The following is a 57,671-nucleotide window of genomic DNA, read 5'->3' on the forward strand; positions in this document are numbered from 1 at the left end:
TTTATCTCAGACCATCTTAAATGGGTGCATCAAGCAATCGCGGAAGGCTCAAATGTAAAAGGCTATCATTTATGGACATTCATGGATAACTGGTCTTGGACAAATGCGTACAAAAATAGGTATGGCTTCGTATCTGTTAACCTTAATAAAGACGGAGAACGCACAGTTAAAAAGAGCGGACAATGGTTTAAAGCAGTAGCAGAAAATAACGGGTTTTAAATGAGAGAAAAAAGTGATTTCAACTGAAATCACTTTTTTTTTTGCAATCTTGGAAGCTATCTTTCTATTATTGACGGTTAACTTCACAGGGGTTTATAATTAAGTTATCGTTTAGGTTAATAAAATGTTAACGCATACATAAATCGAATGGAGGATCGCTGATATGAAATTTGATATGCCTTTACCTGATTTACAGCAATATAAAGGAATTAATCCAAAGCCAGATGATTTTGATGCTTATTGGGCAGCAGGTCTAGAAGAATTACAAGCACAATCGTTGGATTATGAGCTAATCCCAGCTTCTTTTCACAGCAGGGCTGCTGATTGTTTTCATTTGTATTTTACAGGCGTCGGCGGAGCGAGAATACATTGCCAGTTAGTTCGTCCCAAAGAGCAAACGATGCCTGGACCAGGGCTGTTATGGTTTCACGGCTATCATGTGAACAGCGGCGATTGGATTGACAAAATAGGCTATGCAGCAGAAGGTTATACGATTTTGGCCATGGACTGCCGCGGCCAAGGTGGCCTGTCAGAGGATCATCTCAAAGTGAAGGGTACAACATTAAAAGGCCATATTATTAGGGGGATAGAAGAGGCTCCCGAAAAGCTCTATTACCGGAATGTCTATTTAGATACGGTTCAAGCAGCAAGAATTCTCTGCTCGATGGAAAAGGTCGATGAATCTAGAATAGGAGCATATGGGGCATCACAAGGAGGAGCACTGGCAATTGCCTGTTCCAGTTTAGAGCCGCGAATTAAGAAAACAGCTGCTGTCTATCCATTCCTAACAGACTTTAAAAGAGCATGGGAGCTGGATATTGCCAATTCAGCTTATGAAGAACTTCATTATTATTTTAAGTTTATTGATCCAAACCATGAACGAGAGGAAGATGTTTTCCAAAAGCTTGGCTATATAGATATACAGCATTTGGCAGACAGGATAAAAGGGGATGTATTGTGGGCAGTTGGTATGGAGGATGCTGTTTGTCCGCCGTCTACCCAATTTGCTGCCTACAACAAAATTCAATCAGACAAAAGGATGCTGATTTATTATGAGTATGGTCATGAATATATAAGGACATTAGGCGACAAAGTCTATGATTTTTTTGCAGACCCGCTTGAAGCGTAAATATGGATGCTTTGTTAAAAGGGGCCGTTATAGTATAGTAATCCCATGAGCTAAGAAACAGAATTATTTCATATCGGAGGAATTTTTGTGAGAAGCAATGTTACGATGCGTGACATCGCCACTAAACTTGGTGTCAGCAGTGTGACTGTCTCCAAAGCACTTAATGATAAAGATGGGGTCAGTGAAGAATTAAAAGAGAAAATTAAATTATTGGCTGAAGAGATGGGCTATCGCTTCAATACACATGCAAAGTCGATTAAAGATGGCCTTTCGTATAATCTTGGGATCGTTATCCCAGAGAGGTTCACAGGTACAACACAATCCTTTTATCTGCAGTTTTATCAAATGCTGACAAAAATCCTTGATGGCTACCATTACTCGGGAATTTTGTACATTTTAGGTCAGGAGGATGAAGACCAGCTTATTTTGCCGCGGATTTATAATGAGAAAAAGGTGGATGGCTTCATTATTTTAGGGCAAATTGGCAATGAATATGTGAAAGAAATCCAGAAAATTGACAGTCCTGTTATTTTCTTAGACTTTTATACAGACCAAAACGAAATTGATTCTGTTTTAACAGATAACTTTTTTGGCGGCTATGAAATTACTAATTATCTGGTAGAAAACGGCCATGAAAAAATTGCCTATGTCGGCAACATCTATGCGACGAGCAGTATCCAGGACAGGTTTCTTGGCTATTACAAGTCACTTTTGGAGCATCGAATCGAGCTAAGGCAGGACTATATTATTTATGACCGTGATGAACGGGGCAAATATATAGACATCGTTTTTCCTGATGATATGCCAACAGCATTTGTTTGTAATAATGACGAGATTGCTTACAACCTCATTAACAATCTTCAGAAGAATGGTTATCAAGTACCGGAGGATTGCTCAGTAGTTGGGTTCGATAATTCTATCTATGCAGCTTTAACAGAGCCGCTGCTGACGACTGTTGAAGTGAATATGAAGGAAATGTCTAAGGCTGCTGTGAAGATCATCATGGAAAAGCTTCATAACCCAAATGAAAAATACGGCAGAACACTTATTAACGGGAAAATCATTCATCGGAATTCTGTGAAGAAGCTCAGCTGAAAGAGAAAAGCACCAGTAATCACTGGTGCTTTTCCTATGCTTCCACAGATTCGGTTTTCTGACATTGCAGGTAATGGTAAAGTGCGCCGATGAGATTTGCATCATTTTTGAATTGGCATTGTTCGATTACTGGTCTTACCTTTGCGGCCATCACAGATTCCAGCAGGGTGTCGAGTTTTTTGTAGATTTGGTCGATTAAATCGTCTCGATTGCTGATGGCTCCGCCAATTATGATTTTTTCCGGGTCGTACACATATTGGATATTATATATGCCCTGTGCAAGACGGAGATAAAATGCATCAATTTCCTCCAAGCAAATAGTATCTCCTTCTTCAGCAGCCTCAAAGATTTTTTTTCCATTCAGCTTATTAGGGTCAATGCCTTTTCTTTTGGCGACTTTTTTAACTAAAGCACCTGTTGCAGCAAGCTGGCTCCATGTTTGAAAAGTAGGCTTACCGTCTTCCTCTACTACTTGCAGCACCATATAGCCAATTTCACCGCCATGAAGATTTGCTCCTTTATGAATGCGGCGATCCTTAATGACAGCTCCGCCGATTCCAGTGCCGATAATAGTGAACAGCACATTTTCATTTGTTTTGGCAGCACCTTTCCATACTTCACCTAGAGCGGCGCAATTAGCGTCATTTTCCAGCTCAACAGGGAGATTTGTCGCAGCACCAAAAATCTCCTTGAAGTTAGGGCCATGAATGAAGGGCAGTGCACTTGATCCGCCGATAATACCTGTTTCACTTTCCACGCCGCCTGGGCAGCTGAAGGCAATTCCTGCAACTTGGTGCTTTACTTTGTTTTCCAGAACGGTTTGTACAATGCTTTCTTGGAAACTAGTAAACTCCGTTTCAGAAACGGGCAGCTCACCCTTCTCGATAAAATCGCCATTTTCTGTCATGACAGCGAACTTTATCATGCTGCCTCCTACATCAAAAACCATATACTTCTTCATAGTTGCTCCTCCTTGTATGGTAAGAATTCATTGTTTAAGCTTCTGTCAGGATAAACAGCCGAGACGAATAATCTCCTGCTCTTTCCCGTTGCCAGTATTCTGCGGCACGGTCTGTATAATCCTCTGCCAGCAGTATGCCAATATTCATAAGTTCATCTCCGTAATGCTTTGTGTCTCTGCCTTCAATTGCATATAGTTTATCGGGATTTAAGCCTGTCAGCTTGATACGGTTATAACGCTCATTCGGCTTTGCGAGAACTTTATAATAGCCAACTATCGCTTTTTTTCTATCACTAGCTACAACCATCCAGGATACTTCGTTTGAGTCAAATGGTGACAACAAGCGATAGAATATCCCTGTCTGAATGAAATCCCTATGCTTTTTCATGAAGGCAGTCTGAAGCATTACTTTCTCCTGTTCTTCCTTTGTCAGTTTCGTAATATCGAGCTCATATCCGAACGTTCCAAAGTAAGCGACATTTGCGCGTGTTTCCATCGGTGTTATCCTTTCCACCTGATGGTTAGGCACTGTGGAAACATGGCTGCCGATTGAGGAAAGGGGGTAAACGAGACTTGTTCCATACTGAATTTTCAGGCGTTCAACTGCATCAGTATTATCGCTTGCCCATGCTTGCGGCGCATAATATAGCATGCCAGGGTCAAAGCGGGCACCTCCGCCAGCGCACGATTCAAACAGCATTTCCGGATATTTTGCCAACAGCTTCTCATACAAGCTGTAAACACCAAGGATATAACGGTGGCTCAACTCTCCTTGCTGATCGATCGGAAGGCTTGCTGAATAGGGTTCTGTCATGTATCTGTTCATATCCCATTTTATATAGCTGATGTTAGAATCTGCGATGATATTATCCATGAGCTGAAAAATATGCTCGACGACTTCCTTTCTGCTGAAATCGAGAATGAACTGATTCCGTCCGTGTGAAGGCGTGCGATTTGGTGTAGCGATAATCCAGTCAGGATGCTCTTTAAAAAGGGTTGTATCCTTACATACCATTTCAGGCTCAAACCATAAACCAAATTTCATGCCAAGGTCGTTAACTTTTTGTGACAATCCTTTAATCCCATTTGGAAGCTTTGCTTCATTCGCAAACCAGTCGCCGAGCGAGGAGGTGTCATCATTCCTGTTCCCGAACCAGCCGTCATCGAGGACAAACAGTTCAATCCCAAGGTTTTGAGCCGTTTCTGCAATGGAAAGAATTTTTTCCTCATCGAAATTAAAATAGGTCGCTTCCCAATTGTTAATAAGAATAGGTCTCGCTCTGTCGCGCCAATATCCCCTTGCCAGCCGCTCCCGATATAATGTATGAAAAGTTTGACTCATTCCATTCAAGCCCTCATGAGTATATACCATAATACATTCTGGTGTTTGAAACACCTCGCCAGGGTTGAGCTTCCATCTGAATTGAAACGGGTTAATGCCCATCATTACACGAGAGACTCCATATGTATCTACCTCTGCTTGTGCAAGAAAATTGCCGCTGTATACAAGGCTGAAGCCATACACTTCTCCAGTATGTTCTGTGCTGTTAAACCGCCTTAATGCTAAAAAGGGATTATGGGCATGACTGCTTGCACCCCTTGAGCTGTATACAGATTGGATGCCTTTTGTTAAAGGATGTATCTCCATATGTGCTTCCCGTGCCCAAGCACCTGTAAGATGGATCATCTCAAATTGATCATCAGGTAAATCGACAGATGCGCTCATAACATTATCTAAAAAGAACGGAGAGTCAGATTCATTGATAAATCTGGCATTTCGGCAAATGACATTACGGTCACGAAAAATGGTGTAACTGAGTACAAGCGTTGCGCGCAGAACGTCATCTATTAACGTTATTTCCAATGTGTCTGCTTCTGCCGCTTGCTCTGTATAGACGGCAGGAAGGTTATCAAGTACAGGTTTTCCCACTAACAGCTTGTAGCCTTTGTACTGGAAATTTGTGATGGTGCTGCCAAATTTGTCGGTAATCATATGAGCTGGCTGTCTGTAATCTGTAGTTGCAAAGCTTGGGTATTCCTGCTTAATATGCTCGAGGGAAGACGTATGGTCATGCTCAAACAGATTGCAGGATGGTCTTACTTCTCTTTCAATTAAGTGCTTAAATGATTGTCGATGTGTTAGTTTTTTGCCGTAATAAAGTTGCTCGAGCTGGTTTGATTTCTCTAGCACTCTAAAAATATAGCTGACATTATTGTTGCATAAATGGAACTCCTTTGTTTCTTGATTTACAAAGATTGTCATTAGTCAGTACACCTCATTCCATTATATGAAAACCCTTACAAGAATATATATTTGATTTTAACAATTATAAATAAAGATGACAATATGTATTTGAATTAAATTAAGTAATCGATAATCTTAAAATATTCAAATATAACTTAATTAATATGCGTATATATTTAGTAACTTAATCCTGTTTTCAAGCATAGGTAATATTGAGTGATTTTATTTGAAACGAGGGTTATCTAGACTATTTTAGGTAATTTATTAGTTTTGTTACTTAAAATTAAATAAATAAATTAAGTTAAATACCTTAAAAATATATTGATAAATTCAAGTACAGCAGTTAATATAAAATTGCGGTTGAAAAGGCTTACATAACTTTATTTGTAAGTTAAAGTTATGTAATATACATGATGGAATTAAATAAGCAGCAATCAAATGTGTAGAAAGGGGAATGAAGGAAGCAGGTTACATAGCAGTAAATGATTTTATCAAATGGAAGGTGACGCAAATGAATAAATCGAGGACTTTATTGTTTTACTTATTTATTTTGCCTTGGCTGATTGGCTTTTTTGTCTTTACTGCAGGCCCGATGGTGTATTCGTTATATATGTCCTTCACAGACTATTCAGGGCTGGGGGCAGCAAATTGGGTTGGATTGGAAAACTATAAGAAGCTGTTCACAGAAGACCCACTGTTTTGGCAGTCATTATGGAACACCTTCTTTTATACGATTGTCGGAGTTCCTCTTGGTCTTGTTGTCGGGTACATGCTTGCTGTGTTGTTAAACACAAAGGTACGATTTATGGGCTTGTTCCGAACGATCTTTTACTTACCTTCGCTTGTGCCGACAGTTGCCAGCTCACTTCTTTGGATTTTAATTTTTCAACCAGACTTTGGAATTGCCAATAGCATTCTTTCCTTTTTTCATTTGCCTACATCAAACTGGCTTTTAAGTGAAGGCATGGTTAAGCCTACCTTGATTATAATGAGCCTTTGGGGAGCAGGCGGAGGTATGGTTATTTATCTGGCAGGACTTCAAAGTGTGCCAGCGTCCCTTTACGAAGCAGCTGAATTGGATGGTGCGGGGAAATTCCATAAGTTCTGGAATATTACGATTCCGATGACTTCAAATGTTATTTTCTTCAATCTCATTATGGGACTAATCGGTTCCTTTCAGATTTTCACACAGGCATATGTTGTCAGCAGCGGGAATGGCGGACCGAATTATAAGTCGCTGTTTTACGTCTTTTACTTATATCAGGATGCCTTTAAATTCTTTAAGATGGGCTATGCATCAGCGCTTGCCTGGATCTTGTTCATCATTATTCTTGTTTTCACGTTGATACAGTTTAAGGTGTTTGGGAAAAAAGTGTATTACGAATACGATGAGTAAGGAGAGGAGGAGTCAACTATGGAAGTATCACCTGTTAAGACGACAGCTTCTGTTAAGGCAAAAAAACCTCGCAGTATAAAGAAAGGCAGAAGATTAGAAAAGGGATTCACTTACTTTTTGCTGATTGCCCTTTCCATTCTGTTTTTGTTTCCTTTTCTATGGCTAATCGGAACGTCTGTTAAGCCTGAAAATGAAGCGATGGCATTTCCGCCAACTTTACTTCCGGAAAATTGGGATTTGGCCAACTATAAAGAAGTCTTTACACTTGTTGACTTTGGGCAGTATTATTTGAATTCTGTGATTGTTACTGTTTGTGTAGTTATCGGCACTGTTGTTTCTTCGACGCTTGTTGCATATGGGTTTGCACGAATTAAAGGAAGAGGAAGGAATTTCTGGTTTGTGCTTTTGCTTGGCACCATGATGCTGCCGCCGCAAGTCACGATGATTCCTGTCTATATGATCTTTTCCAAACTAGGATGGGTTAACACCTTTCTGCCGTTAATTGTTCCTTCTTTCTTTGGTAGCGCTTACTTCATCTTTCTATTAAGACAATTCTTTAAGACAATACCGAAGGAACTGGAGGAAAGTGCCTATTTGGATGGCTGTGGAGCATTTGGTATCTTCTGGAGAATTATTATTCCGTTATCAGTTCCTTCTATTATTACAGTGGCTTTATTGAGTTTTATGTGGACATGGAATGACTTTCTTAATCCATTAATCTACTTAAATGATGATTCCAAATATACGCTTGCATTAGGAATTCTGCAGTTTAAGGGTGCCTTGTTAATCCAGTGGGGTCCGATGATGGCAGCAAGTGTTTTTATCATCTTGCCGCTTATCATTATCTTTTTTGTTGGCCAAAAGTACTTTGTCCAAGGGATTGCCACAACAGGCGGAAAGGGTTAATTGCGTTGGTTTCACTTAGATAAATGGCATACCCGTTTATCTGTTTATCCATATACATTCATTACCTGGGGGGTAAAAGCATGAGGAAGAAAAAAGGATTAGGTGGTTTGCTGTTCACTGTTGTATTGGCACTTTCTTTAATTTTGACAGGCTGCTCTGGCTCGAATTCTGAGTCAGCAAGCGGCGAGTCAGGCGATGTGACGCTGCGCATTCTTGTTTGGAACAATAATCCGGAAGGCACGAAGCTGGAAGGAGATATTTTCAAGGAGTTTGAAAAGGAGAATCCTGGAATTAAAGTGAAGCAAGTATATGCACCATATGATAAGTTCAATGATAAATTTTTGACGATGTCTGCTGGTGGGGATCAGCCAGATTTAGTATGGTTGCAGCCTTCTGCATTTGGTCAATTTGTCAGCAAGGGCGTATTGATGGACCTGTCTGATAAAGAAATCAAGGAAGATGAGTATATGCCAAATGTGCTTTCACTTGGGCAAGTGGACGGGAAGCAATATGCGCTTATTCGTGATGCTTCTGCCTTTATGCTTGGATATAACAAGGATATGTTTGATGCTGCAGGTGTTGAATATCCAAAGGATGACTGGACATGGGAGGACTTCCTCGCAGCAGCACAAAAGCTGACAGTGGAGAAAGACGGCAAAACAGTTCAATTCGGAATGGAAAACTTCTATACAAATGAACTGCTTGTAGAAAATGGCGGAGGATTTGTCAGTCAGGATGGCAAGGAAGTAATTATTGATTCACCTGAATCAGTGGAAGCCATTAAATTCGGTGCAGACTTGATAAATAAATATCATGTACAGCCAACTACTGCCCAAAGCCAAGGGCTATCGAATATGTTCCTTGCAGGGCAAGCAGCAATGAAAATGATGGGCCCATGGGATTGGTCTGATACAGCGAAGAATGCAACTTTCAAATGGGATGTTGTGCCATTGCCTGCAGGCAAAGCAGGCAACGTAGCTGCAGCATCATATCTTCCAATCGGAATCGGAAGCGGAACAAAGCATCCTGATGAAGCCTATAAACTTCTGCAATTCCTGTCTACTGGAAAGGGTCAAGACCTGCAAGTGGATACTATTTCAGCCGTTCCTGTTGTAAAAAGGAATGAAGATAAAATTGAAACAATGGCAAATGCTCCTGAAAATGCAAAAGCATTGTCTACCATTCTTGCAGAAGGAAGAACAGTCATGAATGCCCCTTATATCCCTGAATATGCAGAGATAGTAAGTAAAATCCAGCCTGTTATTGATAACATTAATCTTAATGGAAGCAAGGATGCAGAAAAACAATTGAAAAAAGTAGCAGATCAAATTCGCAAGGAATATGGCTTGAAATAGCAATTAACAGGTTGTCTGAAAAATGCATGGACTTATTATGGTGTTAACCATATTAGTCGGACTTGTTTCAGGCAGCCTTTTTTTATTAGGGGGTTACATACTATGAATAAAAGCCGTTTTATAGATAGCAAGTTTTTTTCCTTTATGGATATTTCATATCGTCTTGTCAGGGCAAGCCTATTATTCTGGCTGTATTTAGGAAAGGGGTTCTTTATTGGTGGGCTTGTTCAGTCAGCATGCACGCTGATTGAGGTAATTGATGAAATTTTTGTGGGTAACGGCATGTCTGTGCGCAAGCTGTTTAAAGAAATCAGCCCTAAATATACGAATAAAAAAAGGCTGTCTGCCATCATTGTTTTTATTTTCATTTATATCGGCACTTTCATCGTTCTGCCTTTTCCGACAACAATGGACCCCTATATGATATCTGTCATTAAATTTGTGTGTATATATGCCTTTATGCTTGCTATTATCTTTGTTACTTATTTCGTTTGGAATTTAGTGTATCTGGATTTACCACCAAAAAGGACAGCGATGATCAGTCTGTTTCACATTGCAAAGCAGATTTTTCGGTCGTTCCTCTTGCTGGCAGCCATACTCGTTGTTTTTTTGTTAATCCAGCTTAACTTCCTTTTTTTTGTGTTTTTTGCACCTGCCATTTACGGCACATGTGCCAGATTTATTTTTACGTACAAAAGCAAAAAACAGAAAGAAGAGGCAGCACTATAAAGCTATATTGTTTCTAGGGCAATCGGTCTATTAAAAAAATGATAGATTTTATGAACAGGACATACATAGAAAAGAACTAATGCTAATAAGATTATTCGGTAGCATTATCTTTGATCGAAAAAATGGGAGGAGAGTAAAGTAAGGAGTCCTGCAAAAAGAATACAGCAATGGAAGGGAGTCGGCTAGATGCATAGTCTGCGATGGATATGGGGGTTCTTACATACTTATCGTGTCAGAATAGCAATTGGCCTGTTTTGTGCAGTTATCGTATCTGCTTTAAATGTGCTTAATCCGTATTTGGCTGGGAGGATGGTTGATGATGTCATGTACGGCAAGCAGATGAATCTGCTGTGGCCAATACTTGGAATCATGATTGCAGGGACATTTATGCGAACAATTATCCGCTATATGTATCAAATGATTTTTGAGAATGTCTCCCAAAATGTCATATACAACATTAGAGAGCAGCTATACGACCGTCTGCACAGGCTGGATTTCAGCTTTTATGACCGCACAAAAACGGGTGACATTATGGCAAGGATGACAGGCAATATGGAGGCGGTCAGACATTTTACGGCATGGACGATTTACATGATTTTTGAAAACGCAACCATCATGCTGTTTGCGATTGGTTTTATGTTTTATATTCATCCTCCATTGGCGTTGACATTATTAATTGTAACACCGATTATTGGTTTTTTCGCTTTCCGCCTTACAAAGGATGTGCGGCCGACCTTTACAGAAATCCGGAACCAATTTGCGAAATTGAATTCTGTCGTTCAGGAAAACATTAGCGGAAACCGTGTTGTTAAGGCTTTTGCAAAAGAGGATTATGAAATCGCTAAGTTTTCAATTGCTAATGAAGGCTTTAAAGAAAAAAACTTGAAGTCTTCAAAGATTTGGGAAAAATATTTGCCGATTCTAGACTCTCTTGCAGGTGTGCTGACAGTGCTGATGATTTTTGCAGGTGGTGTTATGGTTATAAATGGTTCCCTTACATTTGGTGAACTAGTTATGTTTAATTCCTTCATATGGGCGCTGAGCAACCCGATGAAAATGGCCGGATGGCTTTTGAATGATGTGCAACGCTTTATTGCATCAGCAGAAAAAGTCGAGGATCTTCTTGAGACAGTCCCGAAGATTGCCAGCCACGATAATGTCGTACCGATTGGTGAGTATAAAGGGATTGTAGAGTTTGACAAGGTTTCCTTCAGCTATGGAGAAGAGCCTGTGTTAAAGGATATTAGCTTTAAAGTGAAGCCTGGACAGACGCTGGCAATTATTGGGCCAACAGGTGCGGGGAAATCCACTTTAGTCAATTTGCTTAGCCGGTTTTATGACACCACAAGCGGAGAGGTAAGGATTGACGGAAGAAATGTGAAGGAGTGGGAGCTGCAGGAGCTCCGTAAAGGGATGGCAATGGTCATGCAGGATATCTTCCTGTTTTCGGATACAATCGAGGGAAACATCGCTTATGGTAATCCCCATACCTCCATTGATTCGATTAAGTTTGCGGCAAAAATGGCCGATGCTCATGATTTCATTAGTGATTTACCAGAAGGCTATGAAACGATTGTTGGGGAAAGAGGCGTCGGGCTTTCTGGCGGGCAAAGGCAGCGGATAGCTCTTGCAAGAGCTATATTGAAAGACCCGTCGATTTTAATTTTAGATGATACGACCTCAAGTCTTGATATGGAAACAGAGCATCGTATTCAAAAGACGCTGAAATCTATTCAAAAGAACAAGACATCCTTTATTATTGCCCACAGAATTTCCTCTGTTAAGGATGCAGACCAAATTCTAGTAATGAATAATGGAGCAATTATCGAGCGGGGCACACATGAGGACCTGCTGCGGAAGAAAGGCTACTACTTTAATGTTTATAAGAATCAATACGGAAACTTTGAAGAAAAGCACAGGGATGAGGATGTGATTTAATGGCACGAAATAAGTTCGATGTTGATGAGGATTTAGAGACGCCATTTAGTTTTATTCATCTTAAGCGCTTGTTTGGTTATGTTAAGCCGTACAAGAAAAAAATCATGCTGACGATACTCATCATGCTTGTCGCAAGTGGAGCAAATCTGATTGGGCCCTATCTTATCAAACAAGCGATTGACAAGGAAATACCTGCTGGCGATGTTGGCGGGCTCTCACTGCTCGCAGGCATCTATTTGGGCGCTCTGATTATAACGGGTATTTGTATGAAATACCGGATTAGAATGATGGCTGAAATTGGTCAAAATGTCATAAAGACAATTCGAAAGGACTTGTTTACACATATTCAATCATTGTCCTTTTCCTTTTATGACAACCGCCCACATGGAAAAATATTAGTGCGAGTCGTTAATTACGTGAACTCACTTAGTGATTTGCTGTCAAATGGGCTTATCAACTTGATTACAGATATATTCAGCTTAACTGTCATCATTGGCTTCATGTTTGCGATCGATGTACGCTTGGCGATTTATGCTATGTTTGGATTCCCGCTTCTCGCGGTTGTTATCTTTTTTATTAAAAATGCGCAGCGTAAGGCATGGCAGGACTTGAGCAATAAACAGTCTAATATGAATGCCTATATACATGAAAGCATCAATGGTATGAAAGTAACTCAAGCATTTGCGAGAGAAGAAGAAAATAAGAAAATCTTTGAGGATGTGTCAAAGGGCTATAAAAAATCATGGATAAAAGCAGTCTATATCCAGTTTCTTCTGTGGCCATCTATCGAAAATATTTCTGTGCTGACCGTTTCCTTTATATATGTGGCCGGAATTTCAATGATTGGGCAAGGCGTGACGGTTGGTGCTTTAGTAGCCTTTGTCGGTTATATATGGATGTTTTGGACACCGATATCCAATATCGGCAACTTCTATAATGCGATTATAAATGCGATGGCCTATTTGGAGCGGATTTTTGAAATGATGGATGAAAAGCCGACAGTGCTTGATAACCCGCGCGGAAAAGCACTGCACGATATTAAAGGAAAGGTAGAGTTTGATCATGTTGAGTTTGGTTATGAAGCTGGCGAAAAAGTATTAAAGAATATCCATTTCACTGCAGAACCTGGAGAAACAATAGCTCTTGTTGGTGCCACAGGGTCTGGCAAAACTTCGATTGTTAACTTGATCAGCCGCTTTTATGACTTGAATGGCGGCAAAATAAAGATGGATGGGGTTGATATAAAGACAGTCACGATTCCCTCACTTAGAAGACAGATGGGCATTATGCTACAAGATCCGTTTATCTTTTCAGGCACAATTATGGATAATATCCGTTATGGCCGCCTTGATGCGAGTGATGAGGAAGTGGTTGAAGCAGCAAAGGCAGTTCAAGCACATTCCTTTATTATGACATTGCAGGATGGCTATGAAACAGAAGTGAATGAAAGAGGAACAAGGCTTTCAGCAGGACAAAGACAGCTGATTTCCTTCGCAAGAGCACTCTTAGCAGATCCAAGAATTCTGGTTTTAGATGAAGCGACATCATCGATTGATACAGAAACAGAGCTCGCCCTGCAAAAAGGCTTAAGTACGCTGCTTGCGGGAAGAACGTCCTTTATCATTGCCCACCGTCTGTCCACCATTCAAAGCGCCTCAAGGATTTTGTTTATTGAAAAAGGCGAAATTGCTGAGGAAGGGTCCCATGATGAGCTGATGACAAGAAAAGGCCAATATTGGAGTCTATATACATCTCAGCATTCATCATTGGAAGTTAGCTGACGATATTTGTCTTTAAAAGTATAATCTAATTTTTATAAAGTATAGACATTTAATTACTAGCCTTTATAATATAATTGTAAGCGTTTCTAATTAGATAATGAAAACTTGGGAGAAGCTGCCGAGATTGGAATCAGCAGTTTCTCTACTAGCTGTGCGCATGGTGTAAAAAAAATCTAATAGGTTGGGTGATTAGAAATGAAGTACAGAAGACTTGGAAACTCTGGTTTAAAAGTAAGCGAAATCGGACTGGGCAGCTGGCTTACATATGGAAGTGCAGTCGAAAAGGAGAAATCTATTTCCTGTATCCATAGGGCGTATGAACTTGGCATCAATTTCTTTGATACAGCAAATGCCTATAATAAAGGCGCTGCTGAAGCCGTCCTGAAAGAAGCACTGCAAGATTATTCCCGTTCTAGCTATGTGCTTGCCACAAAGGTCTTCTTTCCGATGGGAGATGGACCAAATGACAGAGGGTTGTCCAGAAAGCATATTATTGAACAATGCGAAGCAAGTCTAAAGAGATTAGGTGTAGACTATATCGATTTGTACCAATTCCATCGCTATGATCCTGAAACGCCTGTGGAAGAAAGCTTAAGAGCATTAGATGATTTAATTGCACAAGGAAAAATTCTTTATGGCGGTGTCAGTGAATGGTCGGCTGCTCAGCTGACGGATGCTGTACATATTGCTAAAGAGAAAAATTTAAGACCACTTATTTCTAATCAGCCAATCTATAATATGATGGTTCGCTATATTGAAAAGGAAGTAATCCCTGTCAGTGAAAAAGAAGGAATTGGTCAGGTTGTGTTTTCACCGCTTGCTCAAGGAATATTAACAGGGAAATACAAACCACATGCGCAGATTCCTGAAAAAAGTCGTGCTGCAAATGATGACACAAATAAATGGATTACTAGCTATTTAAATGATGAGGTGCTTACACGGGTACAAAGGCTGTCTGATATTGCCAGTGGATTAGAAGTGGAGCTGTCACAGCTTGCCTTAGCCTGGGTGCTCCGTCAGCCGAATGTCAGCTCTGCGATTATTGGGGCAAGCAGGCCAGAACAAGTCGAAGAAAATGTGAAAGCATCTGGATTGGAAATTCCGGCTTCTGCATTGGATGAAATAGAAGCAGTGCTGAAGGAAATAAATGATTTTGTGCCAATTTGGTAGATTAACAGTGTTTATCCAAAAATAAAAATAGAGGAGAGATTAATATGACGAAAACAGCTGTTATTCCAGAAGGTTTTTTATGGGGCGGTGCAGTGACAAGCTTTCAGACAGAAGGTGCATGGGACGAGGGCGGCAAAGGCCCTTCGATTGTTGATGCAAGACCTGTTAAGGAAGGACAGTCTGATTGGAAAACTGCAGTCGACTTTTACCATCGCTATAAGGAAGATATTGCTCTCTTTAAGGAAATGGGCTTTAACGCTTATCGTACAAGCATTTCATGGTCAAGAATTTTTCCTGATGGCGAAGGGGAGCCAAACGAAGAGGGCTTGCAATTTTATGATGATTTATTCGATGAAATGATTGCTAACGGCATTCAGCCTGTCATCACTCTGTATCATTTTGATCTGCCGCTTCAGCTAGCAAAAAAATACAACGGATTTGCATCACGGAAGGTTGTTGACTTATTTGACAAATATGCACGTACAGTCTTTGCCCGGTATGGGGAAAAGGTTAAGTATTGGCTTACATTTAATGAACAAAATCTTGTCTTAACAAATCTTCAATATTGGGGCGTCTCAACCGACGAAGCAGCCAATGAAGAGGCATTAAGATATCAAGTAACACATAATTCCTTTATCGCACATGCAAAAGCTGTCAAAGCACTGCATGAACTAGTGCCAGGTGGTCAAATGGCAGGGATGGTCACTTATATGACAACATATCCGAACAGCTGTCTTCCAGAAGATGTAATTGCCAACATGAAAGCAAAGGAACTGCTTGTTGATTTCTATCTTGATGTGTTTGCAAACGGGGAATATCCAACCTATGTGACAAGCAATTTGCAGCGCAAAGGAATTATGCCGCATTTCGAAGAAGGAGATGCAGAGCTTCTTAAAGAAAATACCGTCGATTATATTAGCATCAGCTATTATCAAAGCCAGACGGTCAGCAGTGAACAGGTCAATGAAGAGGCAATTATTTCCGGCATCACACCTAACCCAAATCTAAAGGCAAATGAATGGGGCTGGGCAATCGATCCAATCGGCCTAAGAGTGAGTTTGAAGGATATGTATGCTAGGTACCGCCTGCCTATCTTTATCACAGAAAACGGAATCGGTGTAAGAGAAGAGCTGAACGAAAACAATACAGTAGAAGATGATTACCGCATCGACTACTTACGAAATCATATTAACCAGGTTAAGCTTGCAATGGAAGAAGGCGTAGAAGTATTCGGTTATTTAACATGGGGGTCAACAGATTTAATCAGCTCAGGCGGACAATTCGAAAAACGCTATGGCTTTATCTATGTTAATAGAGGCGAGTCAGACTTAAGAGACTTAAAACGCTATAAAAAGAAAAGCTTCAACTGGTATAAACAAGTTATCGCAACAAACGGTGAAAATCTCGCAGAATCCGAAACCGTCACATTACCATAACAAAGTGGACGAATGGATGGAGAATAATTGGACAGTAATAAGGTAGGCTAAATTTTACTAAAAATTAGCCAGCACTATCTAAAAAGGATAATGATCAGCTCCGAAGCGGAGTGCAGCATCCTCTGTTCTATATACTCACTGCAATCTATAAAAGTTTGTCTTCAGTCTAAGATGGCCATTTAGTGGCCATCTTTTTAAAAAAACACTGGGATAGCTAACATTTTCATACCAATGAATTTATAATATAACTATCTATTTTTTAAGGTGGTTCCATCATGAACAAGTACGAAGCAATCTCAGCAGAAATGAAAAAGAGAATTAAAGAGTCCCACTATGCATTCGATCAGCCGATTCCAGATGAAATAACACTTTCAAAAGAATTCTCCTGCAGCAGGATGACAATGAAAAGAGCACTTGACACATTAGTCATGGAAGGCCTCCTTTACCGAAAAAGAGGACACGGAACATTCATTGTTAAATCAGCCATCCAGGATAGCAGAGTCAATGTATTGAGCAACGAAGTAACAGGCCTGTCCAGATTGATGGAAGGGCAGCAAGTATCAAGCAAGGTAATTAAGTTTGAAGTAGGCTTTCCATCAGAAGATGTTGCCGAACATCTCGCTATCGATCCGAAGACACCTGTTTACTACTTAATCCGTTTAAGACTTGTTAACGATGAACCATACGTAATGGAAATAACCTATATGCCGACAACCATTATTACTGGGATTACGGATGAAGTACTCGATGGATCTATTTATGAACATATCACGAAAAGATTAGGTCTTACAATTGCTGGCTCACACCGGAAAATACGAGCATGCAAATCAAATGAATTGGACCAAGCCCATTTAGTGTGTTTGGCAGACGACCCGATTCTGGAAGTGGAGCATGTTGGATTTTTAAATAATGGAGTTCCATTTGAATATTCCTTTTCGAGACATCGCTATGATAAGTTTGAGGTAACAACAGTAAACATAAAACGCTAATTGAACAAATTTTTTGCTACAAAGGCTCTGGATGCTTCCGAGCTTTTTTTATTTTTTTTTTGAAAATACCTATTTACATTAACGCTGCGTCAACGTTTAAGATGAACATGTCAGGAGGGAAAGTGAGTGGAATACACGATTCGAAAACTAAGCCAAACGGCGGGAGTTAGTACACGAACATTACGGTATTACGATGAAATCGGCCTGCTTAAGCCGGCAAGGGTCAATTCATCTGGCTATCGATTGTATGGAAGTAAAGAGGTGGAATTGCTTCAGCAAATATTGTTTTATCGTGAGCTGGACGTTAGTCTGGAGGAAATTAAAAACATTATGTCCGCACCATCCTTTGATGTGAAAGGGGCTTTGGAGGAGCATCGGGCAAAACTCCTGGCACAACGAAACCGTTTAGACAGGCTGATTGAGAATGTCGATAAAACGATAGAAAATACGGAAGGGAGAACAACGATGAGCGATAAAGAAAGATTTGAAGGCTTTAAGAAAAACATGGTCGAGGAAAACGAAAGACAATACGGAGAAGAGCTCCGCCAAAAGTATGGCACGGAGACAATTGACCAGTCTAATCAGAAACTGCTGCAGATGACAGAAGCAGACTATAAGGAAGCAGAAAGGCTTGGGCAGGATGTGCTAGAAAATTTGAAAGAAGCAATGAAAACAGGCGATCCAGGAAGCGCAGCTGCTCAAAAAACAGCAGAACTTCATAAGCGCTGGCTTGGGTACTATTGGAATTCTTACAGCAAGGAGGCACACGCAGGACTCGCTAAAATGTACGTTGTCGATGAACGGTTTGCTGCCTATTACGATAAAGTGGAACAAGGTGCCGCTGTTTTCTTACGAGAGGCTGTTCTTCGATATACAGGCATGGAGCAATAGTGTTAAGGGAATAAATCCAAGCAAAAAAAAGACCAGAGTGATGTAATCTGCTCAGCTCTGGTCTTTTTATGTTTCCTCATTTGTTAAATAAGAAGCCAAGCTTAACCAATTATCCTCAACAAGCTTTGTAAGCTCCTGCTGATTTCCATTACGAATGCTAGCGATGATTTCGTTATGCTGGTTGATCGAGGAAAGTCCATCAAGCTTATTGAATTTAAGCAGCTCCAGTCTCCGTATTTTCGGCAGGAGACGCTCAAGGGACATCTCAATTTCCGGATTATTGGAGGCATGCAGTAGCACGGCGTGAAATTGATCGTCTTTTTTAATTGCTTCATACTTATTCTCTTCTAATATTGCTTTTCCAAATTCTTGATTAATTTTGACAAGCTCGTAACAGTGCACTTCTGTTAAAAAGGGCATGGCCAGCCTTGCTGCCAGTGCATTTAATGAAGCCACAACGGTAAAAGCATGCTTCGCCTGCTCAATGTCAATCAGGCTCACCTTCGTTTCTGAACCAGGAGAAGATATAATTAATCCCTCATCCTCCAATCTTTTTAAAGCTTCTCTTACTGGCGTCCTGCTTACCCCGAATTGGTCAGCAAGGAGCTTGTCACTGATCTTTTCACCAGGAGCAAGTTCAAGGTGGATAACGGCTTGCTTTAGTTGTTGATATACTTGATCTCTTAATGAAATTCGACTGATTTGAGAAATGTTTTTCATAGCAATAATATATCATATTCTTTAAGTTAGAACATAATAGGACTGGGTACTTAGTGGAAATCAGTGCAAATCAGTTTACAAATATACCTCATGGGGGTATTATATAAATATAAAGGGGATAAGGAGGGCTTTTTATTGGAGTCAGAGACTAATAAGTCAATGCAAGGGGAAGCTTGCCATACACATGTACGTAAAAGTCACCATTCAGATACAGTCAAAAAGAATTTGACGACAAGGTTAAACAGGATTGAAGGGCAGATCCGCGGAATAAAAGGGCTAATCGATAAGGACACGTACTGTGATGATGTCATCACACAAATTGCTGCCACTCAATCAGCATTAAACAGTGTCGCAAAGATACTGCTTGAGGGACATCTTAAAACCTGTATCGTTGATCGTATTCAAGAAGGAGATACAGAAGCTGTTGACGAGGTATTAGTCACCATTCAAAAGCTAATGAAAAAATAGGAGGAAGCAATCATGGAAAAAACTACATTAAAAGTTGCTGGAATGTCATGCGGCCATTGTGTTAAAGCTGTTGAAGGAAGCGTTGGAAAATTAAAAGGCGTTTCTGCTGTCAAAGTGAATTTGGAGCAAGGACAAGTGGATGTTGAATTTAACGACAAAGAAGTTAGCTTGGCAACGATTAAGGAAACAATCGATGATCAAGGCTATGACGTACAATAAGGAATTATTAACTAATCGATTTCTTTCATATATTCGATGTGCTTTTTAAAGAAGCACATTTTATTTTCCTTTCAAATATACCCCATATAGGTATAAGGAGTGAGTAAGATGAGCAATGAAGCATCAACAGCAGAAAAATCGAAAACATTAAAAGAACAGCAATATCAAATCACTGGGATGACATGTGCAGCTTGTGCTAATCGAATTGAGAAGGGCTTGGCAAGGCTTGCTGGTGTTGAAGAGGCAAATGTGAATTTAGCGCTAGAAAAAGCAATTGTCACATTTGATGCAGAAAAAATTACTGCAAACGATATTCAACAGAAGGTGGAAAACCTCGGCTATGGCGTTGTGGAAGAAAAAGCTGTGCTTGCTATTAGCGGTATGACATGTGCAGCTTGTGCTGCAAGAATTGAAAAAGGCCTGAATAAGCTGGAAGGAGTTCAAGAAGCAACGGTAAACCTTGCCTTAGAAAAGGGGACTATTTCCTACAATCCTGCCGTAACTGGCACGGCCGACATGATTGCGAAAATCAAGAAGCTTGGATACAGTGCAAATCTGCAAACAGACGAAAATGAAAAGGAAGTGCTTGATTACCGAGAACAAGAAAAGAAAAAGCAGCAGCTTAAATTCATGATTTCTCTACTGCTGTCATTACCATTACTATGGGCAATGGCTGGACATTTTCAATTTACTTCGTTTATGTATGTACCAGAGGCATTTATGAATCCATGGGTACAATTATTGCTCGCGACGCCTGTGCAATTTATTATTGGTTTTCAATTTTATGCAGGAGCTTATAAAGCATTAAAGAATTTCAGTGCGAATATGGATGTCCTTGTAGCATTAGGAACATCCGCAGCGTATTTTTACAGCTTGTATCTAACTTTAAATAGTTTAGGCGGGCATGCTCATATCGATGGCCTATATTTTGAAACAAGCTCTGTATTAATAACGCTAATTCTTTTGGGAAAACTATTCGAAGCAAGAGCAAAAGGGAAATCGTCAGAGGCAATTAAAAAGCTGATGGGACTTCAGCCAAAAACAGCTATCGTTGAAAGAGAAAATATCGAAGCAGAAATTCCCCTTGAAGAAGTGGTAATCGGCGATATCCTTCATGTTAAGCCAGGTGAACGGATTCCAGTAGACGGGGAAATAATATCTGGTCAAACAGCAGTAGATGAATCCATGCTGACAGGGGAGAGCATTCCGATAGACAAAACCCTTGGAGATGCAGTGTTTGGCGCTACGATAAATAAGCAAGGGTTCATTAAAGTACGAGCAGCAAAAGTCGGCAAGGATACAGCATTGGCGCAAATTATTAAGGCTGTCGAAGCAGCTCAAGGCTCAAAGGCACCAATACAGCGACTTGCAGACCGAATTTCAGGGGTTTTTGTGCCGATAGTTGTTGGGATTGCTGTCTTAACATTTGTTGTCTGGTATGTTTTCATCAATCCTGGAGATTTTGCTGCAAGCCTTGAAAAGCTGATAGCGGTACTGGTCATTGCGTGTCCGTGTGCATTAGGGCTTGCAACACCTACCTCTATCATGGCTGGATCTGGAAGAGCAGCAGAGTTCGGTATTTTATTTAAAGGTGGAGAGCATCTGGAAAACACCCATCGGATTGATACAATCCTTTTAGACAAAACAGGAACAATCACGAATGGGAAGCCTGTATTGACAGATGTATTACCTGTAATCGACCGAAATTCATTCCTAACTTACGTTGCTTCTGCTGAGAAGCAGTCCGAACATCCACTTGCAGCAGCAATAGTGGAAGGCGCAACTGCTGAAAATATACAACTTGAATCTGCAGAGCAATTTGAAGCAATTCCCGGCTATGGAATTAAAGCACTTGTCAAAGACCAAACAGTGCTTGTTGGAACAAGAAGGTTGATGGAGCTTCATCAAATTGACACAGGCTATCATCTGCAGGATATGGAGGAGCTCGAGAAACAGGGAAAAACGGCGATGCTTGTCAGCGTTGCTAACAAATATGCAGGGATTATTGCTGTCGCAGATACAATTAAAGATACATCTAAGCAAGCAATGAAACGGCTGCATGAGCTTGGCCTTGAAACAGTAATGATTACAGGAGACAATTTGGCAACAGCCAAGGCTATTGCAGACCAAGCAGGTATAGACCGAGTAATTGCTGAAGTTCTTCCAGACGAAAAAGCAGAGGAAGTCAAAAAGCTTCAGCAGCAAGGCAAAAAAGTCGCAATGGTGGGGGATGGCATTAATGATGCTCCTGCACTTGCACTAGCTGACATTGGAATGGCAATCGGTACAGGCACAGATGTTGCCATGGAAGCGGCTGATGTTACATTAATCAGAGGCGATTTAAATAGCATTGCAGACAGCATTCTTATGAGCAGGAAAACTATCCGCAATATAAAGCAAAATTTATTTTGGGCATTTGCCTACAATGTTCTTGGCATCCCGATTGCAGCAGCTGGACTGCTGGCACCTTGGCTTGCAGGTGCTGCAATGGCCTTCAGCTCTGTATCCGTTGTTCTTAATGCATTGCGTTTACAGAAGATGAAACTGTAGTGAATTTGCTTGTATTTGTTCATAATATAGCCTGCTTTATCTCATACTAACACTGCACGACAAATTATTAGTATGGGAGGAAAAAACATGGCAAAGGACAAAAAGACAGAAACAAACAACCAATGGGCTTCTGCTAATGCAGAGGTTACAGGCAAAAAACAAGAAAAAACAGCAACAGATAACCAGTGGACGTCAGCTAACAAAAAACAATAGAATAGCAAAAAAAGAATGCAAAGGCTTTAGTGAGCCATTGCATTCTTTTTTAATTATTGCTGTTGTAATGCAGTTAATCTTTCGATATCATCTGGGTCACCGAAAATACGAGAGCCTGTATCAAGCTGATCAATTGCTTGCATATCTTCATCTGTTAAAGCAAAGTCGAACAGATTTGCATTTTCTATGATACGATGTTCGTGAACAGACTTTGGAATAATAATTGTATCTCTTTGAAGATGCCATCTCAGCATGACTTGAGCAGTTGTTTTACCGTATTTTTCACCGATAGTCTGTAATGTTGGATTTTCAAAAAGACGGTCTCGCCCTTGAGCCATTGGTGCCCAAGCTTCATGAGCAATTCCATGCTGCTCCATATATTCACGCAATTCTTTTTGGTGGAATAAAGGATGTGTTTCAATCTGATTCAGCATTGGTGTGATTCTTGCCGTTTCCTTCAGCTTTTCTAAATGGTGGATTTGGAAGTTGCATACACCGATTGCCTTCACAAGACCTTCTTCATATAAGTCCTCCATTGCCCGCCATGTTTCTGCATAGTTTGGTGCAGCCCAGTGGATAAGGTATAAATCAAGATAATCAAGCTGCATTTCCTTCAAGGAACGATGTAGTGCCTGTTTTGTCTCTTCATAGCCAAAGTCGCTCACCCAAACTTTTGTTGTGATGAACAGCTCCTCACGGGGTACATCAACGGCCTTCAGAGCATTGCCGACAAAGCTTTCGTTTTCATAGCGCGTTGCTGTGTCAATGGAACGATAACCGTTTTTGATGGCAGCCTTAACCGCATTTTCACACTCAGCTGGATCCTTAACAAGAAAGACTCCTAAGCCTAAATAAGGAATTTCAACACCATTACGAAGTTTCTTTGTACTACCTAATGTTAATGACAATCTTCTCAGCTCCTCTAAGGTTTTATATTTCTTTCAGAAAAGGATTAAAGCCCTTTCATATGTAGACATACTTAAAGAGTAAAGCTTGTACCATTTTTTTTCAATGAATATGTATTAAGTTGACCCTGAAATAATGTATTTGGCATAGAAAGGAGACCATTACACTAACGAATGCTTAGACAGCTAAAAGCCCTTAACAATAAATGTTAAGGGCTTAGTTAATGGTACTTTATTATTTAACTTCTTCCGGAACAGCTAAACCAAGTCCTTCTGCAATGCGAGTTCCGTATTCTGGATCTGCTTTGTAGAAATGGCCGATTTGGCGAAGCTTGATTTCTTCTAATGCAACTGGCTTCATTGCACCAACGATGTTTTCTACTAATCTAGCACGCTCTTCTTCAGACAATAAACGATACAGGTCACCAGCTTGTGTGTAGTGATCATTGTGATCGTATGCAACACTGTCAGCTACACCTGAAACTGCGAATGCAGATGTTTTGTCTTCTGGAGATTCTTTTGGACCACTGAAGCTGTTTGGCTCGTAATAAACAGAGCCTCCGCCATTGCCGTCAAAGCGCATTTGTCCATCACGCTGATAGTTATTCACAGGGCTTTGCGGACGGTTGATTGGCAGTGCATTGTGATTGACACCAACACGGTAGCGATGTGCATCAGCATATGCAAACAGTCGGCCTTGAAGCATTTTGTCTGGAGATGCTTCCACACCAGGTACGAATGTTCCAGGTGAGAATGTTGCTTGCTCCACTTCAGCAAAGTAGTTCTCAGGGTTGCGGTTAAGCACCATACGGCCAACCTCGATTAATGGATAGTCTTTTTGAGACCATACTTTTGTTACATCAAATGGATCGAAGCGGTATGTGTTAGCATCTTCGACAGGCATAATCTGAACATACAATGTCCATGCAGGGAAGTCACCAGCTTCAATTGCATTGAATAAGTCTTCTGTATGATAATCTGGATTTTCACCAGCTAATTTTGCTGCAGTATCAACAGCGAGGTTTTTCACGCCTTGCTCTGTCTTAAAGTGATATTTCACCCAAACTGCTTCTCCTTCTTTGTTTACCCATTTAAATGTATGGCTTCCGAAGCCATGCATATGACGAAGTGTTGCAGGAATACCTCGGTCAGACATTAAAATAGATACTTGGTGCAGGGATTCAGGAGAATGAGACCAGAAATCCCAAACCGCTGTTGGATTTTTCAAATGTGTTTTTGGATCCCTTTTTTGGGTATGGATAAAGTCAGGGAACTTAATTGCATCGCGAATAAAGAATACAGGAGTATTATTACCAACGATATCGTAGTTTCCTTCCTCTGTATAGAACTTAACAGCGAAACCGCGCGGGTCACGAACTGTATCAGAAGAACCTAGTTCACCTGCAACAGTTGAGAAACGGATGAACATTGGAGTTCGTTTGCCTACTTCATCAAGGAAGTTTGCTTTTGTGTATTTAGACAAGTCATTTGTTACTTCGAAGTAGCCGTGTGCTCCAGCACCTTTTGCATGAACAACGCGCTCAGGGACACGTTCTCTGTTAAAATGAGCTAATTTTTCAAGTAAATGTACATCTTGAATAAGAGTAGGACCACGATCTCCAGCAGTCATAGAGTTTTGGTTGTCTCCTACTGGGGAGCCCCAACTAGTTGTTAATTTGTTGTTTGACATACAATCACCTCGTAATTTATTTGTTCTTTATCTTATGTACTTTATAATATCATCTATAATTAAAAAATCAATACTATTTTATAATTATTATAAATAAGTTTTTTAAATGGTTAATAGGATAAAAGACTAAACCCTTTATAAAAGAGTAGAGGAAAGGCTTACATTAAAGTGACATGAAATAACTTCTTTATAGTAAAGGAGAAAATTACATATTGAATGAGAAATAGGCTGTTTATTTCATACTCTTCCAACAACCATCCTATGCGTGATAGTGGTAGAATATTCGCAAGATTAACTAGGATTAGCCATATAATTATTTTATAATGAGTAGTAGAATTGGACGAAACATTTTATACTGTCACGATTAATATAGGGGGCTTCACCTTGGAAAACAAACGAGTACCATTAAGGGAAAAGAGCATCGTGTTTATCGGCTTTATGGGCGTTGGAAAAACGAGTATTGGAAAGCTTGTTGCTAAAAGGCTGTATCGCGATTTTCTAGATGTAGATCATGTAATTGAAGAAGAATATGGCATGCCTGTTTCAAAGATTTTTGAGCAGGTCGGAGAAAAGGCCTTTCGTGAGAAGGAAAAGGAAGTAGTAACAGAGTTGAGTGCAAGAAAGCTTCTTGTACTGTCACTTGGCGGCGGCTCCTTTTTACAGGAGGAAATAAAGAATGCTTGCCTTGAAAACTGTATTGTCATTCATTTAGATCTTTCTTGGGAATCATGGAAGGATAGAATCAGCTTAATTATTGATAGCAGACCTGTTTTGAAGGGGAAATCGCTTGAGGATATGGAAGAGCTGTATCATAAAAGAAAAGAAATTTATGCAGACCATCATTCAAAGGTTGATACAGACAGCAAAGATATGGAAGAGGTTGCGGATTATATTGTAGATTCCTTAAAATATGCATGGGATTTATACGAGCCAAGATAAGTAATAGAAGTTACAACTGAAAAAATAGGGGTGCTTAAATGGTTCAGCCATTAATAATAAGAGATATCGCAATAGGAGAGGGAATTCCGAAAATATGTGCTTCTTTAATTGGAGAGACAGCAAGCCAGTTGAAGGAAGAAGCGCATGTTTTGACTACGGAAAGCGTCGATGTAATCGAATGGCGTGTCGATTTTTTTGAAAAAGCAGATGATAGAAGTGAAGTGCTTCAAACATTAGCAAATATCAGAAGCTGGATAGGCAATATTCCGCTTGTCTTCACATTTAGAAGCAAGAAGGAAGGCGGAGAGAAAGAGCTTGAAAGCGATGCGTATATCGCCCTTAATAAAGCAGCAGCATTATCTGGCGACGCTGATATTATTGATGTAGAGCTTTTTAACAGAGAAGCAGATGTTAAAGAGCTTATTGAGTTTGCACATGCCCATAAGGTTGCTGTTATTGTGTCTAATCATGATTTTGACAAAACACCGGCAAAGGAAGAAATTATTTCCCGGCTTCGCAAAGCGCAGGAACTTGGCGGGGACCTTCCGAAAATCGCGCTCATGCCACAAAGCATGGCTGATGTGATTACATTGCTGGATGCAGTTCAAACGATGAAAGAGCAATATGCAGACAGACCTATTATAGCTATGTCGATGGGAGGACAAGGTTCAATCAGCCGCATTGCCGGCGAAGCCTTTGGCTCTGCACTGACATTTGGTGCGGCAAAAAAAGCCTCTGCACCTGGACAAATTCCCATTCAACAATTAAAAACAGTGTTAGCAATATTGCATGAAAGCTTATGAAAAAAAAGGAGATCCAAGCAGGATTCTCCTTTTTACTATTCAAAAAAAGGAGCAAAGATAGATGGAAAAAGACATGCAGCTGAACGAAGTGGAGCAGATGCTGACAGATTGCAGGCTGTTCTTTGAAACAAATCAAACTTTAGACTATCAATTTCGAGTGGAGCAGTTGAAAAAATTACGTAAATCAATTCAAGAGAATGAGGAAAATCTCATGGATGCATTGCAAACTGATTTAGGGAAGCATCCTTTTGAGTCATACGCAACAGAAATTGGCTTTATCCTGCAAAGCATTACATATACGCTTAAAAACCTCTCTAAATGGATGAAGGTAAAAAAGGTAGGGTCCCCTTTGGCTTTATACCCTGCTAAAAGCTTTATCCGCCATGAGCCATACGGAACAGTTTTAATAATTGGACCTTTTAACTATCCGCTCCAGCTGCTGATTGAACCGTTAATTGGTGCGATTGCCGCAGGGAATTGTGCTGTTTTAAAGCCTTCTGAGCTTGTGCCGGCAACATCAAAAGCAGTAGCTTCGATGATTTCAGCTACATTTGATCCAGCGTTTGTGTGCGCGGTAGAGGGAGGAGTCGAAACGAATAAGGCACTGCTTCAAGGAATGTTCGACAAAATCTTCTTTACAGGAAGTCCTGCTGTAGGAAAGCTTGTCATGAAGGCAGCCGCAGAAAATCTAATCCCTGTTACCCTAGAATTAGGAGGGAAAAGTCCGGCATTTGTTGATGAGTCAGCAGATATTCAAACAGCAGCAAGCAGAATTATCTGGGGCAAAACAATCAATGCTGGCCAAACATGTGTGGCACCAGATTATGTTGTCGTACATGAAAGCATAAAAGAGAAGCTGATGGAAGAAATGAAAGCAACAATAGGCCGTTTTTATGGAGAAACAGTCGAAAAAAGCGAGTATTATGGAAGAATCGTTAATGATAGGCATTTTGCAAGACTTGTACAGATTATTGAAGCAGAGGAAGGAAACATTCTGTATGGCGGGAAAAGTGATGCAAAACAGCGCTTTTTAGAGCCTGCTTTAATACAGGCAGATTGGGAATCACCTTCCATGGAGGATGAGCTTTTTGGTCCAATCCTTCCAATTATTAGCTATACCGACAAACAGGATGTAGTTAGAAGGGTGTCTAAAATGACTAAGCCTTTAGCAATGTATATTTTTACGGGTTCTAAGGAAACGGAGGAATACTGGCTTAATCATATTTCATCAGGCGGTGTTAGTATTAATGATACCCTAACCCATTTGGCCAATCCAGAGCTTCCTTTTGGCGGCATCGGCACTTCTGGGATGGGCTCTTATCATGGAATTTACAGCTTTACTGCTTTTTCTCATAAACGGAGTGTATTGAAAAGGGGGAAAGGGTTAAAAATTACCGAGCTTTTTCCTCCCTATACAGATAAGAAGCTTGCACTTGTTCGCAGATTCCTGAAATGAATACTTATCTCCATACTATGTTAAGATAAAGAAAAATGACTAGTAATGGGGGATTTCATTTTGGAAGGCAAATTATTTGAAGAAGCCTCCACATTCATTCAGATATGTTATACAGAATGGGATAAAGCAGACCAAATAGAATCAAGATTGACAGAAATTAAGGAACAAATTGCAAGGTCTGGGACGTATGAGCATACATATGAGGAGCTGGCTTATGGAGCAATGCTAGCATGGAGAAACAGCAATCGCTGTATCGGCAGATTGTTTTGGAAAAATCTCCATGTCGTGGACAAAAGGACTGTTACAACAGAAGAAGAAATAGGAAAGGCCTTATTAGAGCATATCGCATATGCGACAAATGGCGGTAAGATAAGACCGACAATTACCGTTTTTCCGCAAGAGAGTGACGAAAAATCTGTGCAAATTAAGAACCATCAATTGCTTCGCTATGCGGGCTATAATACAGATTTCGGTATCCTTGGCGATCCTGATTCCCTGTCATTTACTGAATATTGTCAGACATTAGGCTGGGAGGGGAAAGGTACGAACTTTGATGTCCTGCCACTCGTTGTGCAAATCAATGAAAATGATCCAGTGCTGTTTGATATACCGGCGGAATTGATTTTAGAGGTGCCGATCCGTCATCCTGAATATGACTGGTTTAAGGATTTAAACTTGAAATGGTATGCTGTTCCAATCATCTCTAGTATGAGGCTAGAAATTGGCGGGATCTCCTATACAGCCGCTCCGTTTAACGGCTGGTATATGGGAACTGAAATCGGGGCAAGAAATCTTGCGGACGAGAATCGTTATAACATGCTTCCTGCAATTGGCGAAGCAATGGGTTTGCAAACAAGTAAGACTTCCTCATTATGGAAGGACAAAGCGCTTGTTGAGCTTAATATCGCTGTATTGGAATCCTTCCGAAATGCTGGTGTAACAATTGTTGATCACCATACGGCAGCACAGCAGTTCAAAATTTTCGAAGGAAAGGAGCAGGAAGCAGGCAGGGAAGTAACTGGGAATTGGGCATGGCTGATTCCGCCGTTGTCTCCTGCAGCAACCCATATCTTTCATCAGCGATATAATAATGATATAAAGAAGCCGAATTATTTCAACCGTAAAAGTAATTAATGTATATTGTTAGTCTTCACCTTTAAATTCAGTCACACCAAATGTCTGGTTATAATCATAGCCATTAAAGTAAATGTCTAAATCGTGGAAATACCTGTGCAGGCTGCGCATAGCATCCCGATTATCAGCTGCTGCCACAAGCTTGGCAGCTTCTTTTATATGTTCCAAGTCAGCAGCAATGCTGGTGTCATCAATTACAATATTCTCTGCTTGGGACAAAATGCTTTCAGCAGCTTTCTGCTGTTCTGCATAATCAGTTGTTTCAAGTCTGCCCCATCCTAATGTATCATTATAGAAGTCATGCCACTTTGAAATGAAATCATGCCCGCTTGAACCATCTGCTAAAGTGACAATGCTTTTGTCAATCGGTTCATTCACAGCTTCTGTACTCATTTCCTCAGAATCAGAATCAGAATCAGAATTTGTAGCTGCAGTACTAACTGCCGGCTTGTCATTGTCTGTTTTCAAAGTTTTATCCTTTTCCAAGAATATTAGGGTAGCGAAAACAACAGAGGCAGTAAGCCCTCCAACCCCAACAATTATCCCAACAAGCCAAAATATCATTTTCTTCCATTGCAATATTCTCAACCCCTCTAAAGTGGTATCATTTGTGTATAAGTTTAGCATTCGCTAACAGGTTGGAAATTCCTTCATAAAAAGGAAAATATCCTTCTAATTGCATTGTTTGCCATTGCCATAACCAAGCAGGTAATCTCTGTATAGAAAAGGTTTTGCTTGGAAATAGTAAAGAAAAAGGAGAGCTAAGAAAAGGAGTGTTAGCTTGTCTGTTGAAGAAGGGAATATGCCAATCTTTATCAAAAACCAGCTGAGAGCAGATTTGCAATCACTTTTAGCAAATCTCCATGGCTTGTATGAGTCTATCGGGGAAAAGGATTGCTGTGTTTTAAATGATTTTGAGAAAATGAATAAGCAGTTTAAAGGCATTCATAGCTTTGCAGCATCTTATTACTTACAATCCTATCTGGAGCCATTTACAGACTATATGGAAATGCTCACGGTTTCTGCCCAACAATTTTCGGAAAAGCGACACGGTGCTCTGATTGCCATTAAAAGACAGGATAGCCTTGAGACGTTAGTTCACTCAGGTGTCCCGCTTCATGCCCAATTATCATCTAACCTGCTTGAAGCAATCTTTTATCCAGGAAATCCGCTCCATGATGGGGGAGTTCTTATTGATAAAGATATGGTTGTTTCCGCTGCTAATATTTTTCCAACCTCTAAGTTTTATAATGGCAAGGAAAAGCTTGGCACAAGACACAGAGCTGCTATCGGCATAACGGAGCAGTCAGATGCTTTAGTCATCGTTGTTTCAGAAGAAACAGGGAGAATATCCTTTTCCATTGATGGACAGCTTTTTCCAGTTCAAACAAGTGCCCTTATGTAACATATAAATACATTGTATATGGAAAGCTTGAATGACAGAATTCAAGCTTTTTTGTTTTGTTAGCTAAGCCGTTTTCATTAGAAAAAGCAGAACGATAAAGAACAAAACTAGTGTAATGGTAAATAGAATGAGCTTGCTCCTTTTCGGTAACATAATAGGGGTTCGTCCTTCAAGCGGAACAGTACGCTTGCCAATGTAGGTGAATATTCGTGCATATATCCAATAAAGACTGTAAGAATCCCAATAATCCCAGCCGTTTCGAAAGCGAATAAATCCAAGATGCTCTAATATGATTTCCAAACTAAAGGTCCATGAAATAAACACAAAATAGAAACGAAAAGTATCCTTATTTGGTTCAAAACGAATTAAAAAAGCAATAAAAAGGCCAAAATTAATAACCACTGCCGGCAGAATAAACACAACTGGAAGTGCATAACGATAAAACCCATTATAATAAAAGAACAGACAGAGCAGGATGGAAAGGGCAAAATGAATCAGCAAGGTTGTTTGGTAAAAACGGAACCTTCTTCGCAGTACGGCAATGTTTCCTGCCAATCCTAATAAAATAGCTGCAAATAGTATATACCAATTAATATCCACTATTTCACTCTCCTTCATAAACATGAAGATTCCTTATAGTTTCTGCAAAAGCAGGAGAAATATGTCTGTAAAGTGTTTCTTCCAAGCAGATTGATATTCATTCAGAAATAAACCGGATATAATTTAATCGTATGAAAGCGTTTTAAATATGAAGGAGGAGCAAGTCGAAATGGCATTAATTAAATGTGACTTTTTTTCTGAAAGCTTACAATTGAGCACTTCAATGACAGTAATTCTGCCACAGCAAACAAACTCGCAAATTGGGATGAGGAACAATGCTAGTGGAGAAAAGCATCAAACACTTTATCTGCTGCATGGACTTAGTGATGATCATACAGTCTGGACAAGAAGAACATCTATTGAAAGATATGCTGCTCCGTTAGGCCTAGCGGTTGTTATGCCCCAGGTTGACAGAAGCTTCTATACCAACATGGCATATGGCAATAAATATTGGACTTTTTTGACAGAGGAACTGCCAAATGTCGCAAGAGCCTTTTTTCCATTATCGTCAAAAAGGGAGGATAACTTCGTTGCTGGGCTTTCAATGGGCGGATATGGAGCATTTAAATGGGCTTTGAACAAGCCCGATGATTTTATGGCGGCAGCAAGTCTATCTGGTGCAATGGATGTGGAAACCCTTAAGGATAGAGCAGAAGGAGATCTTTTCAGACTCATATTTGGCGATGACAGTATTTTAGGAACAGAGCATGACTTGTTTTCTCTCATAGAGAAAGTGAAAAATCGTCAGGTAAAACCTTCTCTTTACCAATGCTGTGGAACAGAGGATTTCCTGTTTGAGGATAATAAGCGATTTAAACAGGCCTGTGAACAGACTGTGATTGATTATACTTATGAGTTTAGCCAAGGTGTACATGAATGGGGGTACTGGGACAGAAAAATTCAAGATGTCCTCGAATGGCTGCCAATAAGAAGGCAATAGTAAGTGCCGGTGGGAGTACCACCAGCATATACTACGATAATTCTTTTTGAATGGCTGCAACTATGCTGCTGAGCTCAAAGGGAACAGGCTGTTTAAAGCGTTCGGAAACAGCAGCGGTTTTTGCGAGTACAGTAATGCTTTCAAGAGGGTGTCTTCCAACGGCACTCTCCGCTGACAGCATAACAGCATTTGTGCCGTCTTGAACTGCTTGAAAAACATCGGTCACTTCTGCCCTTGTCGGAACGGCGTTTTCTGTCATTGATTGGAGCATTTGGGTTGCAGTCACTACATATGTTTCTCTGTTTGCACATTCCGCTAGTATTGCTTTTTGCAGCAAAGGAATCCAGTAGTAAGGCAGTTCTACCCCTAAATCTCCTCTTGCAAGCATAATTGCATCCGCTTCTTCACAAATTTTCGTAAATGCGGTTACTGCCTCCAACGTCTCAATTTTTGCCATCAGCTTTGGCGGTGTATTGGTGAAAGTGCTGACATATTTTTTAATATGCTGTAAATGGACAGCCTGCCGAATAAAGGAGCATGCAATAATATCAACATGATGCTTCACAAGAAATTCAATATCTCCTTTATCCTTTTCTGTTATGGCAGGTAAAGATAATGAGGTGCCAGGGACATTTACGCCTTTTCGTGAAGCAATCATTCCCCCTGCTTTTACAATGGTTTTGGCAGTGTTTTCGTCTATCTCGATAACATTCAGCTCTACCTCACCATCATTAATAAGCACTCTGCTGCCGACCTTTATATCCTTGATAAGTCCCTTATAGTCAACACTTGCACGAGATTCGTCTCCAATAATCTCTTCGATAGTTAACGAGAAACTGTCTCCCTCATTCAATACAGCTTTGTCTTCTTTTATTTTTCCTAAGCGAATCTTTGGTCCTTGCAAATCTCCCAATATGCGAACATTGCTTCCTGTAGTCTTGTTTATATCTCGAACCATTTCCATAACCGCGAGATGATCTGCTTGTGTGCCATGGGACATATTCAAGCGGACAATCGTCATGCCTTTTTCAATAAGACCTTGAAGAATTTTTTGGTTATTGCTTGCAGGTCCGATAGTACAAACTTTATCGATCATAAAGCTGTCTCCTTTAAAGTTATTTTCGATAGTATAACCTGCTGAAAGATTCTAATCCCCATGTACAAAAAGTTCATTTCTTACGTATTTGCTTGCTAAGTTGATAGGTGAGGGGTGTTTTTTTTTTTACAACAGTGAAAGAAAATCAAAAAAATGGGCGAAACTGCATGATATAATGATACTTACTATGCTACTACAAAAGGAGGAGAAGGCTTGGCTAATAAAACACATGGATTATTGAATGGCTGGACGCTTCTAGCAGATAAATCCTACAAGCTGTTCGCAAATCAAAATTCCTATGTCCTGCTGGATGAAGAAAATGATGTAGCGATGCAATTTACTGTGACAGACCAGGAGTTTGAAGTGCTCTCATCTAATTGGAACTTACATTTCAAGATGATTCCAGCATTTAAGACAGTCAAAATTTTGAACATACCCACTGAAGAGTAATTTGCAGCTGTATAGAAGTGTTAAGCTAGCCGTAAACAAGATTAGGCTAGTTTTTTTATGTTTTTTGAATAAATGGAAGGTAACATTATAGTAATAAAAAAACTCCTTTTTTTCTTATGTATTTATTAATAGCTTGACAAACAAATATTTACATAAAATGCAAAAACTATTTTCGCGATATATGGGTGTTTTATAGGGTGTGTCATGATAGATAACTAGGATAAATTAATCATTTTAATCAAAATTATACAAATTATCTAATTTTTTTACAAAATTCTAGTGAGAATTTTACAATACTACGATATCTTTAATTGGTAAGACAATTTTCGACCAAGGAGGATATAAATGAAGGGGAAACGTAGTTTTAGAATTTTGTCAATATTGCTAATTTTCACTTTGGTTTTACCCAGCTTCTTAGGAAATTTTACCCCAAGTGTTTTTGCTGCAAGCCAAACGGCTGATGACTTATTTATTTCTGAATACATAGAAGGCAGCTCAAACAATAAAGCACTCGAAATCTTCAATGGAACAGGCAGTGAAGTAGATCTTGCCAACTACAGCCTGGTACTTTATGCAAATGGCAAGACAGACCCTAATACAACATTAAAGCTTGAAGGAAAGCTTGCAGATGGAGATGTGTATGTTATTGCACATAGCTCTGCTAGCGCAGCTGTAAAGGAAAAGGCTGATATATTGCATGGTGTTGTCAACTTTAATGGCGACGATGTAGTGGAGCTGAAGAAAAATGATACAGTCATCGACGTGTTCGGCACTGTCGGCATGCAGGAAAAATGGGGAGATGGTGCTGCTGAAAACCATACTCTGATTCGCAAAAGCTCTGTAACAAAAGGAAGCGTTGGCACTGAATTTGATCCGGCGGTAGAATGGGATATCTTTGATATTGACTATTTTGCTGACCTTGGCAAGCATGCTTTTGGAGATGCTGATAATGGAAGTGAAGCTCCAGGAGAAGACGGAGAGGAAACTCCTTCTGTGCCTGCGGATGTTATGTCCATTTCAGATGCACGCACAAAAACAGGACAAGTTGTAACTGTTGAAGGTGTTGTAACTGCTGATAATGACAGCATCGGCGGCGGCAAGCTGTCAACTTACATCCAAGACGAGTCTGCAGGCATTAACTTGTTTGCGAGCAATGCTGGCACTTTCCCTGCTTTAAAAGAGGGACAAAAAGTAAAAGTAACAGGGAAAGTTACAGAATATAATAAATTGCTAGAAATAGCACCGAATGCTGATGGCATTGAAATTGTTTCGGAAGGAAACGATGTACCAGCACCAATTGAATTCTCATTGGAAAAGTTGAATGATGCTAGCCTTGCTGAGCAAAAGGAAGGCCAATTAGTTAAATTTAAAGGATACGTTCAATCCGTTCCTGCGACTCCTGCTGGAGGTGGCTATAATGTTTCCGTTATTGATGAGAACTTTAATGGAACAACATTAAGAGTGATGGAAGGAACACAAGCTATTTCTGCTATGGAAGCAGGTAAATGGTATGAGTTTACAGGTGTATTAAGCCAGTATAATACCTATCAGGTATTGCCAAGAAAGGCATCTGATGTGCGATTGCTTGCTAGTCAGCCTGAAGCTCCAACCTCTGCAGGAGAATATGAATCTACTGTTAGCAGTGTAGTAGATGGAGATACTATTCACCTTTCAACACCAGTACTTGGTGCAACAAAAGTGCGTTACGTTAATATTGATACACCAGAAACGTACCACACTCCAAAAAATGAAGCGGATGAAAGCCAACTGGAGCATGGTCAAGCAGCGAAAACTTATTTGAATACGCTGCTGCAGCCAGGAGATAAAGTAATCGTTAAAGTCGGAGACGAGGCAACAGATGATTATGGAAGACTGCTAGCTCAAATAATCCGCAAAAGCGACAACTTAAATACAAATCTAGAAATGGTCAAACAAGGATATGCGACTACTTATTTCATTTGGCCGGTAGGTGATGGAGAGGAATATAATCAATATCAATCTGCTGTTAAAGAAGCAATTGATAATAAAAAGGGCATTTGGAATCCAGAAAATACGCTAGCAGAATTGCCTTTTGAATTTAGAGCAAGAGAGCAAGGTAAAGGATTGTTAAGATATGTCGGAAATTCTGACAGTAAGGAATTTGTAGAGCCTGCTAAATTTGCAGAAGTTCCTGTCGAAAAACGAATCTTCTTTGCAAGTGCAGAAGAAGCAGAAAAAAATGGCTATAAAGCTAAAAACCCAAGTAACAATGAAAATATTAAACTACAGCTTTTAAGTGTTAATGATCTGCACGGCAAAATCAGCGAGGAATATGCAGATGGATCAAACACAATTGGCAGAATTGATTATTTAGCCACGTATTTACGTGAGAGAGAAGCTGAAAACCCAAATACATTGCTTGTACATGCTGGTGATATGGTAGGCGGAAGTCCGCCTGTGTCTGCATTGCTGCAAGATGAGCCTACAGTTGAAATTATGGAATCAATAGGGTTTGACGTTGGGACTGTCGGTAACCATGAGTTTGACGAAGGTGTGGACGAAATGCTTCGCCTCATTAATGGTGGAGACCATCCTAATGGAACAGAAAACTATGATGGCATTAATTTCCCAATGGTAGCAGCAAATGTAGAATACAAGGATACTGGCAAGCTAGTGCTGGACCCTTATACTATTAAAGAAGTAGAAGGTGTTAAAGTCGGCTTTATCGGTGTTGCAACTACTGCTACACCAAATATGATTATCAGTAAGGGCAATGAAAATCTAAGTTTCACAGATGAAACAGCAGCAATCAACAAATTTGTACCTGAGCTGCAAAGCCAAGGTGTGGAAGCAATTGTTGTCCTTGCGCACGTACCTGGTAATCAATCAGGCGAAGGTGCAACAGGTGATATTGCTAATATCGCTAATAACGTAAACGATGCAGTCGATGTTATTTTTGCTGCCCATAATCATGTGAAAATCGATGCCGTTGTCGACAATAAGCTGATCGTTCAAGCAGGTGAGTATGGCAAAGCATTCGCAGATGTTGAACTGGAAATTGATCCAGTGTCAGGCGATATTGTGAAAAAATCTGCTGATATCGTTGATGTAGTGCAGGAGGGTGTTACACCAGATGCAGAGGTTGCAGCAATCCTGAACAAGTATTCGGAGAAAGTTGGGCCGAAGCTTAATGAAGTGATTGGTAACGCTGCAACATCAATGGAAGGCGGCTATGCAACAAAAGGAGCTGTTGGCGATAATGCGCTCGGAAACTTGATTGCAGATGGCATGCTAACAGCAATGGACAGTGACTTTGCATTGATGAATGGCGGCGGAATTCGTGATGATTTAAATGCAGGTGATATTACTTGGAACGAGCTGTTCAATATTCAACCATTTGGCAATACATTAGTTAAGCTAGATATTAGCGGTGCTGACTTAAGAGAAATTCTGAACAGTCAATTCAGCAGTTATGGCCCTGATGTCAGTATTGGCGGCTTCTCTTATACATGGGACAGCAAACAAGGCTCATTCGGTAAAGTGGTTGATATCTTCTTACCTAATGGAGATAAAATCGATCCAAATGGCAGCTACACAATTACAGTAAATAACTATATGTACCCACATAGCAGTGATAAATACTTGCTTGCAAAGCTTGGTGAAAACCCTGTTCAAGGTGGAGAAGACCTGCAAGCGACTGTTGACTATGTGAAAAGCTTCAATGGACCGATTTCCTATAATACAGGAAGAATTTCCGAAGTGAATGCTACTGATGGTCCAAAAGGCAATATTGCAGCACAGCTTTTAGGCGTAAATGATTTACACGGTAAAATAGATGTGACAGGCACAGTAGATGGTGTGAATTATGGTTATGCATCTTACTTGGCAACATATTTGAAGCAGCATGAAGCAGAAAACGAAAACACATTACTTGTACATGCAGGTGATATGATTGGTGGAAGCTCACCAGTTTCTGCACTGCTGCAAGACGAGCCGACAGTTGAGATAATGGAAGCATTAGGCTTTGATGTCGGTACTGTTGGAAACCATGAGTTTGACGAAGGTGTGGACGAGATGCTTCGCATGATTAATGGCGGCGAGCACCCGAACGGCACTGCAGGCTATGACGGCATGAACTTCCCAACAGTTGCCGCGAATGTGGAATATAAGGATACAGGCAAGCTAGTGCTTGATCCATATACAATTAAAGATGTCGGTGGCGTGAAAGTCGGCTTTATCGGTGTGGCAAATATTGATACACCAAGCCAAATTATTGCAAAAGGAAATGAAAATGTTCGTTTCACAGATGAATCAGAAGCGATCAATAAATATGTACCTGAGCTTCAAAAGCAAGGAATTGAAGCAATTGTAGTTGTTTCTCATGTTCCTGGTAACCAGGATGCAAACAGTGGAGAAATCACAGGAACTATCGCTGATATCGCGAACAAAGTGGATGATGCAGTCGATGTTATCTTTGCTGCCCATAATCATGTGAAGATAAACGGTTTAGTCGATAATAAACTGATTGTTCAAGCATGGGAATACGGCAAGGCGTTTTCTGATATTGATTTAGAAATCGATCCAGTTTCAAAGGATATCGTAAAAAAATCTGCGGAAATAGTAGATGTGAAGCAAGAAGGAGTTACACCAGACGCTGAGGTGCAAGCAATTCTTGATAAATATCAAGACATAGTTGGTCCTAAGCTGAAGGAGGTTGTTGGAGTAGCGGCAACAGATATTCTAGGTGGTTATGCTTCTAAAGGTGAAGTCGGTGACAATGCGCTTGGAAACTTAATTGCTGACGGCATGGTTGCAGCAATGGACAGTGATTTTGCATTGATGAATGGCGGCGGAATTCGCGATGACTTGCTACAAGGTGAGATCACTTGGGAGGAATTGTTTAATATCCAGCCATTCGGTAATACGCTAGTGAAATTAGAGCTGACAGGTGCTGAATTAAAGGATGTACTCAATACCCAATTCAGTTCATACGGACCAGATGTCAGTATTTCAGGCTTTAAGTACACATGGGATTCATCAATTAGTGAATTTGGAGAAGTAGTTGATTTAATGCTGCCTGACGGTTCAAAATTAGACTTGTCTAAAACTTATACAGTTGTTGTTAATAACTATATGTATCCGCACACTACGGACAAGTACCGTTTAAATGAATTCGGTGAAAATCCTGTACAAGGACCAGATGACCTGCAGGCGACTGTTGATTTTGTTAAATCATTTACAGACCCGATTTCTTATACGGCAGAAAAGCGGATTTCTGAAATAACAGATGAAGATACAGAAACACCAGGTGAAAATCCAGAAACACCAGGTGAGAACCCAGAAACGCCAGGTGGAGACACAGAAACACCAGGTGAGAACCCAGAAACGCCAGGTGGAGACACAGAAACACCAGGTGAGAACCCAGAAACACCAGGTGAAGACACAGAAATACCAGGCGAAGACACAGAAACGCCAGGTGAGAACCCAGAAACGCCAGGTGAAGACACAGAAACGCCAGGCGAAGACACAGAAACACCAGGTGAAGACACAGAAACGCCAGGCGAAGACACAGAAACGCCAGGCGAAGACACAGAAACGCCAGGTGAAGACATTAAACCAACGCCTGTGCTGCCAAATACAGCAACAATGGACTACAATTATCTTCTAATTGGGTGTATGATGCTAGTAGTAGGAAGTATTGTACTATTCGTAAAAAGAAGAAAGGCGTAAGCTAATAATGAAAAAATTGAAATGGTTTGCCCTCCTGCTCATAGCAGGAGGAGCGGTTTTTCTTGGATTAGGAGCTTGGAATATAGCTGAAACAAAGGTGAAAACAGAGCAATCATTATCAAAGGCAGAAGCTGTGGTTAAGGAGAAAAAAGACGATTGGGTGGACGAGGAGCAGGACGATCGGTTCGTACCTCCTACAGGGGAATCTGTCGGTATTTTGGAAATACCAAAAATCGAAGGGACTTTGCCGATTGTAGAAGGAACAGATCCTGATGATCTGGAAAAAGGTGTCGGCCACTTCAAGGGCAGTTATTATCCGAACGAAAATGGCCAGATTGTCTTATCAGGACATCGTGATACGGTGTTCAGAAGGGCTGGTGAATTAGCGCTTGGTGATGAGCTGAGAGTTGTGCTTCCATATGGCAGCTTCTCCTATGAAATTACCTCCACAAAAATTGTCGAGGCAGATGATCAGACTATTATCACCTTGGATAATACGAAAGAGGAGCTCGTTTTAACCACTTGCTATCCTTTCAGTTATGTTGGCAATGCACCACAGCGCTACATTATTTATGCGAAAAAAGTGTAAGAAAAAACGCAAACTCGAGCGAGTTTGCGTTTTTTCTTATGGATTAGTTGACCACATACCAGAAGTTTTAATAAATACACGAGAGTTAAGCTTTAATTGTGCCACCATGTATTCAGCTAAATCTTCCGGCTGCATTACTTTTTCCGGATTTCCGTCTGTCAGATTTGTTTCAATAGCAAGATCTGTAGCTACCGTGCTTGGTGTTAATGCAGTTACACGGATATTATGTTTGCGAACCTCCATCATTAACGATTCAGTCAAACCTAATACGGCGAATTTAGATGCACTATACGCACTTGTTACAGGTGCACCTTTTTGTCCTGCTGTTGAAGAAATATTGATAATGTCTCCAGCTTTTCTTTCAATCATTCCTGGTAATACTGCTCTTGTCACATAGTAAGTACCCATTAGATTAACCTTAATGATGTTTTCCCATTCATCAGCAGCAAGGTCAAGGAAGCCGCCAAACTTAGCAATACCAGCATTATTGATTAATATATCTATTTGCTTTAATTCAAGACTGATACTCTCAACAGCAGCAATAACAGACTGGTTGTCAGACACATCAGCTGTTGCGATTGAAACAGACACACCGTATTGCTTTACTTCTGCTGCAACCTTTTCTAAATTCTCTTTCGTTACACCGATTAATCCTAAATTAACGCCTTCTTGTGCAAGTGCAATAGCTGTTGCACGGCCGATACCTCTGCCAGCACCTGTGATTAATGCTGTTTTTCCTTTAAGTGATTGCATATTTCGTCTCCTTTTTTCTTTAAATATAAGCAAAGTAAAGCTGCCTAAATAAAGCCAAAGCCAATATACTATATAATGGAACCATTATACAATCAATTGGCTTTGGCATTTAAGGCAGCCTTTATTTTTTATTCCAAATTTGCATGCTTGCCATACATTGTATTGGAATCTAAATGCTTTACTTCCATGTATTTTAAGATAACGCTATCCAGTGTAAGCAGCATAAGCTGTTCAAACAATGAGCCCATCGGCTGAATTGTTTGGAAATCACTGTTGGTTTTATCCTTAGGTGATCCAGGCAGCTTGATTGCTGAATCTGCAAGCTTTCCGATTGTAGATTCAGGGAAAATAGTAACAGCAATTACTGTGCCGCCAATACTTTTAGCCTTTTCTGCAATAGAGATAAGCCCTTTAGTTTCACCAGAACCAGTGCCGATAATCAATAAGTCTTCTTTTTCGAAGTTGGCTGTTACCGTTTCGCCGACAACATATGCATCAATTCCCATATGCATCATTCTCATCGCAAATGATTTTAGCATAAATCCAGAACGTCCGGCCCCTGCAACAAAGACTTTTTTCGCAGACAAAATGGCTTCAACAAGGTTTTCAGTCTGCTCGTTTGAAATAAGGAAAGAGCCTTCCTTTAACTCAGTTAAGACCGTCTCCAAGTATTCCGTTGTGTTCATGGCAATTACCCTTGAACGATTAATTCTTTGAACTTAGCAGCAGTTTCACTTAAGTTTTCTTGGCCAGTGATTCCGCCACCAACAATAACTAAATCAGGCTGTGCAGCAATAACCTCTGGAAGTGTATCTAACTTGATACCACCTGCAACAGCAGTTTTTGCGTTTTTGACAACGCTTTTGATTGCTTTTAAATCTTCGAAAGAGTTTTTGCCGACTGCTTGCAAATCATAGCCAGTGTGAACGCAAATATAGTCAACACCGAACTCATCTAGTTCAATTGCACGTGCTTTAATATCTTTCACTGCAATCATATCTACAAGGATTTGTTTGTTTTGTTTTTTCGCTTCTGCGACAGCACCTTTGATAGATTCATCTTCTGCAACAGCAAGAATAGTGACGATATCTGCGCCTGCAGCAGCAGCTTGGCTTACTTCATAGCCAGCAGCGTCCATAATTTTTAAGTCAGCAAGAACTGTTACGTTCGGGAATGCGTCCTTTAATTCTTTAACAGCACGAAGGCCCTCATTGATAACGACAGGTGTTCCAATTTCAACCACATCAACATGTTCTGCTACTTGAGATACTACTTCAATTGCTTGTGGGATATTAACTAAATCTAATGCCAATTGTAATTTCATTATATACACTCCTTTTATTTAGGGCTTTTTATTATTAACCTAATTAAGATTATTAACCTAATTAAGCCGCCTTAATTACTATTTCTTGTACAATGTCGATTATACGGCTTATAATTTTAATACGTAAGTACGCACTTTTTTTTTATATAGTGCCTAAAAGTATACTAAGTATGGAAAAAGGAATGGAGGAGTGTCTATGAGCCGCATGGAGGACAAAGTCTTCAATTGTGAGAAAGAGCTGACTTTAGGTATTATTGGAGGAAAATGGAAGATGTTGATTTTATGGCATCTTGGCAAAGAGGGAACGAAAAGATTTGGTGAATTAAAGGCATTAATGCCAGGAATTACCCAAAGAATGCTCGTGAACCAGCTTCGAGAGCTAGAAGAAGATCTGATAGTAAAGAGAGTCGTTTATCCAGTTGTACCCCCAAAGGTCGAGTATTCCCTTACAAAAGAAGGGGAAAGCTTAATGCCTATCCTCGACAGCATGTACAATTGGGGCAAAAATTATATCGAAACCGTTCTGGACAGTCCGCCTGAAATCAGAGAAATAAATACAAATTAATTTATATAAAAAAAGGGTGCATCTATTGATGCACCCTTCGTTTATTTGCGCTTGGTCACGACAGCAATCGTGCAGCGGGAAATGCAAATGAGTTTGCCTTCTTCATCCTGAATTTTTATTTCATAGACCATACTGCTTTTTCCTTGGTGAATCACAGTGGCAATAGCTGTTACGATGCCGTCTTTTTTTGAGCGGATATGATTTGCGTTAATTTCCTGACCGAAGACAGCGTGTGTTTCCAAGTCGACAAGGCTCGCTGCACCTAAGCTTGCGACCGTTTCTGCCAATGCGACAGACGCGCCCCCATGCAAGTAACCAAAAGGCTGTCTTGTTCTTTCATCAACAGGCATTGTAGCAATACAGGTGCCGTCTTCTCTTACTTCTGTTATTTCAATTCCTATTCTTTCCATAAGTGTGTTTTCATTCGTAAATTTCATATGTATTAGCCCCTTCATTTTGAGGTCATTATAGCATAGTCTCATTAGATTGAGAAAAAATATGAGAATCAAAAGAAACTGATTGACATAAAAACAAAGAGAAAGTTAAAATGTTTAATAGTTAAGTGTTTGAACTATTACTTGGGGGTGAACGCAATTAGCAGCAAAAAAATTAAAGACGTGGTCGATAGGTATGTAGACATCAACTTCTCCGTGAATCGGAAATTGGATAATCTCATTAGGATGGAAATTGGTGATGTGCTTACATGTGAACAGCATTACACAATGCGCCATATAAACCAAGTGGAAATTTGTACATCGTCTGAACTGGCAGCAGTTTTTGGTGTCAATAAAAGTGCAATCACATCTATCATCAACAGACTTTTTGAAAAAGAATGGATTGAACGCACAAGGGATGAAAAAGACCGAAGAGTTATTTATCTAACATTAACGGACAAAGGCTCTGCTATTTTTACAAAAATGGAAGAGCGGATTCATCGCTTAGTGGAAAGCCTTATTAATAAATTTGATGATCAGGAAATCACGAGCTTTTTAGCAACGTTTGAAAAGCTGGACAAATTAATAGAAGAAAATAAAGAGACGAAAACGGAGGTTGGCGAGTGAATAGCATTTTGAAAGGAAAATGGATTGTTCTTGTTCTGTGGATTGTTGTTATAGTTGGTCTGTTTATGATTGCACCCAATATGGGAGACCTTGTTAGAGAAAAAGGCCAGGTCAGTGTACCGGATACTTTCTCCTCTTCCAAGGCAAGCGAGATTATGGATGAAATCCAAAGTCAGGAGAATCAAGGTGATCAATCGTCAGTGGCCCTTGTTTTTCATAGCAGTAAGAAGCTAACCGCAGAGGAAAAAACAGAAGCTGAAAAGGCAGTAAAGAAGCTGGATGCAGATAAAGAAAAGCTTGGCATTACAGAAATTCTTTCCTCCTTCACAGATGAAAGCCTTAAGGACCAGCTTGTTTCTGATGACGGCAAAACGATCCTTGTTTCGTTGAAGGTAAGCTGGAATGACAGAGAAGCGAAAGAGGTCAGTGAGGCTTTATATGCTGAATTAGACGATTTTAAAGTGGACCATTATTATACGAGCAATTGGATGATTGATCAGGATTTAACAACAAGCTCTGAAGAAGGCTTAAAGAAGACAGAAGGAATAACAGTCGTGTTTATCCTTGCTGTTCTGTTAATCGTGTTTCGTTCTGTCATAGCACCGTTTATCCCGCTTGTGACAGTTGGCTTGAGCTACTTAGCATCACAATCAATTGTTTCCATTCTTGTTGATAAATTTGATTTCCCTATTTCCAACTACTCGCAAATTTTCCTTGTTGCCGTGCTGTTTGGAATCGGAACAGATTATTGTATTTTATTATTAAGTAGATTTAAAGAAGAAATGATGCACCGCGAAAGTGTTGCAGAGGCTATTGTTGAAACATACCGCAATGCTGGCAGAACAGTGTTCTTTAGCGGTGTAGCAGTTATGGTCGGCTTTGCTGCAATCGGATTCTCACAATTTAAGCTATATCAATCTGCTTCTGCTGTTGCTGTTGGGGTTGCATTATTATTAGTTGCCTTATTCACTGTAGTTCCAGCAATTATGGTACTGCTTGGGACAAAAATCTTTTGGCCATCAAAGGGCAGTGCAGAGCATGGGGACAGCAAGATTTGGGCAATTGCTGGAAGGTTCTCCTTAAAGCGACCGCTTCTTGCCCTTGTAATTGTTGCGGCAATCACCGTTCCATTCCTTGTTACATATGACGGAACATTGTCATTTAACTCGTTGGATGAAATCGGCGATGATGCACCATCCATCAAAGCGTTCAATGCAATAGCAGACAGCTTTGGTCCAGGTGAATCAATGACAACAACCATTACAATCAAAAATGATGAAGAAATGGACTCTATTGAGTACTTAGGTTTAGCAGAAAACATCAGTAAAGAATTAGAGAAGGTTAATCTCGTTAAAAATGTCCGTTCTGTCACAAGACCAACTGGAGAACCAATTGAGGATCTTTATATTTCCAAGCAGGCCGAATCATTGGAAGAAGGCCTCGGTGAAGGAAAAGACGGCATTGATCAAATAAGCGAAGGCTTGCATGAAGCAGGAGATCAGCTGTCTAAATCAGGCCCTCAGCTAAGTGGAGCTACAAGCGGCATCAATGATTTGATTAAGGGGACGGATGAAATAAAAACCAACTTAGGTACAATACAGACGAACCTTGCGAAAATTGAGGATGGCATTCGTCAAAGTTCTGCTGGCTCTGATGAAATTAAGGCAGGACTGGAAGGAGTAAAGTCAGGTGCTGAACAGGCGCTGGCTCAGCAACAGCTGCTATTAACTGGGTTTGAGGATGCTGAGAAGAAAATAAGCAATGCTATTGCTGGGATTAATACTATTGAAGGAAGTATACAAAAGCAATTAGGTGATGTAAGTGAAGTGAATGGAACATCATTCCAAAAGCTTGAAAAGGACTATACAAATATTAGCGAAAATGAAAATTATAAAGTTATAAAAGATACTTTGGCGAAAACAGAAGGAACATTAACTGTTGTTAATAGCAGCATGGAAGAATTGCATGGTGGATTAACACAATTGCAGGATAAAGTCAGTGCAGTCAACGGACAGCTCTCAGAAGCTGTTAAAGGTCAGTCACAGATTGTTACAGGCCTAGAACAGCTCATCGCAGCCATCGAAAAACAACAAGCCGGCTTAAACCAACTAGCTGACGGCCAAGGCCAAATCGTCGATAACATGCCTAAGCTCGTAGGTGGTCTAATAAGTATCAATGATGGACAACAGCAGCTGCTTGATGGATTTGGTGATATTAACGGACAGCTTGGTGATTTGACTAAAGGCTTGAATCAAAGTGCTGATGGGCTTGATCAAGTGTCAGACGGCTTGAATTCAGCAACAGATTATCTGTCAGGATTATCTAAAAATGACCAAAATCAATTTTATTTGCCACAGGAAGTACTGGAAAGTGATGACTTCAAAGGGGCATTGGATACTTATTTATCTAAAGATAATAAAATTATGACAATGGACGTAGTCTTTTCAGCAAATCCCTATTCTAATGAAGCAATTGACCAAGTTGACGACATAAAGGATTCAGTGGAAAAGGCGACAGCAGGAACAAAATTAGAAAACGCGGAAGTAGCAGTTGGCGGCATTACGAGCACAAATGCGGACTTACGTGCAATGTCTAATGAGGATTATTCAAAAACGGTGCTGTGGATGCTTGTCGGTATCGGAATTGTTCTTATCTTCTTATTCCGTTCTATCATCATGCCAGCCTATATTATTGGTTCTCTTATTCTTACATTCTACACAGCAATGGGAATCAATGAAGCAATCTATGTAAATCTGTTAGGATATACGGGAATCAGCTGGGCTGTTCCATTCTTCGGATTTGTTATTCTTGTCGCGCTTGGAGTAGATTACAGTATCTTCTTGATGGATCGCTTTAATGAATACAGAGATTTATCTATTGGGGAAGCGATGCTTGAAGCGATGAAGAAAATGGGAACTGTTATTATTTCAGCAGCTGTCATTTTAGGAGGAACATTTGCGGCGATGATGCCATCAGGCATGCTTTCACTGCTGCAAATAGCAAGCATTGTATTAGTTGGCTTGTTCCTTTATGCATTGATTATTCTCCCGCTATTCATACCTGTAATGGTTAAGAATTTCGGTGAAGCAAACTGGTGGCCATTTAAAAGGCCGAATAAAGAATAAAAAGAGAACGGGAATCCTTTGATTCCCGTTCTTTTTGATTAAGAAGCTGTTTTATTATTTTGATTTAGCTTACTGTTTCTATAACCGTATGCGATGTAAATGACTAATCCGATTGTCAGCCATACAGCAAAGCCTTTCCATGTAAATGCGCTTAATTGCAGCATTAAGTATACACAGAAAATAACAGCTAAGCCTGGGATAATCGGAACCAATGGTGTTCTGAAGCCTCTCTTTAAATCAGGCTGTTTGACTCTTAATACGATGACACCTAATGATACTGCTGAGAATGCGAATAATGTTCCGATATTTGTCAGCTCTGCTAGTTGATTAAGCGGTACAAGTCCTGCGAAAATAGCAACTAATGCAGATGTAACCCATGTGCTGACAATTGGTACTTGGCTTTTTGGGCTCACTCTTTGCAAAGGTTTCGGTAATAGGCCGTCTTTACTGATTGCGTAGAACAAACGAGTTTGTCCGAACATCATAACCATTAAAACAGTTGTTATCCCGATGATTGCACCAAGAGAGATAAGGCCAGCAGCCCAGTTTTGATTTATAAAGCTTAAAGCAAATGCTACTGGATCTTTAACATCAAGTTGTGCGTAAGGCACGATCCCAGTCAAAATTAACGATACGATAATATAAAGAATTGTACAAATACCTAATGCAGTGATAATTCCGATTGGCAAGTTACGCTGCGGATTCTTTACCTCTTCAGCAGCTGTGGAAACAGCATCGAAACCGAAATATGCGAACACAACGACTGCTGCACCAGTTGCAACACCCTGGAAGCCATATGGCGTAAACGGTGTCCAGTTTTCCGGTTTAACGTACCAAATACCAACAGCAATAAACAATAGAACAACAGCGAGTTTAATAATAACCATAATGATGTTCATCTTGGAAGATTCTTTGATGCCTCTAGTTAAAACAAGTGTAATGATAAAAACAATCACAATGGCAGGAATATCAATATAAGTACCTGCTGAAGGATTATAGGCGCTTGTCATAAAGGTCGGCAAGTGGATGCCAAAACCTGAAAGTAAGCCTTGGAAGTAACCTGACCAACCGCTGGCAACGGCGGCAGATGCGAGTCCGTATTCCAGCACTAAGTCCCAGCCAAGTATCCAGGCGATTACTTCTCCGAAAGCTACATAACTGTATGTGTAAGCACTTCCTGATTCAGGTATCATGGATGCGAACTCAGAATAATGCTGCAAATGTACAAGCAAGTCCAGCGATGATAAATGAAAGAATAAGTGCAGGTCCTGCATATTTTGCTGCTGCAACACCTGTTAGAACGAATATGCCTGTCCCAACAATTGCTCCGACACCAAGCATTGTTAAATCGAAAGCGCCTAATACTCGATTTAATGAAGTTGCTGAGCTAGTGGCGACAGCTTTTTTACGAAAAATATTCATTGAAACCTCCTGATGTCGAAATTTATCGAATTTTATCTAAAGGTGAAACTTTTGTCCAGTTTACTAAGATTTTAGAAAACTGTAAAGAGGGAATTTTCTAAAAATAAAAAAATACCCCTTGAAATGATGAATGTGGCAGCATTGTGAAAAAATAAATCCATAATTTACTATTTAATAGGAAGAATGGACAAGTGTTGAATAAGGTTAGTCCCGGTTTGGGTGATAACAATCCTTCAATCAAAAGTAAAATACACTTGTTATTTTGCTCAACTAAATTGATAATAAAGATAAAAGGTTTAATATAAAAAAAATTTAGGGTTGTATGGAAGAAATTTCATTTCTTTGGCTATCATAGTAACCTTCGTTAGATCGTTTAATTTATTGGTGTCAGGAGTCCTTTTTATGGGTGAGTACAAAAATATTTTTGCTAACAAGGATGTAAAAAGATTTTTTATTCTTGTTTTGTTTGCAGCCGTTCTTTATGCAGTGAGCAGCATGATTAATTTAATTTTATTTACATTCATCTTTGCTTTTTTGATGGATCGGATTGTGCAAGTATTCTCCAAAAGACTTCCGATTAAGCGGAGCATCATAGTCATCGCCTTATATATTATTGTTATAGGAGCGCTTGTTTATGGAATTTCTGCTTACTTGCCTGTCTTTATTTATGAGATACAACAATTAGTACGTAATATTATCCGTTTTTATATGAGGCCGAATGATAATCCGGTTATCAGTTATATAATGGATACAATTAGCCGATATCAGGTATTCAGTTATTTAGAGCAAGGCTTTTCCTTTGTGCTCGGTTATTTTAAAAACATAGGAAAACTTGGTCTGCAGGTCTTTTTGGCAATTATTTTAAGCCTTTTCTACCTATTAGAGAAAGACCGGCTTAAAAATTTTTCTCATAAGTTCAGTGAAAGTAAGATTGCCCCGCTCTATTTAGAATTTCAATATTTTGGACGGAAGTTTGCGGGCACTTTCGGTAAGGTAATTGAGGCACAGTTTATCATTGCATTAGTAAACTGCGGTTTGACAACAATCTCCTTATACTTTTTAGGATTTCCGCAGCTATTTGGAATTGCGATGATGATTTTCCTTTTAGGTTTAATTCCTGTTGCAGGTGTCATCATTTCATTGATTCCATTATGTATCATTGCATTTTCAATTGGTGGTATTGCGAAGGTAGTTACAGTCATCATTATCGTTATGGTAGTGCATGCTATCGAGGCGTATATTCTTAATCCGAAGCTTATGTCATCTAAAACAGACTTGCCAGTATTCTTTACATTTATAGTGCTGATTTTTTCAGAGCATTTTTTTGGTGTATGGGGACTGATTGTCGGAATTCCAATTTTTATTTTCCTATTGGATATTTTAGAGGTTGGGGATAAGAAGCAAAAGTAGGAAAAGGACAGGTGCGATTTTGCACTTGTTTTTTTTATTTGTTCATACCAGTCATCTTTCGCTGGTACTCGACAAGATAGGAGTCAAGCAGCTGGCTGATCCTAATTGTATTGGGACTTGAGAATCCCTCATTTGATGCTGTTTTGACCAATTCGTTTCTTAAATGGTCTATCATTCGCAGCAACTCCTTAATATCTTCGTTTTCCCTTGAAAGATTTGGCATTTTGGCAGGCTCCTTGGATTTGAACTTACTTTTTGCATGTTACCAAAATAAGGGGGAAATAAAAAGTGTTTGTCGTAAAATGAAGGAAATTAGTTCTTTTATACTGATTAGCGCTATTTGTTCAAAAAAAAGAAAGCTTGATAGCTTTCTTTTTAAAAGAATACAATAATGATAATAACTGCAACAACTATACGATAAATGGCGAATGGCACCAATTTAATTTTGTTTATTAATTGCAGGAAGAATTTGATTGAAATCAATGCAAAGATAAATGCAGCGATAAAGCCGGCGATAAAAAACGGCAGGGCATCTGTAGTAATGTATTCCCAGTTTTTCAATAAGGATAAGAAGCTTGCTCCTGCCATAATTGGCACTGCCATAATGAAGGTAAAGTCAGCTGCGGCACGATGGCTTAATCCAAGCAGTACTCCGCCTGAAATCGTTGAGCCAGAACGGGAAAAACCAGGCCATAATGCGATACATTGGAAAAGGCCAATTAAAAATGCCTGCTTATTAGTGATTTGGTCGACTGTTTCAACAGTCGGCTTTTTTCTTTTTTGAGTGAAATCTGCAATTATCATTAATATTGCTCCAGCGATAAGTGCATAAACGACTGTTTCAATTCCAAAAAGCTTTGAGTCAATATAATCTTCGAAAAGGAAACCAAGAATAGCTGCAGGTAATAAACCAATAATAACCTGTACAAGGCTTAATTTTGGTCCAACAATTTTCTTGCCGTTAATATCTTTTTTCAAGCCAAGCAAATTCATAAAACGGTCCCAGAAAAGAATTACAACAGCCAAGATCGAACCTAATTGGATGACAACCTTAAAGGTATTGGCTACAGCAGGGTTAAACAATTCCTCTGATTTAAGCAGTAAATCATCCACGATAATCATATGGCCAGTAGAGGAAACAGGCGCAAATTCTGTAAGCCCTTCTACTATCCCCAAGATGATGGCAACTACTATTTCCCATAAAACGTCCAAACTATCCACTCCTAATGCTATATATGTATTTTAGTATCTTTGGTTTCGTGTGCATGTCCTAAACTATCATAACAAATTTACTTAAAAAGAAACACTCCCATTTATTTGGGTAGCTATCACTTTTTTATAGGATTTAGGAACTATAGTATCGCACCAATATAATGACGTGAAAAAACCTAAAAGGGTTTCACTTTATCCGCTTTTTACAATAAAATGAGAAGATATGAACAGATTAGAGGTAATGAAGATGACATTGGAACATCAAGGCGCAATATCTGTCGGAGATGCATTTATAGACTATCTATCGATCGATGAGAACAACGATAAATATGAGAAACGGCTTGGAGGAGCATCTGTGAATGCAGCTGTTCATTTAAGCAGGTATAAAATGGCAAGCTATTATGTTACAAAGCTAGGGGATGGCCAAGACAGTAAGTTCGTGAAAGAAGAATTGATTAAGGAGTCTATTAAGCTGGATTACAGTGTGCATACGCCAGCAAAGGAGCTTCCGTGTGTTTATATCCATTTAGATCAAAATGGCGACAGGATCTTTCACTCATACATGAATGAAACACCTGATGATGTGCTTACCAGCAAGGATATTCAAGAGGATGCTTTTATTAACAGGAAACTGTTTTACTTTGGATCAGGAACTTTGTTTCATGAAAAAGCTAAGGAAGCAACTAGAAAAGCATTAGAAGCAGCCAAGAAAAACAATGCTTTCATCAGCTTTGACGCAAATATCCGTTTAAAAAGGTGGGAAAGTGAAGAGCATTGCAGAAGCACAATTCTTCGCTTTTTGCCTAAGGCTGATACTATCAAGCTTTCAGAAGAAGAACTTCTTTTGTTAATGGAAGAAACTAGTCTTGAAGCTGCGCTTGAAAAGGCAACCGAAATTCCTGTTCCCCTTATCTATGTGACAGTAGGCAAAGAAGGAGCATATGTTATTTTTCAAGGACAAACAGAATTTATTAGAGGCAAATTAGTAGAGGCAATTGATACAACAGGTGCCGGTGATGCTTATATGGCTGCAGTCCTATTTTGTATCCATATGTATGGCTTTCCTGCAACAATCAAAGAAGCAGTTAGTTATGGTTATAACGGTAATATTATGGGGGCATTAGTTGCAACAAAAGTAGGTTCACTTCCTGATATCGGCAACTATTGTCAGATTGTAGACGAGTTGTTTATAAAGCCAGACAAAATGAAACGGTAAATCCAGCTTTTAAATAAAGTTGGATTTTTTCATGTAATTTTTTATGACACCGATTGTTAAATGTACTGGATTATTAATCTGAAAATTCTGTATAATAATGGTGGAATAAATAAAAAAGTTATTTCTAAGTTGGAGGGAACAAAGTTGACGAACATTTTATTATCTTTAAGTGATGGATTTATAGAGGAAAAAAGAAAGCTGGAAAAGGAATTAACAAGTCTTGGCGCAACAGTCACAAGTATTACGACAAAGAAGGAGAGCATATCTGGCTATCTTCATGATGCCGAAATAATTGTGACAGGTGTAGAAAATATGGATAGAAGGGCGATAGAAGCAGCACCAAATCTTAAATATATTTCTAAGTTCGGTACTGGGATTGATAATATTGATTTAGATGCAGCAGCAGAAAGCGGCATTATTGTGACGAATACTCCGGGTCAAAATGCATCGTCTGTTGCAGATTTGACCTTCGGGTTAATGTTGTCCATTGCCAGAAATTTACCCACTTCCAATGACCTAGTTAAAAACGGTGGATGGAAGCTTCATATAGGAAATGAAATAGAAGGAAAGCGGCTAGGAATAATTGGCTTTGGAGAAATCGGGAAAAAAGTAGCGAAGCGGGCGACTGGTTTTGATATGGATATTGTCACATATGCAAACTATAAGGATGAAGCGGAAGCGCAAAGACTAGGGGTGCATTTTGTCAGTCTGGAAGAGCTGTTAAGCACTGCAGATTTTATCGTGATTTGCACAAATCTCAAAAAGTCGACCTATCATTTAATTAACGAAGAACGGCTTACATTAATGAAAAATTCTGCTTATTTAATCAATATCTCAAGAGGAGATTTAATTGATGAAAAGGCACTTATCCGCAGTTTAAAGGCGGAGCAGATTAAAGGAGCAGCTTTAGATGTGTTTAGCAGTGAGCCACCAGACCTAGAATTGGCTCAGCTTAACAATGTTGTTTGCACTAGTCATATTGGCGGGGCAACAGAGGAATGCTCGAAAAGAATTGGGAATGCTATTTTGCAAAACATAAGAAGTTACTTACAAAGTAAGGAATTACAACATATAGTTACAAAAAATGACTAAAATGAATATTTTTTATAGATAATTTATTCAGAAAAATTTATTTTTTTGCTATAATGAACCTAGGTATTTTGATTTATAAGAATATTTTTATAAATAGACCAAAAGGAGTAGTTTTGATGAAAAGCAAAATAAGTAAATTTTTCAAAAGGAAAGAGGGTGGAAGTAAGAACACAAATCCTAAAAGAAAGTGGTTGATGAAGGCAAAAAAAGTAAAAACACACAAAAGGAAAAAGAAGTTTATTTCTATCCGAAAAAAACTTATCTTATCCTTTCTTACTATCCTTCTAATTCCAAGCTTAATCATTTCCATTGTGTCCTATATAATAGCAAAAGAAAAAATCGAGCAAAACTTGATTATTTCCTCACATGAAAGCGTCAAGTTTATCCATAATGAGGTTGCTGCCATCACAACAAAAAAAGAGCAGGATGCTACTTTCTTGGCAAATGCAATCAGTGCTTCGATGCTTAATGGTGATAGGGATGAAATAAGAAGAATATTCACCCAGTATTTAGGACAAAACCAAGATGTTCTCAATGTTTATTACGTGAGAGAAGACGGCGAAGTATACAGAAATGCGAACCAGGAAGTTCCTGCTGGGATGGATGCCTTAAATCAAAGCTGGTATAAGGAAGCCCTTGATTCATACGGAAATGTCGTCATGCTTCAGCCGCGAGAGGATGAGCAGACTAGAAACTCTATTGTTACATTTTCAAAGGTTACATATGACAAAAAAGGCGTTATTGCCATTGATTTAAAGATTAGTTCATTAACAGATATGGTTAGAGGCTCGAAAATTGGCGAACAGGGCTATATGATTCTTCTTGATGCCCAAGGAAACTATATATATCAGCCTAACTCAAAAGCTGATTCAAAATCGGATGACAACGCCAAATGGGTCCAGGATTTATATAAAGAAAATTCAGGCGAAGTATCTTATACCCAGGATGGACAGGAAAAGCTTGCTATCTATGAGTCTGATTCAAAAACAGGCTGGAAAATAGCTGGCATCATGAATCAATCTGAAATCAGCAATTCATCTTCGACTATATTTTCAACAACAGGTATTGTGCTGATTGCTGCACTTCTTATTGGCGGAGCACTTATCTTCTATATTATTCGTTCAATAATCATGCCACTAAAATTACTAGCAAAAAGTGCAGAGCGTATCTCTGACGGTGATTTGACAGAGGATATTACAATGGAAGCAAGTGATGAGATTGGTTTGCTTGCCAAGAGCTTTGCTAGCATGCAGCAAACTTTGCGCGAGGTTGTAACAAATTTAAATCATTCTATGGAGCAGGTGACAGCTTCATCTGAACAGTTAGTAGCAAGTGCCGGTCAAACGACAGCTGCTTCTAATCAGGTGACAACATCTGTTCAGCAAATTGCTAATGATGCTGAAAACATAACTACAAGTATTGGTCAAACATCCACTTCCATTGAGGATGTGCTTCAGGGAGTGATTAAAATAGCAGATAAGTCGACTGCTGTTGCTGCCCTTTCGAAGGATACACATCAATTGGCAGAAGAAGGCGGAGCATTTGTAGAGAAGAACTTAAAGCAAATGAAGTTTATCCATCATTCTATTATTCAATCAAATGAGGTAATCGGAGCATTAAACAACCGTTCTAAGGAAATAGGCAAAATCATTCAAGTGATCGGGTCTATTGCAGATCAAACTAATTTGCTGGCATTGAATGCTGCAATAGAATCAGCAAGAGCTGGCGAACATGGCAAAGGATTTTCAGTTGTAGCAAATGAGGTGCGCAAGCTTGCCGAACAATCGCAAGAATCTGCGAAGCTGATCTCGTCTTTGATTGCTGACATCCAAAAAGATACAGATCAATCTGTCGTAATAATGGGCGAGGTATCCAAAAATGCGGAAGATGGGCTATCTATTTCAGAAGCAACCTCAGACAAGTTTGCCCAAATCATTAAAAGCACTAGTGACATGGGGCCACAGATGGAGGATGTATCAGGAGCTGCACAGCAAATGTCTGCAGGCTTACAAGAGGTGTCTTCAGCTGCCAGTGATATTGCCACAATTGCTGTCGGCAATGCGGCAGGTGCAGAAGAGGTGGCAGCAGCTTCAGAAGAGCAGCTTGCCAGCATGGAAGAAATTAATGCTTCAGCAAAAGCATTAACTTTAATGGCCGAAGAACTGCTTGTGATTGTGAATAAATTTAAAGTGTAATACAAGCAACCCGCCGAATAGGCGGGTTATTTTTTATTAGTTTCTCTAAATTGACAAACGAAAATACACTTCCATATAATTAGGTAGCCTACCTAATTATTAAAGGAGGGAATAGTTTGGAAGAGCTGCCACATAGATTGCTGCATGCAATCAGACAATTTCAGAAGTTAAGCCATACAGGTCATACCATGCATGGCTTAAAACGAAGCGAAATTATGATGCTTATGGCCATAAAAAAAGGGAACCAAGAGAAGGAAAAGCTTATTACCGTGAAGGATTTGAGTACAGCCTTAAAGATTACCTCACCATCTGTCACACAAGTTATCAATGTATTAGAAAAGTCCGGCTATGTCGACAGGATTAATGATCAACAGGACCGGCGGATTATGAGAATTGTCTTAACAGATAAAGGAAACGATATTACTACACAGATTTTTCAAAAGGTGGAAGAAAAGTATTGTAATTTAGTTGATTTCTTAGGAGAAGAGAAAAGCAACAGCCTTATTGAATTATTAGATGAGGTCTACAGTTTCTTTTCAAAGGAAGCCAACAGAAAAGAGTAAATGAAGCTAGCGAAGAATAAACTGGAGGATAATTGATGAAGAAGCTGCTGCTAGGATTAAAACCATATAAGATAGGTGTTGCCATCATATTGCTTTTGACGTTGTTCCGTGTTTTAGCGGAATTATATTTGCCGACACTTATGGCAGATATAGTCGACTACGGAATCGTCCAGAATGATATTCGATATATGCTTGAGATCGGCGGATGGATGATTGGTGTTGCAGCGTTTGGGACAATATGTGCATGCATCTCAAGCTTCTATTCCTCAAAGGTAGGGTCATCTTTTGCAAAAGATTTAAGACGAAAGATGTTTTACAAGGTAGAAAGCTTTGGTGTAGAGGAAGCAAACCGTGTCGGCATTTCCTCTTTAATAAACAGAACAACTAATGACATCAATCAAGTACAGCAAGTGACGATGATGATCTTAAGAATGGTCGTGCTCGCACCGATGATGTGCATTGGCGGAATTGTCATGGCTGTATCAAAGAATGCGAAATTATCTTTAATATTTGTAGTAGCCATTCCAGTGCTTGCACTTATTATTTATCTTGTTATCAAAAAAGGTATCCCGTTGTTTAAGGTAATGCAAGGAAAGCTTGATAACTTGAATGGCGTACTTCGAGAAAATTTAACTGGTGTTCGTGTTATCCGCTCCTTCAATAAGGAAGAATTTGAAAAGGAGCGTTTTCTGCGCGCGAACGAGGATTTGACTACCACAGCATTAAGAGTAAACAAAATAATGGCAGTTACGATGCCGATTATGATGATTGTTCTTAACCTATCGACTGTCGCTATCATTTGGTTTGGCGGCATTCAAGTGGACCAAGGCAATATGCAAGTTGGCGATATTATGGCATTTGTCCAATATGGAATGCAAATAATGTTTTCACTTATGATGGTCAGCATGATTTTTGTGATGATGCCAAGAGCATCCGCTTCAGCAGACCGTATTAATGAGATACTTGATATTTTACCAACAATGCCGGACAAGGAGTCTGCCGGTGGCATGCTTAACAAAGGGGAAATTGAATTCCGCAATGTAAGCTTTTCTTATCCCTTAGCAGAGAAGCCGGTGCTCGAAGGACTCTCGTTTCGAATGCAGCCTGGAAAAACAACAGCCATCATTGGCGGAACAGGCTCAGGAAAATCGACTGTTCTCCATTTAATAACAAGATTTTATGATGTTAATAATGGCGAAATCCTTGTAGATGGAAAAAACATAACAGAATACGCTCAAAGTGATCTTCGTCATGCGATTGGCTATGTACCGCAAAAAGCAGTTTTATTTTCAGGCACAATTGCAGATAACATTCGTTATGGGAAGGAAGATGCTACAGAGGGTGAGATTGCCAAGGCATTAGAAACGTCCCAATCGAAGGAATTCGTTGATCAGCTTGAAATGGGGATTGAGTCGCAAATCTCACAAGGCGGTACGAATTTGTCTGGAGGACAAAAGCAACGTTTGTCCATTGCAAGAGCACTCGTAAGAAAGCCGCATATTTACTTGTTTGATGATAGTTTTTCCGCACTTGATTATCGAACAGATGCAAATTTACGGAAAGCATTAAAGGAAGATATTACGGATGCCAATGTTATTATCGTTGCC

Annotated in this window: 49 protein-coding genes and 1 pseudogene (2 of these 50 cut by a window edge); 35 read left to right on the forward strand and 15 right to left on the reverse strand. The window is 39.7% G+C overall.

Features of this window, described 5'->3' with window-relative positions; translation table 11 throughout:
• The 3 genes from CEQ21_RS16340 to CEQ21_RS16350 form a co-directional block, all read left to right on the forward strand.
• Window positions 1-219 carry the 3' portion of a glycoside hydrolase family 1 protein gene (locus CEQ21_RS16340; protein WP_185765441.1) on the forward strand. 1,185 nt of this gene lie to the left of the window's left edge, so only the last 219 of its 1,404 coding nucleotides appear in the window; its start codon lies off the left edge, out of view; the stop codon is at window positions 217-219.
• A gap of 163 nt (window positions 220-382) precedes the next feature.
• Window positions 383-1,348: an acetylxylan esterase gene (locus CEQ21_RS16345; RefSeq protein WP_185765442.1), complete on the forward strand. Its 966-nt coding sequence runs from the start codon at window positions 383-385 to the stop codon at window positions 1,346-1,348.
• An 87-nt stretch (window positions 1,349-1,435) separates the two neighbouring features.
• Entirely contained in the window at window positions 1,436-2,443 is a 1,008-nt protein-coding gene (locus CEQ21_RS16350) for a substrate-binding domain-containing protein (protein WP_235907272.1), read from the forward strand.
• A gap of 34 nt (window positions 2,444-2,477) precedes the next feature.
• Here CEQ21_RS16350 and CEQ21_RS16355 read toward each other — a convergent pair whose 3' ends face one another.
• Complete coding sequence (locus CEQ21_RS16355) at window positions 2,478-3,404, reverse strand: ROK family protein (protein WP_185765443.1); 927 nt, start codon at window positions 3,402-3,404, stop codon at window positions 2,478-2,480.
• Window positions 3,405-3,438: 34 nt separating this feature from the next.
• Entirely contained in the window at window positions 3,439-5,667 is a 2,229-nt protein-coding gene (locus tag CEQ21_RS16360; RefSeq protein ID WP_185765444.1) for an alpha-galactosidase, read from the reverse strand.
• Between the two features lie 493 nt (window positions 5,668-6,160).
• Between CEQ21_RS16360 and CEQ21_RS16365 the strand changes: the two genes are divergently transcribed.
• The 10 genes from CEQ21_RS16365 (at window position 6,161) to CEQ21_RS16410 (ending at window position 18,240) form a co-directional block, all read left to right on the forward strand.
• Window positions 6,161-7,045, forward strand: a complete 885-nt coding sequence (locus CEQ21_RS16365) for a carbohydrate ABC transporter permease (RefSeq protein ID WP_235907273.1) — start codon at window positions 6,161-6,163, stop codon at window positions 7,043-7,045.
• A gap of 18 nt (window positions 7,046-7,063) precedes the next feature.
• Window positions 7,064-7,951 (forward strand): carbohydrate ABC transporter permease, encoded by an 888-nt coding sequence (locus tag CEQ21_RS16370; RefSeq protein ID WP_185765446.1) that lies wholly within the window; start codon window positions 7,064-7,066, stop codon window positions 7,949-7,951.
• A gap of 80 nt (window positions 7,952-8,031) precedes the next feature.
• Window positions 8,032-9,306: an ABC transporter substrate-binding protein gene (locus tag CEQ21_RS16375; RefSeq protein ID WP_185765447.1), complete on the forward strand. Its 1,275-nt coding sequence runs from the start codon at window positions 8,032-8,034 to the stop codon at window positions 9,304-9,306.
• A 102-nt stretch (window positions 9,307-9,408) separates the two neighbouring features.
• Window positions 9,409-10,035 (forward strand): hypothetical protein, encoded by a 627-nt coding sequence (locus tag CEQ21_RS16380; RefSeq protein ID WP_185765448.1) that lies wholly within the window; start codon window positions 9,409-9,411, stop codon window positions 10,033-10,035.
• A gap of 186 nt (window positions 10,036-10,221) precedes the next feature.
• Window positions 10,222-11,973, forward strand: a complete 1,752-nt coding sequence (locus CEQ21_RS16385; RefSeq protein ID WP_185765449.1) for an ABC transporter ATP-binding protein — start codon at window positions 10,222-10,224, stop codon at window positions 11,971-11,973.
• Window positions 11,973-13,754, forward strand: coding sequence for an ABC transporter ATP-binding protein (locus tag CEQ21_RS16390; protein WP_185765450.1), 1,782 nt, complete (start codon window positions 11,973-11,975; stop codon window positions 13,752-13,754). Before CEQ21_RS16385 ends, CEQ21_RS16390 begins: the two co-directional genes overlap by 1 nt.
• A 195-nt stretch (window positions 13,755-13,949) precedes the next feature.
• Entirely contained in the window at window positions 13,950-14,924 is a 975-nt protein-coding gene (locus CEQ21_RS16395; protein WP_185765451.1) for an aldo/keto reductase family protein, read from the forward strand.
• A 38-nt stretch (window positions 14,925-14,962) separates the two neighbouring features.
• The gene (locus CEQ21_RS16400) at window positions 14,963-16,360 is read left to right on the forward strand and encodes a glycoside hydrolase family 1 protein (protein WP_328593505.1); all 1,398 of its coding nucleotides are present in this window, start codon (window positions 14,963-14,965) and stop codon (window positions 16,358-16,360) included.
• Window positions 16,361-16,635: 275 nt separating this feature from the next.
• Window positions 16,636-17,349 (forward strand): GntR family transcriptional regulator, encoded by a 714-nt coding sequence (locus CEQ21_RS16405; protein ID WP_185765453.1) that lies wholly within the window; start codon window positions 16,636-16,638, stop codon window positions 17,347-17,349.
• A gap of 126 nt (window positions 17,350-17,475) precedes the next feature.
• Window positions 17,476-18,240, forward strand: a complete 765-nt coding sequence (locus CEQ21_RS16410; protein WP_185765454.1) for a MerR family transcriptional regulator — start codon at window positions 17,476-17,478, stop codon at window positions 18,238-18,240.
• 66 nt (window positions 18,241-18,306) lie between these two features.
• Here CEQ21_RS16410 and CEQ21_RS16415 read toward each other — a convergent pair whose 3' ends face one another.
• The gene (locus CEQ21_RS16415; RefSeq protein ID WP_185765455.1) at window positions 18,307-18,960 is read right to left on the reverse strand and encodes a GntR family transcriptional regulator; all 654 of its coding nucleotides are present in this window, start codon (window positions 18,958-18,960) and stop codon (window positions 18,307-18,309) included.
• Window positions 18,961-19,119: 159 nt separating this feature from the next.
• Between CEQ21_RS16415 and CEQ21_RS16420 the strand changes: the two genes are divergently transcribed.
• The 4 genes from CEQ21_RS16420 (at window position 19,120) to CEQ21_RS27275 (ending at window position 22,410) form a co-directional block, all read left to right on the forward strand.
• Window positions 19,120-19,428: a metal-sensitive transcriptional regulator gene (locus tag CEQ21_RS16420; RefSeq protein ID WP_185767305.1), complete on the forward strand. Its 309-nt coding sequence runs from the start codon at window positions 19,120-19,122 to the stop codon at window positions 19,426-19,428.
• 12 nt (window positions 19,429-19,440) lie between these two features.
• Window positions 19,441-19,647: a copper chaperone CopZ gene (gene copZ / locus CEQ21_RS16425; RefSeq protein WP_185765456.1), complete on the forward strand. Its 207-nt coding sequence runs from the start codon at window positions 19,441-19,443 to the stop codon at window positions 19,645-19,647.
• A gap of 108 nt (window positions 19,648-19,755) precedes the next feature.
• A complete protein-coding gene (locus tag CEQ21_RS16430) occupies window positions 19,756-22,197 on the forward strand; it encodes a heavy metal translocating P-type ATPase (protein WP_185765457.1) in 2,442 nt (813 codons plus the stop codon).
• Window positions 22,198-22,284: 87 nt separating this feature from the next.
• Window positions 22,285-22,410, forward strand: a complete 126-nt coding sequence (locus CEQ21_RS27275; RefSeq protein WP_268878993.1) for a hypothetical protein — start codon at window positions 22,285-22,287, stop codon at window positions 22,408-22,410.
• Between the two features lie 53 nt (window positions 22,411-22,463).
• Here CEQ21_RS27275 and CEQ21_RS16435 read toward each other — a convergent pair whose 3' ends face one another.
• Together CEQ21_RS16435 and katA are read right to left on the reverse strand one after the other, a co-directional pair.
• On the reverse strand, window positions 22,464-23,318 hold the full coding sequence (locus CEQ21_RS16435; RefSeq protein ID WP_185765458.1) for an aldo/keto reductase: 855 nt from the start codon (window positions 23,316-23,318) through the stop codon (window positions 22,464-22,466).
• Window positions 23,319-23,550: 232 nt separating this feature from the next.
• Window positions 23,551-25,005, reverse strand: coding sequence for a catalase KatA (gene katA / locus CEQ21_RS16440; protein WP_185765459.1), 1,455 nt, complete (start codon window positions 25,003-25,005; stop codon window positions 23,551-23,553).
• A 438-nt stretch (window positions 25,006-25,443) separates the two neighbouring features.
• Between katA and CEQ21_RS16445 the strand changes: the two genes are divergently transcribed.
• The 4 genes from CEQ21_RS16445 to CEQ21_RS16460 all read left to right on the forward strand — a co-directional run bounded on the left by CEQ21_RS16445 (window position 25,444) and on the right by CEQ21_RS16460 (window position 29,337).
• Window positions 25,444-25,944: a shikimate kinase gene (locus tag CEQ21_RS16445; protein WP_396898672.1), complete on the forward strand. Its 501-nt coding sequence runs from the start codon at window positions 25,444-25,446 to the stop codon at window positions 25,942-25,944.
• A 38-nt stretch (window positions 25,945-25,982) separates the two neighbouring features.
• Window positions 25,983-26,747, forward strand: a complete 765-nt coding sequence (aroD, locus tag CEQ21_RS16450; protein ID WP_185765460.1) for a type I 3-dehydroquinate dehydratase — start codon at window positions 25,983-25,985, stop codon at window positions 26,745-26,747.
• Between the two features lie 61 nt (window positions 26,748-26,808).
• On the forward strand, window positions 26,809-28,203 hold the full coding sequence (locus tag CEQ21_RS16455; protein WP_185765461.1) for an aldehyde dehydrogenase: 1,395 nt from the start codon (window positions 26,809-26,811) through the stop codon (window positions 28,201-28,203).
• A 45-nt stretch (window positions 28,204-28,248) separates the two neighbouring features.
• Window positions 28,249-29,337, forward strand: a complete 1,089-nt coding sequence (locus CEQ21_RS16460) for a nitric oxide synthase oxygenase (protein WP_185765462.1) — start codon at window positions 28,249-28,251, stop codon at window positions 29,335-29,337.
• A gap of 9 nt (window positions 29,338-29,346) precedes the next feature.
• On the opposite strand, the gene CEQ21_RS16465 is transcribed toward CEQ21_RS16460, so the two are convergent.
• On the reverse strand, window positions 29,347-29,916 hold the full coding sequence (locus tag CEQ21_RS16465) for a hypothetical protein (RefSeq protein WP_185765463.1): 570 nt from the start codon (window positions 29,914-29,916) through the stop codon (window positions 29,347-29,349).
• Between the two features lie 202 nt (window positions 29,917-30,118).
• On the opposite strand from CEQ21_RS16465, the gene cdaS reads away from it, so the two are divergent.
• Window positions 30,119-30,742 (forward strand): sporulation-specific diadenylate cyclase CdaS, encoded by a 624-nt coding sequence (gene cdaS / locus CEQ21_RS16470; protein WP_235907274.1) that lies wholly within the window; start codon window positions 30,119-30,121, stop codon window positions 30,740-30,742.
• Window positions 30,743-30,805: 63 nt separating this feature from the next.
• On the opposite strand, the gene CEQ21_RS16475 is transcribed toward cdaS, so the two are convergent.
• Window positions 30,806-31,342 carry a hypothetical protein gene (locus CEQ21_RS16475; RefSeq protein ID WP_185765464.1) on the reverse strand — a complete coding sequence of 179 codons (537 nt, stop codon included), beginning with the start codon at window positions 31,340-31,342 and terminating at the stop codon, window positions 30,806-30,808.
• A gap of 169 nt (window positions 31,343-31,511) precedes the next feature.
• On the opposite strand from CEQ21_RS16475, the gene CEQ21_RS16480 reads away from it, so the two are divergent.
• Window positions 31,512-32,282 (forward strand): alpha/beta hydrolase, encoded by a 771-nt coding sequence (locus tag CEQ21_RS16480; RefSeq protein WP_185765465.1) that lies wholly within the window; start codon window positions 31,512-31,514, stop codon window positions 32,280-32,282.
• Window positions 32,283-32,313: 31 nt separating this feature from the next.
• Here CEQ21_RS16480 and pyk read toward each other — a convergent pair whose 3' ends face one another.
• Window positions 32,314-33,378 (reverse strand): pyruvate kinase, encoded by a 1,065-nt coding sequence (pyk, locus tag CEQ21_RS16485; RefSeq protein WP_185765466.1) that lies wholly within the window; start codon window positions 33,376-33,378, stop codon window positions 32,314-32,316.
• A 213-nt stretch (window positions 33,379-33,591) separates the two neighbouring features.
• On the opposite strand from pyk, the gene CEQ21_RS16490 reads away from it, so the two are divergent.
• The 3 genes from CEQ21_RS16490 to CEQ21_RS16500 all read left to right on the forward strand — a co-directional run bounded on the left by CEQ21_RS16490 (window position 33,592) and on the right by CEQ21_RS16500 (window position 40,126).
• Window positions 33,592-33,828: a hypothetical protein gene (locus CEQ21_RS16490; RefSeq protein ID WP_185765467.1), complete on the forward strand. Its 237-nt coding sequence runs from the start codon at window positions 33,592-33,594 to the stop codon at window positions 33,826-33,828.
• A gap of 345 nt (window positions 33,829-34,173) precedes the next feature.
• A complete protein-coding gene (locus CEQ21_RS16495; protein ID WP_185765468.1) occupies window positions 34,174-39,537 on the forward strand; it encodes a 5'-nucleotidase C-terminal domain-containing protein in 5,364 nt (1,787 codons plus the stop codon).
• Between the two features lie 7 nt (window positions 39,538-39,544).
• A complete protein-coding gene (locus tag CEQ21_RS16500; RefSeq protein WP_185765469.1) occupies window positions 39,545-40,126 on the forward strand; it encodes a class D sortase in 582 nt (193 codons plus the stop codon).
• Between the two features lie 36 nt (window positions 40,127-40,162).
• On the opposite strand, the gene CEQ21_RS16505 is transcribed toward CEQ21_RS16500, so the two are convergent.
• The 3 genes from CEQ21_RS16505 to hxlA all read right to left on the reverse strand — a co-directional run bounded on the left by CEQ21_RS16505 (window position 40,163) and on the right by hxlA (window position 42,203).
• Window positions 40,163-40,879, reverse strand: a complete 717-nt coding sequence (locus CEQ21_RS16505) for a 3-ketoacyl-ACP reductase (RefSeq protein WP_185765470.1) — start codon at window positions 40,877-40,879, stop codon at window positions 40,163-40,165.
• Between the two features lie 128 nt (window positions 40,880-41,007).
• Window positions 41,008-41,565, reverse strand: a complete 558-nt coding sequence (hxlB, locus tag CEQ21_RS16510) for a 6-phospho-3-hexuloisomerase (RefSeq protein ID WP_185765471.1) — start codon at window positions 41,563-41,565, stop codon at window positions 41,008-41,010.
• Between the two features lie 5 nt (window positions 41,566-41,570).
• Complete coding sequence (gene hxlA / locus CEQ21_RS16515; RefSeq protein ID WP_185765472.1) at window positions 41,571-42,203, reverse strand: 3-hexulose-6-phosphate synthase; 633 nt, start codon at window positions 42,201-42,203, stop codon at window positions 41,571-41,573.
• Window positions 42,204-42,399: 196 nt separating this feature from the next.
• Between hxlA and CEQ21_RS16520 the strand changes: the two genes are divergently transcribed.
• Window positions 42,400-42,768, forward strand: a complete 369-nt coding sequence (locus CEQ21_RS16520; RefSeq protein ID WP_127738061.1) for a winged helix-turn-helix transcriptional regulator — start codon at window positions 42,400-42,402, stop codon at window positions 42,766-42,768.
• 41 nt (window positions 42,769-42,809) lie between these two features.
• On the opposite strand, the gene CEQ21_RS16525 is transcribed toward CEQ21_RS16520, so the two are convergent.
• Entirely contained in the window at window positions 42,810-43,205 is a 396-nt protein-coding gene (locus CEQ21_RS16525) for a hotdog fold thioesterase (protein ID WP_185765473.1), read from the reverse strand.
• 243 nt (window positions 43,206-43,448) lie between these two features.
• On the opposite strand from CEQ21_RS16525, the gene CEQ21_RS16530 reads away from it, so the two are divergent.
• A complete protein-coding gene (locus CEQ21_RS16530; RefSeq protein WP_235907275.1) occupies window positions 43,449-43,829 on the forward strand; it encodes a MarR family winged helix-turn-helix transcriptional regulator in 381 nt (126 codons plus the stop codon).
• Complete coding sequence (locus CEQ21_RS16535) at window positions 43,826-46,954, forward strand: MMPL family transporter (RefSeq protein WP_185765474.1); 3,129 nt, start codon at window positions 43,826-43,828, stop codon at window positions 46,952-46,954. The genes CEQ21_RS16530 and CEQ21_RS16535 overlap by 4 nt, the downstream gene beginning before the upstream one ends.
• Before the next feature lie 38 nt (window positions 46,955-46,992).
• On the opposite strand, the pseudogene CEQ21_RS16540 reads toward CEQ21_RS16535, so the two are convergent.
• Window positions 46,993-48,376: pseudogene (locus CEQ21_RS16540) on the reverse strand (amino acid permease).
• Between the two features lie 402 nt (window positions 48,377-48,778).
• Between CEQ21_RS16540 and CEQ21_RS16545 the strand changes: the two are divergent.
• Window positions 48,779-49,786, forward strand: coding sequence for an AI-2E family transporter (locus tag CEQ21_RS16545; protein WP_185765475.1), 1,008 nt, complete (start codon window positions 48,779-48,781; stop codon window positions 49,784-49,786).
• A 34-nt stretch (window positions 49,787-49,820) separates the two neighbouring features.
• Here CEQ21_RS16545 and CEQ21_RS16550 read toward each other — a convergent pair whose 3' ends face one another.
• Both CEQ21_RS16550 and CEQ21_RS16555 read right to left on the reverse strand, forming a co-directional pair.
• A complete protein-coding gene (locus CEQ21_RS16550; protein ID WP_185765476.1) occupies window positions 49,821-50,009 on the reverse strand; it encodes an aspartyl-phosphate phosphatase Spo0E family protein in 189 nt (62 codons plus the stop codon).
• A 152-nt stretch (window positions 50,010-50,161) separates the two neighbouring features.
• Window positions 50,162-50,998 (reverse strand): undecaprenyl-diphosphate phosphatase, encoded by an 837-nt coding sequence (locus CEQ21_RS16555; RefSeq protein WP_185765477.1) that lies wholly within the window; start codon window positions 50,996-50,998, stop codon window positions 50,162-50,164.
• A 223-nt stretch (window positions 50,999-51,221) separates the two neighbouring features.
• Between CEQ21_RS16555 and CEQ21_RS16560 the strand changes: the two genes are divergently transcribed.
• The 5 genes from CEQ21_RS16560 to CEQ21_RS16580 form a co-directional block, all read left to right on the forward strand.
• Window positions 51,222-52,214, forward strand: coding sequence for a carbohydrate kinase family protein (locus tag CEQ21_RS16560; protein ID WP_185765478.1), 993 nt, complete (start codon window positions 51,222-51,224; stop codon window positions 52,212-52,214).
• A 144-nt stretch (window positions 52,215-52,358) separates the two neighbouring features.
• Window positions 52,359-53,306, forward strand: coding sequence for a phosphoglycerate dehydrogenase (locus CEQ21_RS16565; protein ID WP_235907276.1), 948 nt, complete (start codon window positions 52,359-52,361; stop codon window positions 53,304-53,306).
• Between the two features lie 116 nt (window positions 53,307-53,422).
• Window positions 53,423-55,501 carry a methyl-accepting chemotaxis protein gene (locus CEQ21_RS16570; RefSeq protein WP_185765480.1) on the forward strand — a complete coding sequence of 693 codons (2,079 nt, stop codon included), beginning with the start codon at window positions 53,423-53,425 and terminating at the stop codon, window positions 55,499-55,501.
• Between the two features lie 116 nt (window positions 55,502-55,617).
• Entirely contained in the window at window positions 55,618-56,064 is a 447-nt protein-coding gene (locus CEQ21_RS16575) for a MarR family winged helix-turn-helix transcriptional regulator (protein WP_185765481.1), read from the forward strand.
• 35 nt (window positions 56,065-56,099) lie between these two features.
• On the forward strand, window positions 56,100-57,671 hold the 5' portion of the coding sequence (locus CEQ21_RS16580; protein WP_185765482.1) for an ABC transporter ATP-binding protein. 153 nt of this gene lie beyond the right edge of the window; 1,572 of the gene's 1,725 nt are visible here — the first part of the coding sequence; its start codon is at window positions 56,100-56,102; its stop codon lies beyond the right edge, outside the window.

The sequence above is a fragment of the Niallia circulans genome (assembly GCF_007273535.1).
Classification (GTDB): domain Bacteria; phylum Bacillota; class Bacilli; order Bacillales; family Cytobacillaceae; genus Niallia; species Niallia circulans_B.

Bases quoted from the DNA above. Each gene is read 5' to 3' on its own strand.
- CEQ21_RS16345 (WP_185765442.1), top strand. From the start codon at position 383: ATGAAATTTGATATGCCTTTACCTGATTTACAGCAATATAAAGGAATT.
- CEQ21_RS16355 (WP_185765443.1), bottom strand. From the start codon at position 3,404: ATGAAGAAGTATATGGTTTTTGATGTAGGAGGCAGCATGATAAAGTTC.
- CEQ21_RS16360 (WP_185765444.1), bottom strand. From the start codon at position 5,667: ATGACAATCTTTGTAAATCAAGAAACAAAGGAGTTCCATTTATGCAAC.
- CEQ21_RS16365 (WP_235907273.1), top strand. From the start codon at position 6,161: ATGAATAAATCGAGGACTTTATTGTTTTACTTATTTATTTTGCCTTGG.
- CEQ21_RS16370 (WP_185765446.1), top strand. From the start codon at position 7,064: ATGGAAGTATCACCTGTTAAGACGACAGCTTCTGTTAAGGCAAAAAAA.
- CEQ21_RS16375 (WP_185765447.1), top strand. From the start codon at position 8,032: ATGAGGAAGAAAAAAGGATTAGGTGGTTTGCTGTTCACTGTTGTATTG.
- CEQ21_RS16380 (WP_185765448.1), top strand. From the start codon at position 9,409: ATGAATAAAAGCCGTTTTATAGATAGCAAGTTTTTTTCCTTTATGGAT.
- CEQ21_RS16385 (WP_185765449.1), top strand. From the start codon at position 10,222: ATGCATAGTCTGCGATGGATATGGGGGTTCTTACATACTTATCGTGTC.
- CEQ21_RS16390 (WP_185765450.1), top strand. From the start codon at position 11,973: ATGGCACGAAATAAGTTCGATGTTGATGAGGATTTAGAGACGCCATTT.
- CEQ21_RS16395 (WP_185765451.1), top strand. From the start codon at position 13,950: ATGAAGTACAGAAGACTTGGAAACTCTGGTTTAAAAGTAAGCGAAATC.
- CEQ21_RS16405 (WP_185765453.1), top strand. From the start codon at position 16,636: ATGAACAAGTACGAAGCAATCTCAGCAGAAATGAAAAAGAGAATTAAA.
- CEQ21_RS16415 (WP_185765455.1), bottom strand. From the start codon at position 18,960: ATGAAAAACATTTCTCAAATCAGTCGAATTTCATTAAGAGATCAAGTA.
- CEQ21_RS16420 (WP_185767305.1), top strand. From the start codon at position 19,120: ATGCAAGGGGAAGCTTGCCATACACATGTACGTAAAAGTCACCATTCA.
- copZ (WP_185765456.1), top strand. From the start codon at position 19,441: ATGGAAAAAACTACATTAAAAGTTGCTGGAATGTCATGCGGCCATTGT.
- CEQ21_RS16430 (WP_185765457.1), top strand. From the start codon at position 19,756: ATGAGCAATGAAGCATCAACAGCAGAAAAATCGAAAACATTAAAAGAA.
- CEQ21_RS27275 (WP_268878993.1), top strand. From the start codon at position 22,285: ATGGCAAAGGACAAAAAGACAGAAACAAACAACCAATGGGCTTCTGCT.
- katA (WP_185765459.1), bottom strand. From the start codon at position 25,005: ATGTCAAACAACAAATTAACAACTAGTTGGGGCTCCCCAGTAGGAGAC.
- CEQ21_RS16445 (WP_396898672.1), top strand. From the start codon at position 25,444: ATGGGCGTTGGAAAAACGAGTATTGGAAAGCTTGTTGCTAAAAGGCTG.
- aroD (WP_185765460.1), top strand. From the start codon at position 25,983: ATGGTTCAGCCATTAATAATAAGAGATATCGCAATAGGAGAGGGAATT.
- CEQ21_RS16455 (WP_185765461.1), top strand. From the start codon at position 26,809: ATGGAAAAAGACATGCAGCTGAACGAAGTGGAGCAGATGCTGACAGAT.
- CEQ21_RS16460 (WP_185765462.1), top strand. From the start codon at position 28,249: ATGGGGGATTTCATTTTGGAAGGCAAATTATTTGAAGAAGCCTCCACA.
- CEQ21_RS16480 (WP_185765465.1), top strand. From the start codon at position 31,512: ATGGCATTAATTAAATGTGACTTTTTTTCTGAAAGCTTACAATTGAGC.
- pyk (WP_185765466.1), bottom strand. From the start codon at position 33,378: ATGATCGATAAAGTTTGTACTATCGGACCTGCAAGCAATAACCAAAAA.
- CEQ21_RS16495 (WP_185765468.1), top strand. From the start codon at position 34,174: ATGAAGGGGAAACGTAGTTTTAGAATTTTGTCAATATTGCTAATTTTC.
- CEQ21_RS16500 (WP_185765469.1), top strand. From the start codon at position 39,545: ATGAAAAAATTGAAATGGTTTGCCCTCCTGCTCATAGCAGGAGGAGCG.
- CEQ21_RS16505 (WP_185765470.1), bottom strand. From the start codon at position 40,879: ATGCAATCACTTAAAGGAAAAACAGCATTAATCACAGGTGCTGGCAGA.
- hxlB (WP_185765471.1), bottom strand. From the start codon at position 41,565: ATGAACACAACGGAATACTTGGAGACGGTCTTAACTGAGTTAAAGGAA.
- hxlA (WP_185765472.1), bottom strand. From the start codon at position 42,203: ATGAAATTACAATTGGCATTAGATTTAGTTAATATCCCACAAGCAATT.
- CEQ21_RS16520 (WP_127738061.1), top strand. From the start codon at position 42,400: ATGAGCCGCATGGAGGACAAAGTCTTCAATTGTGAGAAAGAGCTGACT.
- CEQ21_RS16525 (WP_185765473.1), bottom strand. From the start codon at position 43,205: ATGAAATTTACGAATGAAAACACACTTATGGAAAGAATAGGAATTGAA.
- CEQ21_RS16530 (WP_235907275.1), top strand. From the start codon at position 43,449: ATGGAAATTGGTGATGTGCTTACATGTGAACAGCATTACACAATGCGC.
- CEQ21_RS16545 (WP_185765475.1), top strand. From the start codon at position 48,779: ATGGGTGAGTACAAAAATATTTTTGCTAACAAGGATGTAAAAAGATTT.
- CEQ21_RS16550 (WP_185765476.1), bottom strand. From the start codon at position 50,009: ATGCCAAATCTTTCAAGGGAAAACGAAGATATTAAGGAGTTGCTGCGA.
- CEQ21_RS16560 (WP_185765478.1), top strand. From the start codon at position 51,222: ATGAACAGATTAGAGGTAATGAAGATGACATTGGAACATCAAGGCGCA.
- CEQ21_RS16570 (WP_185765480.1), top strand. From the start codon at position 53,423: ATGAAAAGCAAAATAAGTAAATTTTTCAAAAGGAAAGAGGGTGGAAGT.